General features: G+C 64.8%; 53 protein-coding genes and 2 riboswitches (2 of these 55 only partly in view). Of the genes, 40 read left to right on the top strand and 13 right to left on the bottom strand.

Annotated elements, in window-relative coordinates; genetic code table 11:
- Together cobT and cbiB are read left to right on the top strand one after the other, a co-directional pair.
- Nucleotides 1-814, top strand: the 3' portion of a protein-coding gene (gene cobT / locus IEI94_RS17280) for a nicotinate-nucleotide--dimethylbenzimidazole phosphoribosyltransferase (RefSeq protein WP_191168499.1). Its footprint begins 233 nt before the window's first position; the window shows 814 of its 1047 coding nt (coding positions 234-1047); the start codon falls outside the window, past its left edge; its stop codon occupies nt 812-814.
- Between the two features lie 9 nt (nt 815-823).
- Nucleotides 824-1834: an adenosylcobinamide-phosphate synthase CbiB gene (gene cbiB, locus IEI94_RS17275; protein WP_191168498.1), complete on the top strand. Its 1011-nt coding sequence runs from the start codon at nt 824-826 to the stop codon at nt 1832-1834.
- A gap of 22 nt (nt 1835-1856) precedes the next feature.
- Here the strand turns inward: cbiB and IEI94_RS17270 are convergent, their stop codons facing one another.
- Nucleotides 1857-2321 (bottom strand): 2-hydroxyacyl-CoA dehydratase, encoded by a 465-nt coding sequence (locus tag IEI94_RS17270; RefSeq protein ID WP_191168497.1) that lies wholly within the window; start codon nt 2319-2321, stop codon nt 1857-1859.
- A 158-nt stretch (nt 2322-2479) separates the two neighbouring features.
- Between IEI94_RS17270 and cobD the strand changes: the two genes are divergently transcribed.
- The 9 genes from cobD to IEI94_RS17225 all read left to right on the top strand — a co-directional run bounded on the left by cobD (nt 2480) and on the right by IEI94_RS17225 (nt 10871).
- Entirely contained in the window at nt 2480-3586 is a 1107-nt protein-coding gene (gene cobD / locus IEI94_RS17265; protein WP_191168496.1) for a threonine-phosphate decarboxylase CobD, read from the top strand.
- The gene (locus tag IEI94_RS17260) at nt 3583-4116 is read left to right on the top strand and encodes a bifunctional adenosylcobinamide kinase/adenosylcobinamide-phosphate guanylyltransferase (RefSeq protein ID WP_191168495.1); all 534 of its coding nucleotides are present in this window, start codon (nt 3583-3585) and stop codon (nt 4114-4116) included. The genes cobD and IEI94_RS17260 overlap by 4 nt, the downstream gene beginning before the upstream one ends.
- Nucleotides 4113-4868, top strand: a complete 756-nt coding sequence (locus tag IEI94_RS17255) for an adenosylcobinamide-GDP ribazoletransferase (protein WP_191168494.1) — start codon at nt 4113-4115, stop codon at nt 4866-4868. Before IEI94_RS17260 ends, IEI94_RS17255 begins: the two co-directional genes overlap by 4 nt.
- The gene (locus IEI94_RS17250; RefSeq protein ID WP_191168493.1) at nt 4820-5476 is read left to right on the top strand and encodes a histidine phosphatase family protein; all 657 of its coding nucleotides are present in this window, start codon (nt 4820-4822) and stop codon (nt 5474-5476) included. Before IEI94_RS17255 ends, IEI94_RS17250 begins: the two co-directional genes overlap by 49 nt.
- Nucleotides 5431-5892, top strand: a complete 462-nt coding sequence (locus IEI94_RS17245; protein ID WP_191168492.1) for a bifunctional adenosylcobinamide kinase/adenosylcobinamide-phosphate guanylyltransferase — start codon at nt 5431-5433, stop codon at nt 5890-5892. Before IEI94_RS17250 ends, IEI94_RS17245 begins: the two co-directional genes overlap by 46 nt.
- Before the next feature lie 170 nt (nt 5893-6062).
- A riboswitch (cobalamin riboswitch) is annotated at nt 6063-6299 on the top strand.
- 50 nt (nt 6300-6349) lie between these two features.
- Nucleotides 6350-8203: a TonB-dependent receptor domain-containing protein gene (locus tag IEI94_RS17240; RefSeq protein ID WP_191168491.1), complete on the top strand. Its 1854-nt coding sequence runs from the start codon at nt 6350-6352 to the stop codon at nt 8201-8203.
- Between the two features lie 73 nt (nt 8204-8276).
- Complete coding sequence (locus IEI94_RS17235; protein ID WP_224750302.1) at nt 8277-9110, top strand: cobalamin-binding protein; 834 nt, start codon at nt 8277-8279, stop codon at nt 9108-9110.
- Nucleotides 9097-10104: an iron ABC transporter permease gene (locus tag IEI94_RS17230; protein WP_318153418.1), complete on the top strand. Its 1008-nt coding sequence runs from the start codon at nt 9097-9099 to the stop codon at nt 10102-10104. Before IEI94_RS17235 ends, IEI94_RS17230 begins: the two co-directional genes overlap by 14 nt.
- Nucleotides 10104-10871, top strand: a complete 768-nt coding sequence (locus IEI94_RS17225) for an ABC transporter ATP-binding protein (RefSeq protein ID WP_191168489.1) — start codon at nt 10104-10106, stop codon at nt 10869-10871. The genes IEI94_RS17230 and IEI94_RS17225 overlap by 1 nt, the downstream gene beginning before the upstream one ends.
- 17 nt (nt 10872-10888) lie before the next feature.
- Here IEI94_RS17225 and IEI94_RS17220 read toward each other — a convergent pair whose 3' ends face one another.
- From IEI94_RS17220 to IEI94_RS17210, 3 genes are read right to left on the bottom strand one after another with little or no spacing between them, the layout of a single operon-like run.
- Entirely contained in the window at nt 10889-11653 is a 765-nt protein-coding gene (locus tag IEI94_RS17220; RefSeq protein WP_191168488.1) for an ABC transporter ATP-binding protein, read from the bottom strand.
- Entirely contained in the window at nt 11650-12717 is a 1068-nt protein-coding gene (locus IEI94_RS17215) for a FecCD family ABC transporter permease (RefSeq protein WP_191168487.1), read from the bottom strand. The genes IEI94_RS17220 and IEI94_RS17215 overlap by 4 nt, the downstream gene beginning before the upstream one ends.
- Nucleotides 12714-13730 (bottom strand): ABC transporter substrate-binding protein, encoded by a 1017-nt coding sequence (locus tag IEI94_RS17210; protein WP_191168486.1) that lies wholly within the window; start codon nt 13728-13730, stop codon nt 12714-12716. The genes IEI94_RS17215 and IEI94_RS17210 overlap by 4 nt, the downstream gene beginning before the upstream one ends.
- A gap of 242 nt (nt 13731-13972) precedes the next feature.
- Nucleotides 13973-14185: riboswitch (cobalamin riboswitch) on the top strand.
- A 148-nt stretch (nt 14186-14333) separates the two neighbouring features.
- Between IEI94_RS17210 and IEI94_RS17205 the strand changes: the two genes are divergently transcribed.
- The 8 genes from IEI94_RS17205 (at nt 14334) to cobJ (ending at nt 25999) form a co-directional block, all read left to right on the top strand.
- The gene (locus tag IEI94_RS17205) at nt 14334-16043 is read left to right on the top strand and encodes an ATP-binding protein (RefSeq protein ID WP_191168485.1); all 1710 of its coding nucleotides are present in this window, start codon (nt 14334-14336) and stop codon (nt 16041-16043) included.
- A complete protein-coding gene (locus tag IEI94_RS17200; RefSeq protein WP_191168484.1) occupies nt 16040-17440 on the top strand; it encodes a cobyrinate a,c-diamide synthase in 1401 nt (466 codons plus the stop codon). The genes IEI94_RS17205 and IEI94_RS17200 overlap by 4 nt, the downstream gene beginning before the upstream one ends.
- On the top strand, nt 17437-18540 hold the full coding sequence (cobW, locus tag IEI94_RS17195) for a cobalamin biosynthesis protein CobW (RefSeq protein WP_191168483.1): 1104 nt from the start codon (nt 17437-17439) through the stop codon (nt 18538-18540). The genes IEI94_RS17200 and cobW overlap by 4 nt, the downstream gene beginning before the upstream one ends.
- On the top strand, nt 18540-22514 hold the full coding sequence (gene cobN / locus IEI94_RS17190; RefSeq protein WP_191168482.1) for a cobaltochelatase subunit CobN: 3975 nt from the start codon (nt 18540-18542) through the stop codon (nt 22512-22514). Before cobW ends, cobN begins: the two co-directional genes overlap by 1 nt.
- Nucleotides 22504-23688 (top strand): cobalamin biosynthesis protein CobG, encoded by a 1185-nt coding sequence (locus IEI94_RS17185; protein ID WP_191168481.1) that lies wholly within the window; start codon nt 22504-22506, stop codon nt 23686-23688. Before cobN ends, IEI94_RS17185 begins: the two co-directional genes overlap by 11 nt.
- A gap of 123 nt (nt 23689-23811) precedes the next feature.
- The gene (locus tag IEI94_RS17180) at nt 23812-24441 is read left to right on the top strand and encodes a precorrin-8X methylmutase (protein ID WP_191168480.1); all 630 of its coding nucleotides are present in this window, start codon (nt 23812-23814) and stop codon (nt 24439-24441) included.
- A gap of 11 nt (nt 24442-24452) precedes the next feature.
- Nucleotides 24453-25172: a precorrin-2 C(20)-methyltransferase gene (gene cobI, locus IEI94_RS17175; RefSeq protein ID WP_191169644.1), complete on the top strand. Its 720-nt coding sequence runs from the start codon at nt 24453-24455 to the stop codon at nt 25170-25172.
- Nucleotides 25169-25999, top strand: a complete 831-nt coding sequence (gene cobJ, locus IEI94_RS17170) for a precorrin-3B C(17)-methyltransferase (protein ID WP_191168479.1) — start codon at nt 25169-25171, stop codon at nt 25997-25999. The genes cobI and cobJ overlap by 4 nt, the downstream gene beginning before the upstream one ends.
- On the opposite strand, the gene IEI94_RS17165 is transcribed toward cobJ, so the two are convergent.
- Complete coding sequence (locus IEI94_RS17165; RefSeq protein ID WP_191168478.1) at nt 25951-26721, bottom strand: cobalt-precorrin-6A reductase; 771 nt, start codon at nt 26719-26721, stop codon at nt 25951-25953. The genes cobJ and IEI94_RS17165 overlap by 49 nt on opposite strands.
- Nucleotides 26722-26897: 176 nt before the next feature.
- Here IEI94_RS17165 and cbiE point away from each other — a divergent pair, with 176 nt between their 5' ends.
- From cbiE to IEI94_RS17115, 11 genes are all read left to right on the top strand, one after another.
- A complete protein-coding gene (gene cbiE / locus IEI94_RS17160; protein WP_191168477.1) occupies nt 26898-28118 on the top strand; it encodes a precorrin-6y C5,15-methyltransferase (decarboxylating) subunit CbiE in 1221 nt (406 codons plus the stop codon).
- Between the two features lie 104 nt (nt 28119-28222).
- Nucleotides 28223-28897, top strand: a complete 675-nt coding sequence (locus tag IEI94_RS17155; RefSeq protein ID WP_191168476.1) for an HAD family hydrolase — start codon at nt 28223-28225, stop codon at nt 28895-28897.
- The gene (locus tag IEI94_RS17150; RefSeq protein WP_191168475.1) at nt 28885-29343 is read left to right on the top strand and encodes a HEAT repeat domain-containing protein; all 459 of its coding nucleotides are present in this window, start codon (nt 28885-28887) and stop codon (nt 29341-29343) included. The genes IEI94_RS17155 and IEI94_RS17150 overlap by 13 nt, the downstream gene beginning before the upstream one ends.
- A gap of 348 nt (nt 29344-29691) precedes the next feature.
- A complete protein-coding gene (locus tag IEI94_RS22985) occupies nt 29692-29979 on the top strand; it encodes a DUF6150 family protein (protein WP_224750176.1) in 288 nt (95 codons plus the stop codon).
- 90 nt (nt 29980-30069) lie between these two features.
- Nucleotides 30070-31407 carry a HEPN domain-containing protein gene (locus IEI94_RS17145; protein ID WP_191168474.1) on the top strand — a complete coding sequence of 446 codons (1338 nt, stop codon included), beginning with the start codon at nt 30070-30072 and terminating at the stop codon, nt 31405-31407.
- 198 nt (nt 31408-31605) lie between these two features.
- Complete coding sequence (locus IEI94_RS17140; RefSeq protein ID WP_191168473.1) at nt 31606-31965, top strand: cobalamin biosynthesis protein; 360 nt, start codon at nt 31606-31608, stop codon at nt 31963-31965.
- A gap of 218 nt (nt 31966-32183) precedes the next feature.
- Nucleotides 32184-32996 (top strand): precorrin-4 C(11)-methyltransferase, encoded by an 813-nt coding sequence (gene cobM, locus IEI94_RS17135; protein ID WP_191168472.1) that lies wholly within the window; start codon nt 32184-32186, stop codon nt 32994-32996.
- Nucleotides 32993-33778, top strand: a complete 786-nt coding sequence (cobF, locus tag IEI94_RS17130; protein ID WP_191168471.1) for a precorrin-6A synthase (deacetylating) — start codon at nt 32993-32995, stop codon at nt 33776-33778. Before cobM ends, cobF begins: the two co-directional genes overlap by 4 nt.
- Nucleotides 33775-34380, top strand: coding sequence for a cob(I)yrinic acid a,c-diamide adenosyltransferase (gene cobO, locus IEI94_RS17125; protein WP_191168470.1), 606 nt, complete (start codon nt 33775-33777; stop codon nt 34378-34380). The genes cobF and cobO overlap by 4 nt, the downstream gene beginning before the upstream one ends.
- Nucleotides 34381-34681: 301 nt before the next feature.
- Entirely contained in the window at nt 34682-35401 is a 720-nt protein-coding gene (gene bluB, locus IEI94_RS17120; RefSeq protein WP_191168469.1) for a 5,6-dimethylbenzimidazole synthase, read from the top strand.
- A complete protein-coding gene (locus IEI94_RS17115) occupies nt 35401-36846 on the top strand; it encodes a cobyric acid synthase (RefSeq protein ID WP_191168468.1) in 1446 nt (481 codons plus the stop codon). Before bluB ends, IEI94_RS17115 begins: the two co-directional genes overlap by 1 nt.
- Nucleotides 36847-36900: 54 nt before the next feature.
- On the opposite strand, the gene IEI94_RS17110 is transcribed toward IEI94_RS17115, so the two are convergent.
- The 3 genes from IEI94_RS17110 to IEI94_RS17100 all read right to left on the bottom strand — a co-directional run bounded on the left by IEI94_RS17110 (nt 36901) and on the right by IEI94_RS17100 (nt 39289).
- The gene (locus IEI94_RS17110) at nt 36901-37593 is read right to left on the bottom strand and encodes a flagellar motor protein MotB (protein ID WP_191168467.1); all 693 of its coding nucleotides are present in this window, start codon (nt 37591-37593) and stop codon (nt 36901-36903) included.
- Nucleotides 37586-38401: a motility protein A gene (locus tag IEI94_RS17105; RefSeq protein ID WP_191168466.1), complete on the bottom strand. Its 816-nt coding sequence runs from the start codon at nt 38399-38401 to the stop codon at nt 37586-37588. The genes IEI94_RS17110 and IEI94_RS17105 overlap by 8 nt, the downstream gene beginning before the upstream one ends.
- A gap of 105 nt (nt 38402-38506) precedes the next feature.
- Nucleotides 38507-39289 (bottom strand): glycerophosphoryl diester phosphodiesterase, encoded by a 783-nt coding sequence (locus IEI94_RS17100; RefSeq protein WP_191168465.1) that lies wholly within the window; start codon nt 39287-39289, stop codon nt 38507-38509.
- Nucleotides 39290-39451: 162 nt separating this feature from the next.
- Between IEI94_RS17100 and IEI94_RS17095 the strand changes: the two genes are divergently transcribed.
- Both IEI94_RS17095 and IEI94_RS17090 read left to right on the top strand, forming a co-directional pair.
- Entirely contained in the window at nt 39452-40021 is a 570-nt protein-coding gene (locus IEI94_RS17095; protein ID WP_191168464.1) for a hypothetical protein, read from the top strand.
- A 62-nt stretch (nt 40022-40083) separates the two neighbouring features.
- Nucleotides 40084-41061: an NADPH:quinone reductase gene (locus IEI94_RS17090; RefSeq protein ID WP_191168463.1), complete on the top strand. Its 978-nt coding sequence runs from the start codon at nt 40084-40086 to the stop codon at nt 41059-41061.
- 79 nt (nt 41062-41140) lie between these two features.
- Here the strand turns inward: IEI94_RS17090 and IEI94_RS17085 are convergent, their stop codons facing one another.
- Together IEI94_RS17085 and IEI94_RS17080 are read right to left on the bottom strand one after the other, a co-directional pair.
- Nucleotides 41141-42112 (bottom strand): 2-hydroxyacid dehydrogenase, encoded by a 972-nt coding sequence (locus IEI94_RS17085; RefSeq protein WP_191168462.1) that lies wholly within the window; start codon nt 42110-42112, stop codon nt 41141-41143.
- A 19-nt stretch (nt 42113-42131) separates the two neighbouring features.
- Nucleotides 42132-43118, bottom strand: a complete 987-nt coding sequence (locus tag IEI94_RS17080; RefSeq protein ID WP_191168461.1) for a sugar kinase — start codon at nt 43116-43118, stop codon at nt 42132-42134.
- Between the two features lie 428 nt (nt 43119-43546).
- Here IEI94_RS17080 and IEI94_RS17075 point away from each other — a divergent pair, with 428 nt between their 5' ends.
- The 4 genes from IEI94_RS17075 (at nt 43547) to IEI94_RS17060 (ending at nt 47776) form a co-directional block, all read left to right on the top strand.
- Complete coding sequence (locus IEI94_RS17075) at nt 43547-44593, top strand: substrate-binding domain-containing protein (RefSeq protein ID WP_191168460.1); 1047 nt, start codon at nt 43547-43549, stop codon at nt 44591-44593.
- A 173-nt stretch (nt 44594-44766) separates the two neighbouring features.
- Nucleotides 44767-45813 (top strand): TRAP transporter substrate-binding protein, encoded by a 1047-nt coding sequence (locus tag IEI94_RS17070; protein ID WP_191168459.1) that lies wholly within the window; start codon nt 44767-44769, stop codon nt 45811-45813.
- A 65-nt stretch (nt 45814-45878) separates the two neighbouring features.
- Nucleotides 45879-47186, top strand: coding sequence for a TRAP transporter large permease (locus IEI94_RS17065; RefSeq protein ID WP_191168458.1), 1308 nt, complete (start codon nt 45879-45881; stop codon nt 47184-47186).
- Nucleotides 47187-47188: 2 nt separating this feature from the next.
- Complete coding sequence (locus tag IEI94_RS17060; protein WP_191168457.1) at nt 47189-47776, top strand: TRAP transporter small permease; 588 nt, start codon at nt 47189-47191, stop codon at nt 47774-47776.
- Nucleotides 47777-47806: 30 nt separating this feature from the next.
- On the opposite strand, the gene IEI94_RS17055 is transcribed toward IEI94_RS17060, so the two are convergent.
- Nucleotides 47807-48703, bottom strand: a complete 897-nt coding sequence (locus tag IEI94_RS17055) for a MurR/RpiR family transcriptional regulator (RefSeq protein ID WP_191168456.1) — start codon at nt 48701-48703, stop codon at nt 47807-47809.
- Nucleotides 48704-48941: 238 nt separating this feature from the next.
- Here IEI94_RS17055 and IEI94_RS17050 point away from each other — a divergent pair, with 238 nt between their 5' ends.
- The 4 genes from IEI94_RS17050 to IEI94_RS17035 all read left to right on the top strand — a co-directional run bounded on the left by IEI94_RS17050 (nt 48942) and on the right by IEI94_RS17035 (nt 54718).
- Entirely contained in the window at nt 48942-49736 is a 795-nt protein-coding gene (locus IEI94_RS17050) for an enoyl-CoA hydratase/isomerase family protein (RefSeq protein ID WP_191168455.1), read from the top strand.
- 2 nt (nt 49737-49738) lie between these two features.
- Entirely contained in the window at nt 49739-51919 is a 2181-nt protein-coding gene (locus tag IEI94_RS17045; protein WP_191168454.1) for an acetate--CoA ligase family protein, read from the top strand.
- Nucleotides 51916-52725: an enoyl-CoA hydratase-related protein gene (locus IEI94_RS17040; RefSeq protein WP_191168453.1), complete on the top strand. Its 810-nt coding sequence runs from the start codon at nt 51916-51918 to the stop codon at nt 52723-52725. The genes IEI94_RS17045 and IEI94_RS17040 overlap by 4 nt, the downstream gene beginning before the upstream one ends.
- 142 nt (nt 52726-52867) lie before the next feature.
- Entirely contained in the window at nt 52868-54718 is a 1851-nt protein-coding gene (locus tag IEI94_RS17035; RefSeq protein ID WP_191168452.1) for an SLC13 family permease, read from the top strand.
- A gap of 58 nt (nt 54719-54776) precedes the next feature.
- Here IEI94_RS17035 and IEI94_RS17030 read toward each other — a convergent pair whose 3' ends face one another.
- Complete coding sequence (locus IEI94_RS17030) at nt 54777-55649, bottom strand: glycine betaine ABC transporter substrate-binding protein (protein WP_191168451.1); 873 nt, start codon at nt 55647-55649, stop codon at nt 54777-54779.
- 74 nt (nt 55650-55723) lie between these two features.
- Nucleotides 55724-55781 carry the final stretch of an ABC transporter permease gene (locus IEI94_RS17025; protein ID WP_191169643.1) on the bottom strand. It continues 776 nt past the right edge of the window, so the window shows 58 of its 834 coding nt (coding positions 777-834); its start codon lies beyond the right edge, outside the window — the gene reads right to left on this strand; the stop codon is at nt 55724-55726.

The following is a 55781-nucleotide window of genomic DNA, read 5'->3' as shown; positions in this document are numbered from 1 at the left end:
GGCGGTGACCGCGCAGATGGTGGCCAACTTCATCGCCGGCGGAGCGGCGATCAATGTCTTTGCACGGCAGATCGGTGCGCGTCTGGAGGTGATCGATGTCGGCGTCGCTAGCCCGCTCGAGGGGCCCGGCGTTATCGACGAGAAGATCGGCCCCGGCACGGCCAACTTTGCCGTCGAGGATGCCATGAGCCGTGACCAGGCGCTGGCCGCCATGGCCGCCGGGCGACGCGCCAGCGCGCGAGCCGTGGAGGCAGGCTGCCGCAGCCTGATAATTGGCGAGATGGGCATCGCCAACACCACCGCCAGTAGCGCACTGCTGGCGGTGCTGAGCGGCAGGCCGGTGGCCGAGCTGGTGGGGCGCGGCACCGGCGTCGATGATGCCGGTCTAGCCCACAAGTGTGCGGTGATCGAGGCGGCCATCGCCGCCCGGGCGCCGGACGCCAACGATCCGCTGGCGGTGCTGGCGAGCCTGGGCGGCTTCGAGATCGCCGCCATGGCTGGCGCCTTTATGGAGGGCGCGGCGCGGCGGGTACCGCTGCTGGTCGACGGCTTTATCGCGACGGTAGCGGCGCTGGTGGCCTGCCGTCTGGCCCCAGGCCTGCGGGACTACCTGATCTTCGCCCACCTCTCCCAGGAGGCGGGGCACGGCGCGGCGCTGCAGGCCCTCGACGGCGAGCCGCTGCTGGCACTGGCGCTGCGCCTGGGCGAGGGCTCCGGCGCGGCGCTGGCGTTTCCGCTGCTCGAGGCGGCCTGCCGCATGCTCAGCGAGATGGCCACCTTCGAGACCGCCGGCATCAGCGCCGGCCCGGCGTAAGGCTTGGGCATGTCCGAATGGCTGCTGCCGGGAGTGATCGCCGCGCCTCTGGGCCTGGCCGGGTTGGGCCTGCTGCTGGCGGCGCTGGCGCTGGACCTGATCGCCGGCGACCCGCGGCGCCTGCCGCACCCGGTGGTGGGCATCGGCAAGCTGATCAGCACCCTCGAGGCGCGCATGAATCACGGCGCGCCACTGTCACGGCGGCGGCGGGGCGCGCTGATGACGCTGGGCGTGGTGGGCGCGACCTATGCCGTCGCCTGGGGGCTGCTGGCGCTGCTCGGCGGTGTGCACCCTTGGCTTGGCGGCTTGGCGGAGCTGTGGTTGCTGTGGAGCTGCCTGGCGATCAAGGGGCTGGCCGATGCCGGACGGGCAGTGGCCCTCCCGCTGGCGGCGGGGGATCTGGTCGCCGCCCGCCGGGCGCTGGGCATGATCGTTGGCCGCGACACCGATCAACTGAGTGAAAGCGAGATCGCCCGCGGCGCAGTAGAGACGGTGGCCGAGAACACGGTGGATGGCATCACCGCGCCACTGTTCTGGGCGCTGATCGGCGGCGCGCCCCTGGCGCTGGCCTACAAGGCGGTCAATACCCTCGACTCCATGGTCGGTTATCGCAACGAACGCTATGGCGACTTCGGCTGGGCCTCGGCACGGCTCGACGACCTGGCCAACTGGCCGGCGGCACGGCTGACGGCAGTGGCGATCTGGCTCTCGAGCTGGTGGTTGCCCGGCGCATGGCGCCGGCGGGGCGCCTGGGCGGCGACTCGCCGCGACGCGCCCCGTCATCCCAGCCCCAATGCCGGTTGGCCGGAGGCGATGGTCGCCAACCTGCTCGGCGTGCAGCTGGGCGGGGTGAATGTCTATGCCGGCGAGGTCTCGCATCGCGCTACCCTGGGCAGCCCGCACCGGCCGCTGTGTGCGGCGGATATCGGCGCCGCCGTGCGGCTGATGCATGGCGGCTGGATCATGGGTCTGCTGTTGATGGCGGTGGCGCTACTGATTCTGCGGGGTGTCTTTGCGTGAGCCAGGTCAGCGGAGAGGGCACTCAGTAGGCGTCGAGCTGCTGCAGGTCCCTGACGATGTGGCGCACTTCGGCTTCATGACCGTCAGCCAGCGATTGAAAAAAAGCAAGCTCTCGAGCCCCGGCGGCTCGCTCCGCTCGGTGAGTGTAGAGATCTTGAAGGGTGCGGTGTGCGGTCAGGGCGGTGGCCATCACGTCCTGTATCTCGCCGTTGCCGGTTCGCCCTGGCAAACGCTCGACAACCAGTGGATGAGGAAAGTCCGTCGGATCGTCGAACCAGGTATCTAATACGGCGCGATGGTCACCATTCTCGGTCGCATAGCGGGTCAGCTCGGTGTGCTGCTTGTCTTCTCGCTGGGCGAGATATTCCAGCGCCATGCGCTGGCGCTCGCTCTCGGTGGTGGTGGCCAACTGACGATACTGCTCGGCCATGCGGGAATGAAAGTTCGTTGCCCAGGACACCAATTCCCTGACTTGATGGAAGCGCATGACGGATTCTCCCGTAGGATAAGAGGCAGCACTCGAATGGTGGCCGTTACTTACACCCTAGCCGAAACGGGGCGGTTCGCCTTGACCGGTATCAGGTCGGCGGGCAATGTCCTGCTGCTCATGGTAGCGTCGCTGCTGTTGCAAGGAGACTCTTGAACATGACCGATGCGACAGGCCGTGATGCCTGGCCGCTACACGGCGGCCAGCCGAGCGCCTTTGCCGCCCTGGCCCAGCGCCACGGCTGGCCTAGCGAGCGGCCGCTGACCGACCTCAGCGCCAACCTCAACCCGCTGGGGCCCCCGGCCTGGCTGGAGAGCCGGCTGCGCGACACCCTGCCGGCCCTGGCGCTCTACCCCGATCCCGACTACCCCGCGGCCCGGCGGGCGATGGCCGAGGCCGAGGGGCTGGCGCCGGAGCAGGTGCTGCTGACCAACGGCGGCGCCGAGGCGATCTTCCTCGCCGCCGCGCTGCATGCCGGCAAACGCGGTGTGGTCGTCGAGCCGACCTTCGGCGAGTATGCCCGCGCCTGTCGGCACTATGCCGTCGACCTCGCGCGCCTGACGCTGACGGGGCCGGACTTCTCCCTCGACATCGAGGCCGCCGGGGCGGCTATGCGCAGCGCCGACGTCCTGTGGCTGTGCCGGCCCAATAACCCCACCGGCACCCTGGTGCCCCGCGCCGAGATCGAAGCCCTGGCCGAGCTGGGGCAGCGCCACGCCACGACCCTGGTGGTGGACGAGGCGTTCGTCGATTTCACTGCAGACGACGAGCGTCTGACGCCGCTGCTCGCCGCCTATCCCAACCTGCTGCTGCAGCGCTCGCTCACCAAGTTCTTCACCCTGCCGGGACTGCGGCTGGGCGCGCTGCTCGGGAGTGCCGAGCAGATCTCCCGCGCCGCCGACTGCCAGCTGCCGTGGAGCGTCAACGCCTTGGCCGCCGAGCTGGTGGCGCCGCTGCTGGCGGGCCATGAGCATCAGCGGCGGACGCAGGCCTGGCTCGATGCCGAGCGTCCCTATCTACAGAGCGGCGTGGCGAGGCTCGGTTTTGAGGCGCCGCCGACGCAGGCCAATTTCCTGCTGCTGCGCGATCCGCGCGATCCCGACAGCGCCGACCCGCTGTTTAACCACCTGCTCTCCCACGGCCTGCTGGCCCGGCATACTCATAACTTTGCTGGCCTCGACGGCGGCTGGCTGCGCGTGGCCTTGAGCGAGCGCGACACCAATCGGCGCCTGCTCGAGGCGCTGGCCGCCTGGAGGGAGCGATGATCGCCTTTGTCAGCGGCGGCGCCCGCTCCGGCAAGAGCGCCTTCGCCGAGAGACTGGTGCGTGACTATCAGCGGCACCGCGGCGGCCCGCGCTACTATCTGGCCACCGCCACGCCCGGAGACAGCGAGATGGCGGCGCGCATCGCCCGGCACCGCGCCGAACGCGGCGACGGCTGGCGCACCCTGGAGGCAGCGGCCCTGGACCTTGCTCTGGCCGAGGTCGAGCCGGGCAGTTCGCTGCTGCTCGACTGCCTGACACTATGGGCCAGTCGGGCGCTGTTCGAGTTTTCCCTCGAGGAGTCGGCGGCACTGGCCCAGCTCGAGCGGACCCTGGCGAAAGCCCGCGCCGCGGATATCGCGCTGGTGATCGTCTCCAACGATATCAACGAGGGCATGCCGCCGCAGGATGACGCCAGCTGGCGCTACCTGGCCCTGCTGCAGGCCGGCCATTGCCGGGTGGCGGCGGAGGCCGACTGCGTGGTTCAGGTGGTCGCCGGCTTGCCCCAGGTGTGGAAGGGGAGCCTGCCATGAGGAACGCCGGCTACGGCCTGCTGCTGGCGCTGCAGTTTCTGACCCGGGTGCCGATCCCGTTCAACTGCCCCTGGGCCCCGGCAACCAGCCGCTGGGCGGTGCGCTGCTATCCGCTGGTCGGCATGCTGCTGGGAGGGCTGCTGGCGCTGGCCGGGCAGCTATTGGGCAGCTTACCGACGCCGCTGCTGGCGCTGCTGCTGCTGAGCCTGTGGGTGGCGCTATCGGGTGGCCTGCATCTGGATGGGCTGATGGACGTGGCCGATGCCTTGGGCAGCAATCGGCCGCTGGAACAGCGCTGGGCGATCATGAAGGATCCCCATGTCGGCAGTTTCGCGATCATCGCGCTGCTGTTCCAACTGGCGTGGAAGGGGGCGCTGCTATGGGCCTGGCTGGAGGCCGGCATTGGCCTGGTATGGCTGGTGGCGGTGCTGGGGCTGGGGCGCCTGGGGGCCGTGGCGCTGCTAGTACTGGTGCCCGCGGCGCGCGAGGAGGGGCTGGCCTGGGCCTGGCAGCAGCATCTCGGGCATCGCGATCTGCTGTTTGCAGTGCTGCCGCTGGCGCTGCTGTGGTGGCTGGCGCCGGGCTGGATGCTGTTGCTCGGGGCGCTGCTGGTCTTTTTGTTGTCATACGGCGCGTTGATCATACGTGCCTTCAAGGGCATCAACGGCGATGTCGTCGGTGCCGCCATCGAGGGTGGAGAGTTATGGCTGTTGCTGGTGGTCTGGTGGTCACTATCGTCCGTCATGGGTTGACGGCCTGGAACGTCGAACGTCGCTATCAGGGCCAGCGCGATATCCCGCTGCTGCTGCCCGACGCCGTGCCGGCGCTGGATCGCCTGCGCGCTTACCTGCGCTCTTATCAGGACGAGCGGCCGTTTGATGCCGTCTACTCCAGCGATTTGAGCCGCTGCCGGCAGACCTTGGCGCATGTGCTGGAAGGGCGCGAGGGCGACGCCAATCTCTTTGTTGAGCCGCGTCTGCGCGAGATGGATTTCGGCGCCTACGAGGGCAAGTGCTACGACGAGCTCAAGAGCCTGCCGCAGTATCGCGCCTGGATCGACAGCCAGGGCGAGCAGGCGCCGCCTGAGGGGGAGTCGTCCGCGGCGCTGCGGGCGCGGCTTGATGCCTGGTTTGCCGAGCTGCTCGACGCCGCCGAGGCGCACGCCTGGCAGCGGGTGCTGGTGGTGACTCATGGCGGGGTGATCCGCGAGCTGCGGCGCCGCTTCGAGGCCATCGACTTCTGGGATGGCAGCGTCTCCCAGGCCGAAGGGCGCTGCTTCGGCTTCGACAAGCATCAGCAGCGAGGAGAGTGGCAATGCAGTTGGTCATCGGCGGTGCCTGCGCTGGCAAGCGCGGGCTAGTCCAGCGCTGGTATCCCCACGCCCGCTGGCATGCGCTGGAGGGCGCCGCGCGCCATGCGATCCTGCCTGCGTCTGGTGAAACCCTGGTGGTGAGCGGCTGGGCGGGCTGGATTCAGGCGGCGCTGGCTTCCACGCCGAGTGACGATGAAGCCCTGCGCCTGGCGCTGACCGAGCGCCTCGATGCCCTGCTGGCCACCGAGGCCGAGCGGGCCGCTCAGGTGGTACTGATCGTCGAGGAGATGGGCCGCGGCATCGTGCCGATGGGCGCCGAGCGGCGCCGCCTGCGCGATCTCAACGGCTGGTTGGCTCAGGACGCCTCGGCGCGCTGCGAGCGGGTCTGGTATGTGCGCCATGGGCTCTATCGGAGGTTAGATACGCCAGACGCACAGGTAGGTAGTTGCGCCGCTCGGGACTGATCCGGCGACAGGCCTGCGAGGAGGCGCTGTGAACCCATCCCTGGGCGCTACCGATGCCATCCATGGCATCGACACCTCCTCTTCGGCCTGTCCCCGGCGTCCCTTCACATGGCGACCTCGCTCACCGTTGGCCCACCCGTTACGAATTGACCTTTACCAGGCGCATTGCTAGCTTACCGGCACTCTCAGGTGCTGGCGGTGAGCTCACGGCCAGTTAAACGGGAAGTCGGTGCGCGATTGCTATCCATCGTTTTTCGCCACTCCGACGCTGCCCCCGCAACGGTGATCGAGTCAACGTCCGTCGATATGCCACTGTGCCCGCTTGGGCATGGGAAGGCGACGGTCGAGAAGGTGCCAGAAGCCTTCGCTCGTCAGCCCGGAGACCGGCCCGAGAGCATCCTGCAAGCTCAAAAAACATCACGCCGTGCGGGTGAGCACGGCGAGCAAGGGACTCTCAATGAACGCTCTACTCTCTTCCCGTGGCCTGGGGGCTTTCGCCCTAGCCGCGCTACCGCTGGCCGTCCAGGCCCAGAGTTCGCCAGCATCACAGGCCGATGAGGCAAACGACGCTCAGCGGCTCAATCCGATGGTGGTGACCGCCGCCCTGGCACCGCGCACCGCCGACGAAACGCTCTCTTCCGTCACCGTGCTCGACGAGGCCACGCTGCGCCGCCAGGACCCGACCAGTGTGACCGATCTGCTGCGCGGCCAGCCTGGCGTAGATGTCACCTCCAACGGCAGCTTCGGCAAGAACAGCAGCGTCTATCTGCGCGGCACCGGCAACGACCAGAACGTGCTGCTGATCGACGGCATTCGCCTGCGCTCGGCTACCGCTGGGGGCGCGGCTTGGCACTATCTCGACCCACGCATGTTTCAGCGTGCCGAGATCGTGCGCGGCCCCCGCGGCAGCCTGTATGGCGCCGATGCGGTTGGCGGAGTGGTGCAGCTGTTTACCCATGAGGCCGAGGAGGGCGGCCCGCACCCGCGGATTTCAGCGGGCGGCGGCTCCTTCAACACCCAGCGCTATAGCGCCGGTTTCTCCGGTAGCGAGGGTGGTACCCGTTACAGCTTCGCCGGTAGCCATTTCAGTACCGATGGTACGCCGGTGCGCCGCGGCGGTGAGGACAAGGGCTACGACAATACTTCGGCGCTGGCGCGTGTGGCGCATACTTTTGACAGCGGCGCCGAGGTGGGCGTGCTGGCGCTGCGCGCCCGCGGTAGCAACGAGTTCGACGGTGGCGAGAGCGACTTCGTCCAGCAGGTGGCCGGGATCTATGCTGAGCTGCCGGTCACCGAGCAGTGGACTAGCCGCCTGACGCTGAGCGAAGCCCGGGATGAGTTGGATACGTTGCAACCATCGTTCTCTTCGATCATCGATACTCGCACCCAGACCTTGCGCTGGCAGAATACCCTGAGTCTCGGTATGCACGAGTTGATCGCTGGTGCGGAGTACAGCCAAGACGAGGTGTCCGGCAGCAACGACTACGCTGTCGATAGCCGCGACAATCTGGCCGTATTTGCCCAGGGGTTGCTGGACTTTGCGCCCTTCGCGGTTCAGGCCAGTCTGCGCTATGACGACAACCAGGCCTATGGCGAGGAAGTCACTGGTAGCCTGGCGCTGGGCTATGATCTTGATCGCCAGCATACTCTGCGGGCCAGTGTCGGCACCGCCTTCAAGGCGCCAAGCTTCAATGATCTTTATTGGCCGTTCGAGGATTACGGTGCCTTTGGCAGCTACCAAGGCAATCCTGACCTGAGAGCGGAAACTTCCCAGACAGTTGAACTGGGCGTCCGAGGCCAGTACCAGCGGTGGTTCTGGGATCTTGCTGCTTATCAGACCGACGTCGATGACCTGATTGCCACTGAGACCATCAATGGAGATAGCCGGCCGACTAACGTTAACAAGGCGCGTATGCGCGGTGTCGAATTGTCCGCGGGTACAGAGATCGACGACTGGACGCTGGCCGCGGCACTGACCTGGAGCGACCCGGAAAATCGCAGCGGGCTCAATGAGGGCAAGCGTATTCAGCGTCGTGCCAGTCAGAGCGCACGTGTCGACGTAGACCGTGAGTTGGGGGAGTGGTCGCTGGGCGGCTCCTGGATCGTGCAGGGCCACCGCTACAATGATGCCGCGAACGAAGACCGCATTGGCGGCTTCGGTCTGCTCAACCTGCGTGCCGGATGGCAATTCGCCCCGCTGTGGTCGGCTCGCCTAACGCTGGAGAATGCCTTGGACAAGGAGTACGAAACCTCACGTGACTACCTTAACGCTGGTCGTGCGGCCTATGTCAGCGTCCAGTTTGGCCATTGATCGGGCGCGCCGCGGCGCCTGGCGCTGGCCGCTGTTGGCGCTCGGCCTGGCCGCGTTGCCTGGGGCTGCGGTTATGGCGGAGGGCAGGGGGCGCTGTGTGATCGACGACCGCGAGCGCGAGATATGTCTCGAAGCGCCTGCGCAACGGATTGCCGCGCTTTCGCCCGGGGCGACGGAACTGATCTGGGCCGCCGGCGCCGGGGACCAGGTGGTCGCGGTGGTCTCCTACAGCGACTACCCGCCCGAGGCGCAGGAGGTGGCCTCGGTCGGCAGCCATACGCGGGTCGATCTGGAAGCGCTGATTTCTCTCGAGCCGGACCTGGTGATCGGCTGGGTCACCGGCAATCCGTCCGAGCAGCTCGAGACCCTCGAGCAGCTCGGGCTGCCGGTGTTCTATATCGAGCCGCGCAGCATCGACGCCGTGGCCTCGACGCTGGAGCGGCTGGCGCAACTGGCGGGCAGCGAGGCTGAGGGCGACCAGGCGGCCGCGGAATTTCGCGCCGGCATGGACGCGTTGGCCGCCGAGTACGCCGACGCCGAGCCGGTGACGACCTTCTATCAGGTCTGGGATGAGCCGCTGATGAGCGTCAACGACGAGCATCTGATCGGCGAGGTAGTCAGGCTGTGCGGGGGCGTCAATACCTTCGGCGGGCTCTCGCGGCTGGTGCCGCGCATCGACGACGAAGCCGTGCTGGCCGCCGACCCGGAGGCGATCATCGCCGGCGGCATGGGCGAAGAGAACCGCCACTGGCTGAGTCACTGGCAGCAGTATCCGGGACTCACCGCGGTGGCCCGGGACAACCTGTTCTTCGTGCCGCCGTCGCTGATTCAGCGCCCCACACCGCGCCTGCTGGAGGGCAGCCGTATCCTCTGCGAAAAGCTCGAGGTGGCGCGTGGCCGCCGCTGACCTGAGTGCACGCACGGTGTCGGCGGCGCGCGGCCTGTGGCTGCCGCTGGCAGTGCTGGCGCTGGCCGGCCTTGTCGCGCTGGGTATGTCGCTCAGCGTGGGCAGCGCCAGTGTGGCGCCGGAGGCGCTATGGGCGGTGCTGCGCGGCGAGGGCGATGCGCTGTCGCGCACGCTGATTCTCGAGCTGCGCCTGCCGCGTTCGCTATCGGCCTTCGCGGTGGGCGGCCTGCTCGCCGTGGCCGGTGCTCTGATGCAGGTGCTGCTGCGCAACCCTCTGGCCGACCCCTACGTGCTGGGGCTCTCCGGCGGCGCCGCGGTGGGCGCGCTGGCCGCCATGCTGGCGGGGCTGGGTGGCGCGGTGATCAGCGGTTCGGCGTTTGCCGGCGCCTTCCTCTCGACGCTGCTGGTGTTCGGCCTGGCCCACGGCACCGGCAGCTGGACGCCCGCGCGGCTGCTGCTCACCGGGGTGGTGATCGCCGCGGGCTGGGGCGCGGTGATCACCCTGATGCTGGCGCTGAGCCCTGCGGATCGTCTGCCCGGCATGCTCTACTGGCTGATGGGTGATCTCGCCTATGCCCGCGCGCCCTGGCCACCGCTGGCGCTGCTGGCGGCGGTCTGCCTGCTGCTGATTCCCGCCGGACGCAGCCTCAATGTGCTGGCCCGCGGACCGCTGCAGGCGGCGGCGCTGGGGGTCAATGTGCGTCCGCTGGAGTGGGGCATCTATCTGGCGGCCAGCGCCTTGACCGCCATGGCGGTGACCACCGCCGGCAGCATCGGCTTCGTCGGCCTGGTGGTGCCGCATATGCTGCGCCTGGTGCTGGGCAACGACCAGCGACTGATCCTGCCCGCCTGCGCCCTGGCCGGCGGAACCCTGCTGGTGGTCGCCGACACCTTTGCGCGCACCATGATCGCGCCGGAGCAGCTGCCCGTCGGGGTGATCACCGCGCTGCTCGGTGTGCCCACCTTCCTCTATCTGCTCTACCGGAGCCGCTGATGAGCCGCCTGGAGATGCGCGATCTGGTGATCGATGTGCCGGGCCGAGACGACGGCCGGGCGCTCTCGCTGACGCTGGCGCCGGGGCAGGTGTGGGGCGTGTTGGGACCCAACGGCGCCGGCAAGACCACCCTGCTGCACACCCTGGCCGGGCTGCGCCTACCGCGCCGCGGCGAGCTGCTGCTCGACGGCCGGCCGCTGACCGAGCTGGGCCGCCGTAATGTCGCGCGTGCGCTGGGATTGGTGTTTCAGGATAGCCAGGACGGTTTCCCCGCCACGGTGCGCGAAACCGCGCTGATCGGTCGCCATCCCTGGCTCTCGCCGTGGCAGATGGAGGGTGGCGAGGATCTGCGGCTGGCCGAGGCGGCACTCGAACGCCTGGACGTCGCGCATCTCGCCGAGCGGCTGGTCAGCACCCTCTCCGGCGGCGAGCGCCAGCGCCTGGCGATTGCCACCGTGCTGACCCAGGGGCCGACGATATGGCTCGCCGATGAGCCAACCAACCATCTCGACCTGCACCACCAGACCGCCGTCATGGCGCTGCTCGCCGAACAGGCCGCTGCCGGCCATGCCGTGATGATGTGCCTTCACGATCTCAATCTGGCGGCGCGCTGGTGCGACCACCTGCTGCTGCTCTATCCCGATGGCGAAGCGTGCTGGGGGCCGCGGCATATGATGCTTGAGACCCGCGCCCTGGAACGACTTTACGGCCAGCGCCTCGCCACCGCCGAGATCGACGGCGCGCCGGTGTTCGTTCCCGCGAGGTAAACCGGCAAAGGGGCCCCCTAGTGGGTGTTGCGAAAGCGCATCACCGGACGCTGATCGGCAGGGTCTACGAGGAAATCGACGTGCACGCCGAAGGTGCGATAGAGCCTGTCTGCGTTGAGAACCGATTGAGGCTCGCCGAGGTCGACCAGCTGCCCGGCCTCCATTACCCCGATGCGATCGCAGCCCATGGCCTGGTTGAGGTCATGCAGGGCGATGATCACCGTGACCGGCAGCTCCCTGACCAGCTGTAGGATCGACAGCTGGTGACGAATATCGAGGTGGTTGGTTGGCTCATCGAGCAGCAGGATCCTGGGCTGCTGGGCCAGGGCGCGAGCAATGTGGATGCGCTGGCGTTCACCGCCGGAAAGCGTGTGCCAGAGGCGCTCCGCCATATGCTTCATATCGACGTCGTCGAGGGCTCGGGAGACGATGGCGTCGTCTTCGTCGGACCACGGCTGCAGCGCCGAGAGGAAGGGCGTGCGGCCCAGCGCCACGGCGTCCCGGACGTGAATACGCTCCAGTGTCTCTGCCTGCTGCTCGACGAAGGCGATAGAGCGGGCGATATCACGCTGGGGCATGGCGTTCATCGGCTGCTCGTCGATCAGCACGCGCCCGCGCTTCGGCTTGCGCAGCCCGGCCAGTACCCGCAGCAGGGTGGTCTTGCCCGAACCGTTGGGGCCGATCAAGCCGAAGGTTTCACCGGGCTCCACCGCCAGGCTGACGTCGTCGAGCAGCCGATGACCATGCACCGCCCAGTCGATATGCTGTGCCGCCAGCCTCATCGTGCCCTGGCCCCACGAACGAGAATCACGGCGAAGGCGGGGGCGCCGACCAGCGCGGTGACTACCCCGATCGGCAGCACCTGCCCTGGGACGATGATCCGCGAGATGATATCGGCACCGATCAGGAAGACGGCACCGGCCAGCGCCGAGGCGGGCACCAGGCGGGTGTGACGGCTACCGACGATAAAGCGCATGGCGTGGGGAATCACCAGTCCCACGAAGCCGATGGCGCCGACCATGGAGACCATCACCGCGGTCACCAGCGCCATGCTGGCAATCAGGATGCCGCGTACGCGGCGCACAGGAATGCCCAGTGAGGCGGCGCTGTCGGCCCCGAAGGTGAAGGCGTCCAGGGCCCGGCGATGCCATAGGCAGACCAGCAGGCCGGCCAGGGCAGCGGGCAGCCCCAGCGTGACATCGTCCCAGCGCACCCCGGAGAGGTTGCCCATCAGCCAGAACATGATGCCCCGCGCCTGCTCGGCGCTGGCCGACTTGGCGATGATAAAGGCGGTTATGGCATTGAACAGCTGCGAGCCGGCGATGCCCGCCAGAATGATGGCGCCTGCGGCCTGGGTACTACGCCCGCCGCCGGTACCGCTGCCGGCGGCATGGGCGAGCATGACCACCAGGCCGAAGGCCAGCCCCGCCCCGGCGAAGGCGCCCAGCGAGAGCGTCACGGCACCGGCGCCGAGCCCGGCGATGGTCACCGCCACGGCGCCGGTGGAGGCGCCGGCGGAGATGCCCATCAGGAAGGGGTCGGCGAGGGGGTTGCGCAGCAGCGCCTGCAACACCACGCCGGCCAGCGCCAGCCCGGCGCCGCAGCAGCCGGCGAGAATGGCGCGGCTGAGGCGGTAGTTCCAGATAATGCCGGCGTCGATCCGGTCGACGGCATAGCCTGCCCCCCACAGCTGGTTGGCCAGCACCTTGAGAATGGTATCCATCGGGATCGAGGTTTCGCCGATGGAGGTGCCGGCCATTACCGCCATAAACAGGATCAACGGCGTGAGCCAGGCCCAGTGCCAGCGAATGCGCAAGGGCTGGCTCAATGCCAGGGCAGTACTCATTGCTCGAAGGAGAGCGTCGAGAGAGACTCGGAGAGCGCTTCCAGGCCAAATATCGTGCGTAGGGTAGCACTCATGGCATGGGCATCCATTTCGATAATTCGCCCATGTCTCACCGCCGACATTTCCTGAGCAACGGGATCATTGTGGAGAAAGTCGAGCTTATTTTCGATGTCGTCGGCAGGGAAACGACGACGGTCCATGCGTGCCACGACGATGATATCGGGATCGGCCCGGGCGATAGTTTCCCAGCCGACGTTAGGCCACTCTTCGTCGGATTGGATTACATTGCGGATACCCAGTACGTCCATCATATAGCCGGGTGCGCCGAGCCGCCCGGCGACATAGGGATCAGCCGACTGGTCCGGAGATGAGAACCAGAATACCGCCGACAGGTCCTCCGGCAGATCGAGGGCTTCGGCCTGGGCGATGGCGCTGGCTTCACGTGACGCCAGGTCTGCCACCAGCGTTTCCCCGGCCTCCTGCACATCGAAGATGGCGGCCAGCTCGGTGATGCCCTTGTAGACATGCTCGGGAGAGAAGGCGTCAATGCGAGTGCCGTCACCGCCGGTAGTGTTGTCCTTGGTATCGCAGTCGGCGGGCATGATGTAGGTGGCGATACCTAGCTCATGAAACTGCTCGCGACTCGCCACGCTACCGGTGGGGCCGACGTGCCATTCATACTGCGCAGCAACCAGCTCGGGGCGCTTGTTGACCACCGACTCGAAGCTTGGATCGTTATCGGCAAGGCGCTCGATATTGGCATCGGCCTCGCTAAACTCCGGTAGCACCGGATTGAACCATACCGAGGTGCCCGATACTCGATCGGATAGCCCCAATGCATAGAGCGTCTCGGTGGCAGATTGGCCTACCGTTACCGTGCTCTCCGGGGTGGAATCGAAGCGGACTTCCATGCCGCAATTCTCTATTTCAAGAGGATAGTCTGTGCTGTCTGCCACCACGAATGAGGTGGGAAAAAGCGCAAGGAGTGCCAGTAGTGGTCGCGTATAATTCATCACGTTGTATCCGAATGGCTGGAGGGCGGTGGCCAATCTGACCTTGGTGGTCGGCGATCATAGCACTGCATTTTGCATTTGGAAGCCTTGATGGCACCGCCGGGGCTGGGTTGTTAATGATATGTTATATCATAACTTTTCAAGGAGAAATAACGAGTCTTCCGCTGCCCGGGGCGGCGTATGGCGCCTCGGCTACGAAGCGTCGAGCAGGTAAATTGCGCCTGTTGCAGCAATTGCTTTAGGATGAGACCGATGAAATAGGTGCCCCTATGGGGATAATCGGGAAGTATGGTACGGCCCTTGCGCCAATCCCATCGCTGCCCCCGCAACGGTAAAGAGTGAGTCGCCTGCGTAGACCACTGGCTTAGTAAGCCGGGAAGGTGCAGGCAACGACGCGATGCTGCTGATCGCGTCCTCCTCGAGCCCGGAGACCGGCCTGTTATTTCATTTCATCCAGTGACGGTGCGGTGGGCACCGGGGATAGCGTGTTGTTGTGATGCCTTTCTTGATCGCCGGCGGTCCATCCGCTGGCGCTAGCGGTTGTTTGAGTGACGCTCTGTCACCGCCCGATCACGCCCTGGTTGGCGTGAGGCGAGCCCCGCTGTGAGTGAATTTCCCTTCGCCGCCGTAGTCGGCCAACAGGCCCTCAAGACCGCCTTGCTGCTCAATGCGATCAACCCGAGGGTAGGCGGTGTGCTGATCAGCGGGCCGCGGGGCAGCGCCAAGTCCACCCTGGCGCGGGCACTGGCGGCGCTGCTGCCCGATGACGCCGAGGGTCAGCGGCCGCCCTTCGTCACTCTGCCGCTGGGCGCCAGCGAGGAGCGCCTGACCGGCAGCCTGGATCTGCAGCGGGTGCTCACCGAGCGTGAGGCGACCTTCCAGCCGGGGCTGCTGGCCAAGGCGCACGGCGGCGTGCTCTACGTCGACGAGGTCAACCTGCTGCCGGATCCGCTGGTCGACCTGCTGCTCGACGTGGCCGCCAGCGGCACCAATGTCGTCGAGCGCGACGGCATCAGCCACTCCCATCCCGCCCGTTTCAGCCTGATCGGCACCATGAACCCCGACGAGGGGGAATTGCGTCCGCAGCTGCTCGACCGCTTCGGCCTCTGCCTCGAACAGCAGACGACGCTGAGCGTGCGGGAGCGGGTCGCCATCGTGCAGCAGCGCGAGGCCTTCGATCGCGACCCGGAGAGCTTTGTCGCCCGGCATGCCGAGGAGCAGGCAGCACTGAGTCGGCGTATCCATCGCGCCCGGCAGGCGCTCAGCGAGATCATCAGCGATGCGTGGGTTTACGAACATATCGCCCAGGGCTGCCAGCGCGCCGCGGTGGAGGGGCTGCGCGCCGATGTGACCTGGCATCGCGCGGCCCAGGCCCATGCCGCCTGGCGCGGTGCGACTCGGGTGGAGCAGCAGGACCTGGATAGCGTCGAGCCCTGGGTCTTGGCTCATCGCCGCACTCAGCAGTCGGATACGCCTCCGCCACCGCCAGGATCGCCGCCGCCCGCTGCGGGCTCGGGCAGCTCATCTAGCCAGCCATCCGGTGCCGGTCAGACCCCGCAGGCCCAGGGCCAGTGGGGCGCCATGCCGCCGGTAGCTCAGCCCAGCGTTAGCGTGCCGGCCATAACGCTGCCGGCGCCGGATGCGACAACGCCCAGGGTGGCCTCCACGTCCCACGCTGCCTCGGCCAGGCGCCGGGGGCAGCAGCCGGGCCAGCGGCGCGGGCATCGCGATGCGCCACGGCCGGACTGGTTCGCCACGCTGGCCGCCAACCGCGGCCACTGGCCCTGGCGGCAGCTGCGCTACGCCAAGGCGCGCAGCGGTCAGCCGGTGCTGCATCTGGTACTGCTGGATACCTCCGCCTCGACCCTGGGCGAGCAGCTGCTGGGCCGCGCCAAGGGCGTGGTCGAGCGGGTTGCCCGCCAGGCCTATGCCGCCCGCGAGCAGCTGGCGGTGCTGGGCTTCGGCAGCGACGGCGTCACGCCGATCCTGCCGCGTCGCCGCGCCCCCAAGGTGCTGCTCGAACGGCTCGATGGGGTGGGCGCTGGCGGCGGCACGCCGATTCGCCAGGCGATCCTGCGCGCGGCGCGGCTGATTCGCCAGTGGCGGCAGCAGCAGGCCGGCCTGCAGGTGCGCACCTATCTGATCACTGACGGCCGCACCCGCCAGCCCCTTGCCGGCCTGCCGCCGCTGGGGGAGTGCGTGGTGGTGGATACCGAGCAGGCGGCGGTCAAGCGGGGGCGGGGCGCGCAGATCGCCCAACAGCTGGGCGCCCGCTACCTGCCCTTGCCAGAGGCCGGAGGCCAACTTTTATGAATGCTCCTACTGCAGCGGCGAGTGCCGCCTGTCCCGCGCTGTTTATCGCCGCACCCTCCTCCGGGCAGGGCAAGACCACGGTGACCGCGGCGCTGGCCCGGCTGCTGCGCCAGCGGGGCAAGGTGGTACGGGTCTTCAAGACCGGTCCCGACTACCTGGATCCACAGATCCTGGCCCAGGCCTCGGGCCAGCCGGTGGATCAGCTCGATCTGTGGATGGCCGGCGAGGCCTACTGCCGCCAGCGCCTGTTCGAGGCCGCCCAGCAGGCCGACCTGATTCTGGTGGAGGGCGCCATGGGCCTGTTCGATGGCGAGCCCTCGAGTGCCGATCTGGCGGCGCTGTTCGATCTGCCGCTGGTCATCGTCATGGACGTCAAGGGGATGGCCCAGACCGCGGCGGCGCTGATGGCCGGCCTGGCGGGCTTCCGCGACGATATTCGTATCGCCGGCCTGATCGCCAACGCCTGCGCCTCGGCGCGCCACCGGGAGCTGATCGAGGAGGCCCTGCCGGCCAGCGTGCCGCTGCTGGCCGCGGTGGCCCGGGATCCCGCCCTGGCCCTGCCGGAGCGTCATCTGGGCCTGGTTCAGGCGGCGGAGATCCGCGACGAGCTGGAGGCCCGCTTCGAGGCCGGCGCCGCGGCGCTGGACGCCGAAGGACTGGCGGAGGCGCTGCTGTCGCTGCCGCCGGTCAGCTTCGCGGCGGTGCCGGGCACTGCCGCGGCGATACCGGCCAAGCTCCAGGGTCACACCATCGGCGTGGCCCGGGATGCCGCCTTCAGCTTTATCTACCAGGCCAACCTCGACCTGCTGGAGCGCATGGGGGCGACGCTGCGCTTCTTCTCGCCGCTGAGCGATACCCGCCTGCCGCCCTGCGATGCCCTCTGGCTGCCCGGCGGCTACCCGGAGCTCCACGCCGCGCGGCTGGCGACAAATGCCCCGCTGCGTGACGAGATCCAGGCCTTTTTCGCTGCCGGCAAGCCGATCCTCGCCGAGTGCGGCGGCCTGCTCTACTGCCTCGAGACCCTCACCGACGCCGACGAGCAGACCCACACCATGCTCGGCCTGCTGCCCGGCCACGGCGCCATGCGCGGGCGGCGCGGCTGCCAGGGGATGCAGACCGCCGAGCTGCCGGAGGGGCCGGTCCGCGCCCACGCTCATCACCGCTCCCTGGCGACGGGGACACCGGCGCCGATCGCCCACGGGCGGCGTCAGCGCCATCCCGCTCCGGGGGAGGCTATCTATCGCCAGGGCGACCTGACCGCGACCTATCTGCATCTGTTCTTCCCCGACAATCCCGAGGCGGTGGCCCGGCTATTTGCGCCGGCTCCGGCAGGCGCGGCCACCGATACTCATTCCAGCGCCACTCATACCATCACCCCAGAGGAATTCCACGGATGAACCTCAACAAGATCCCCGCCACGGTGGTCACCGGTTTTCTGGGCAGCGGCAAGACCACGCTGCTGGCCGGCATGCTGCGTCAGGTCACCGGCAAGCGTATCGCCGTGATCATCAACGAATTCGGCGAGCAGGATATCGACTCCAGCCTGCTGCGCGGCTGTGCCCTCGGTTGTGAAGAGGGAGGGGAAGATGCCCCCGTGGAGGTCGAGAACGGCATCTATGAGCTGGCCAACGGCTGCATCTGCTGCACGGTGGAGGAGGAGTTCCTGCCGGTGATGAAACAGCTGGTGGCGCGCCGCGACGATATCGACCATATCCTGATCGAGACCAGCGGCCTGGCCTTGCCCAAGCCGCTGGTGCAGGCGTTCAACTGGCCGGAGGTGCGCCAGCACTGCACCGTGGACGCGATCATCACCGTGGTCGACGGCCCGGCGGTGGCCGCCGGCCGCTACGCCAGCGACGTCGGCAAGGTGGAGGCCCAGCGCCGCGCCGACGACTCCCTGGACCATGACCCCAGCCTGCGCGAGCTGCTCGACGACCAGCTGAGCGCCGCCGACCTGGTGCTGGTCACCAAGAACGACCTGCTCGATCCGGCAGACCGTGCCCGAGTGGAGGCGCTGATTCGAACGCGGGTCTCGGCGTCGGTCAAGACACTGTTTATCGATCAGAGCCTGGCGGGCGACAAGGCCCAGTTGGAAGCCCTGATGGGTATCGGCGCGGCCAGCGAGGGGCACATCGATGCCATCGACAACCACCACGATCGCCACCATGCCGTAGGAGCGCACCACGACCACGCCCATGATCACTTCGACTCCTGCGTGATCCGCCTCGGCGAGGTGGATGGCGAGGCCCTGGCAGAGCAGCTCCAGGAACTGCTGCAAAGCCAGGAGATCTACCGCGCCAAGGGCTTCGCGGCGCTGCCGGGCAAGCCGATGCGGCGGGTGATCCAGGCCGTGGGGGAGCGCCAGGAGGGCTACTTCGACCGCCTGTGGCGGGCCGACGAAGAACGCCTGACCCAGCTGGTGATCATCGGCAAGGGGTTGGATAGCGCGGCCCTGCAGCGCGCCCTGGCTGGCGCCGAGGTCGCCGCGGCCCGCTGATGCACCTCTTTGCCGCCAAGCCCGGTGGGTTCGTCGATGATGAGGGCATCGTCGACCTGCAGCAGAGCCCCGCCGAGATCGTCATCCTGTCCGCCGCTGACAGCAGCCTGTCGGCGCTGGCCCAGGCGGTGGAGCGGCTGGACGCCAGCGACGGCGGCTATCCGACGCTGCGCCTCGCCAACTGGATGAATCTGGTCAAGCCCGCCGCCTACGACCTCTACGAGGACCGGGTGCTGGACGAGGCGCGCCTGGTGATCGTCTCGCTGCTGGGCGGCAGCGCCTACTGGCGCTACGGTCATGAGCGCCTGCTGGCCTGGGCCGCCGCCGACAAGGGGCGCCAGCTGATACTGGTGCCGGGCTGCGACGCCCCGGACGACGACCTGCTGGAGGCGTCGAATGTCCCGGTCGCCCTGGCGCATCGGGTGTGGCGCTACCTGAGAGAGGGCGGCGTGGACAATGCCGAGCAGCTGCTGCGCTGCGTCGGCAGCGAGTGCCTGGGTCTGGAGCTGGCCTGGCAGGCGCCCAAGGCACTGCCCGCGGCCCTGCTCTATACTCCTTTCGCCACCCAACGCTCATCCGGGCAAGAAGCCTCTCCAAAAAGCACAGGACAAACGTCACGAGCGACGGCCAGGCAAGGCGAAATTAGCCGAAAAAGCGGAGTTTACGAGTTTGTAAATGAGCATTTTGAGGCTAAGTTCAACGCCGCATGGCCTAGCGCAGTAGTTTGTGAGCGCCCGGTCTGCCTGCTGCTGTTCTACCGCAGTCACCTGCAGGGCGCCAATACCGCGGTGCTGGACGGCATGATCGAGGCGCTACGGGAGCAGGGGCTCGAACCGCTGGCGGTGGCGGTGGCGTCGCTCAAGGAGGAGGCCAGCGTGGCCTTCGTCAATCACCTGATCGAGCAGACCGGGGCCATGCTGGTGATCAATACCACCAGCTTCTCGGTCAACCGCAACCCGGACGAGATGGAGAGCCTCGGCGATGAGGTCTCCCACGGGCTCTTCGTCGGGCGGCCGGTGATCCTGCAGGCGATCCTGGCCAGCTGCACCGCCGAGGATTGGCAGGCGATGCCCGGCGGCCTGCCGAGTCGCGACGTGGCGATGCAGGTGGTACTGCCGGAGATGGATGGCCGCATCATGACCCGGGCGGTGGGCTTCAAGAGCGAGGCGCATTACAGCGAGCGCTGTCAGCTGGCGGTGATCCGCCACGCCCTGCATCCCGAACGTGCCGCCTTCGTCGCCCGGCTGGCGCGGCGCTTCTGCGATCTACGCCAGACTCCCAACCATGACAAGCGCCTGGCGCTGGTGCTGGCCAACTACCCCAACCGCGATGGCCGCATCGGCAACGGTGTCGGCCTGGATACGCCGGCCTCGACCCTGGCGATCCTGCGGGCGCTGGCCGCGGCGGGCTATCCGCTGGAGGATCTCCCGGAGGATGGCGACGCCCTGATCCGCCGGCTGCAGCAAAGCGTGACCAACGAGCGCCGGGGCCTTGAGCAGCGCGGCTGCTGGCAGAGCATCGCCGTCGACGACTACTTGGCCTGGTTCCGAACCTTGCCGGCGCCGCTCCAGGAGGCGGTGTGGACGCGCTGGGGGCCACCCGAGCAGGATCCCAAGTGCCGCCAGGGCCGGCTGATGATCGCCGGGATCCGCCTGGGGGAGACCTTCGTCGGCATTCAGCCGGAGCGCGCCCTGGTGGAAGAGGGGCGGGTCGATGATCTCACCCAGAGCTACCACGATACCGCCCTGGTGCCGCCCCACAGCTACCTGGCCTTCTATCTCTGGCTGCGCGAGCACTACCGGGTGGATGCCGTGATCCACGTCGGCAAGCACGGCAATCTGGAGTGGCTGCCGGGCAAGAGCACCGCGCTCTCCGCCGACTGCTGGCCGGAGATCGCCCTGGGGCCGCTGCCGCACTTCTATCCCTTTATCGTCAACGACCCCGGCGAAGGGGCCCAGGCCAAACGGCGCAGCCAGGCGGTGATCATCGATCACCTGATGCCGCCGCTGGCCCGCGCCGAGCTCTACGGCGCCATGGCCGAACTGGAGGCGCTCACCGACGAGTACTACCAGGCCCTGGGCATGGACCCGCGGCGCGAGGCGCTGCTGCGCGAACAGATCATTGGACACCTGCGCGACACCGGTATCGACCAGGAACTGGCGCAGACCACGGAAGGCACGGATGAGGAGCGCCTGCTCAACGAGCTGGACACCTTCCTGTGCGACATCAAGGAGGCGCAGATTCGCCACGGCCTGCACGTGCTGGGCAGCCTGCCGCCGCAGGAGAAGCTGGCCGCGACCCTGGTCGCCATCCTGCGCCTGCCCCGGGGTGAGTCGCCGGCCCAGCGCGGCCTGCTGCACAACCTGGCCGACGACCTGGGGCTGCGCGGTGTAGACGGCGACTTCGATCCGCTGATGGCCGGCGTCGAGCCGTGGGACGGGCCGCGGCCCCAGGTCCTGACCGAGTTGGACGCCTCGGCCTGGCGCACCGCCGCCGATACCCGCGAGCGCCTGGAGCTGCTCGCCCAGCGACTGGTAGAGGCCTATGTGCTGACGCCGGGCTGCCTGGAGAGTCTGGCGCGGGACTATCCGGCCACCGCCGAGCAGTGCCGCTTTGCCCGGGACCGGCTGTGGGTCGCCATGCAGCAGGGTGCCGCCATGGAGATCCAGTCGCTGCTCGACGGCCTCGAGGGGCGCTTCGTCCCCCCCGGGCCCAGCGGCGCGCCCAGCCGTGGGCGCCTGGATGTGCTGCCCACCGGGCGCAATTTCTTCAGCGTCGATAACCGCGCGATTCCCTCCCCCGCGGCCTGGACCCTGGGTGAGAAGTCGGCCCAGGCATTCGTCGAGCGCTACCTGCAGGATCACGGCGACTACCCGCGCCGGCTGGGGCTGTCGATCTGGGGCACCGCCACCATGCGCACCGGCGGCGACGATATCGCTCAGGCCTTCGCCCTGATGGGCGTGCGGCCGCGCTGGTCGCTGGGCTCCCAGCGGGTGATCGATATCGAGGTGATTCCCGCCATGCTGCTGCAGCGCCCCCGGGTCGACGTCACCCTGCGGGTCTCCGGCTTCTTCCGCGACGCCTTTCCCAATGTCATCCGCCTGTTCGACCGCGCGGTGCAGGCGGTGGCGAGCTATGAGGAGCCGGGGGACGCCAACACCATTCGTAGCGCGGTGCAGGCTCGCCGGCAGGAGCTTGAAGGCCAGGGCCTCGCCCCGGAAGCCGCCGCCCAGCAAGCCGGCTACCGGATCTTCGGCAGCAAGCCCGGCGAGTATGGCGCCGGCCTGAATCGGCTTATCGACAGCCGCGCCTGGGACGATGCCGACGACCTGGCCGAGGCCTATCTGACGGCGGGCGCCTACGCCTATGGCCAGTTCCCGGAATCCGGAACCGCCGCCCGGGGGGCCTTCGAACGCCAGCTCGAGGGGCTGGATGCGGTGATGCAGAACCAGGACAACCGCGAGCACGATATCCTCGACTCCAACGGCTACTACGCCTTCCAGGGCGGCATGGCCAATGCCAGCCGGTCGCTGGCCGGCCAGGCGCCGAGCATCTACCACGCCGATCACGCCAACCCGGCGCAGCCGCGGATTCGTACGCTAAAAGAGGAGCTGGCCCGGGTGATTCGCTCCCGGGTGCTCAACCCCAAGTGGATCGAGGCGATGCGCGAGCACGGCTACAAGGGCGCCTCGGAGATGGCCGCCACGGTGGACTATCTGTTCGCCTACGACGCCACCACCGACCTGGTGGCCGACTACCAGTACGCTCAGGTCAGCCAGGCGCTGGTGATGGACCCCGCCAACCAGGCGTTCCTGCGCGAGCACAACCCGGCAGCGCTGGAGGAGATGGCCGAGCGGCTGCTGGAAGCCGTCCAGCGCGGCCTATGGCAGGAGCCCGGCGAACAGGGCTCGGCCCTCCAGGAGCTGCTGCTGGAGTTCGACGAGACCCGGGAGTTGGCGCCCCATGGTGGATAAGAGGGATAAGGCGCAGATAAAAGGCTGGTGCCCCGGCGCCTGGCGACCCATGGCCACCGGCGACGGCCTGCTGGTGCGGGTGCGCCCCCGCCTGGGGCGGCTCACTCGGGGCCAGATGCTGGCGCTGTGCGCCGCGGCCGAGACCTTCGGCAGCGGCCTGATCGAGCTGACCAGCCGCGCCAACCTGCAGCTGCGTGGGGTCTCGGACGCCTCCTGGCCCGGGCTGATGGAGGCCCTGGTCGAGCAGGGGCTGGTCGACCCGGACCCCCAGGTGGAGCGCCGCCCCCAGCTGCTGCTGGCCCCCGACTGGCAGGCCGGCGACGCCACCCACGAGGCGGCTTGCCTGCTGGAGGCCCGCATCAATGAGCTACCGGACCTGCCGGACAAGATGGGCATCGCCATCGATGCAGGCGAGGCGCCGCGGCTGGGTGAGGTATCCGCCGACTTACGTATCGAGCGCGCGGCCTTGGGCGGCCTACAGCCGCGAGCTTCGGGCGGTTTAATCGTCCGTGCCGATGGGCGGGACCTGGGCACCCCGGTGGACTCGCCCGCCGCCGCCGTCGAGCAGCTGATTCGGCTGGCGCACTGGTTCGTCGCGAGCGGCGGGCGAGAGGCTGGGCGGATGCACCGGCACCGGGCGCCGCTACCGCTCTGGGCGCCGGCAGTGGCATCGCCCGCCGAGACCGGCGCCAGGCTGTCCTTGGGTGAGCATAAGCGCGGCCGGGTAGTGGGCATGGCGTTCGGGCGGGCGTCCGCCGCGGCGTTACGGGCTGCCGTTGAGCCGGACTCGGTCAGCGCTGTAAGGGTCACGCCTTGGCGGCGCCTGCTGCTGGAGGGAGAGGGCACAAGCGGCGGGGCGATAGCGGGCCTGCTGGATGACGACCGCGATCCGCGCCTGGCGATGCAGGCGTGCCCCGGCGCCCCCCACTGCGAACAGGCCAGCGTCGAGACCCTGGCGCTGGCCGAGCAGTTGAGTGGCCGGGTCGCGGGCAGCGTGCATATCTCCGGCTGCGCCAAGGGCTGCGCCTGCCAGCAACCCACCGACCTGTGCCTGACCGGGCGCAATGGGCGCTTCGACCTGATCAAAGGCGGTCGCGCCGATGGCGTGCCGCTAGCTAGCGGCCTGACCGAGTCCGAGGTGGTGGAACGTGTTTCAGAACAGCAGGCAATATAAGCGCCGGGGGCAAGGCGTAGCGAGGGTTCTACGCCATGGATGGGTTTACAGCGCCCTCGCGAAGGCTTGTCGCCGGCAAAGCGCTCAGCAGGGAAATACTGATTGGTGAATTGGAGAAGAGTAATGCCTCACGTCTATGAAACGGATGGCTCGGCGATCTACCGGGAGTCCTTTTCCATTATCCGGCGCGAGGCCGAGTTGGCGCGCTTCGCGTCCGAGGAGGAGCCGGTGGCCGTGCGCATGATCCATGCTGCCGGCCTGGTGGAGCTCGCCGCACATATTCACTTCCGCGGCGATGCGGTGAACCGCGCCCGGGCGGCGTTGGAGGGCGGCGCGCCGGTGCTGTGCGACGCGCGCATGGTCTCCGAGGGCATTACCCGCAAGCGCCTGCCGGCGGACAACTCGGTGATCTGCACCCTGCACGACGAGCGGGTGCACGATCTGGCCCGGGAGCTGGGCACCACCCGCTCGGCGGCGGCGGTGGAGCTCTGGCGACCCCATCTGGAGGGAGCGGTAGTGGCGATCGGCAATGCGCCCACCGCCCTGTTCCATCTGCTGAACATGCTGGAAAACCCAGCCTGTCCGCGTCCGGCGGCGATTATCGGTTGCCCGGTGGGCTTCGTGGGCGCGGCTGAGTCCAAAGAGGCGCTGTGGGAAAGCGCCGCGGCCCCCTGCGTGATTGTCGAGGGACGACTCGGCGGCAGCGCGGTGACGGTCGCCGCCCTCAATGCCATGGCGGATCGCACGGAATGACCCTCGAGCGCATCACACCGGGCACCATCCACGGCGTTGGCCTCGGGCCCGGCAGCCAGGACCTGATGAGCGTGCGCGCGGACCGGCTGATCCGCGGCGCCTCCCATGTCGCCTATTTCCGCAAGAAGGGGCGCACCGGCCACGCTCGGGGTATCGTCGAAGGCCTGCTGGCGCAGGATGCCATTGAGCTGCCAATGGAGTACCCGGTCACTACCGAGATCCCCTTCGACGACCCCCGCTACAACGAGCTGCTCGCGGCCTTCTACGAGCGTAGCGTCGCGCAGCTGCGCGAGATCGCCGACGCGGGCCGCGACGTGGTGGTGCTGTGCGAAGGTGACCCTTTCTTCTACGGCTCCTTTATGCACCTCTATACCCGCCTGCAGGGGCGGGTGGCGGTGGTGCCCGGCATTACCGGCATGTCCGCCGCCTGGACCGCCACCGGGCGCCCGGTGACCTGGGGCGACGACATCCTCACCGTGCTGATGGGCACCCTGCCGGAAGCGATGCTGACCGAGCGTATCGCCCAGACCGACGCCCTGGTGGTGATGAAGATCGGCCGTAACCTGGACAAGCTGCGCCGGGCGCTGGCCAGCAGCGGCCGCGAAGACCAAGCCTGGTTGATCGAGTACGCCGCCATGCCCCAGGAGAGCATTCGACCGTTCCGCGAGGTCGGTGAGAGCGTGCCCTACTTCTCGATCGTGGTGATCCATGGCAACGGGAGGCGGCCATGACAGCCAAGCGCAACTCCGGTTGGTTAAAGGTGGTCGGCCTGGGCCCAGGCAGTGAGGCGCTGATCACCCCCGAGGCGTCGGCCGCCCTTGCTGATGCCACCGACGTGGTGGGCTATCTGCCCTATGTGGAGCGGGTGACCCCGCGGCCTGGGCTGGTGCGCCACGGCTCGGATAACCGCGAGGAGATCCGTCGCGCAGAGGCGGCGCTGGAGATGACCGCCCAGGGTCGCCGAGTGGTGGTAGTGTCATCGGGGGATCCCGGCGTGTTTGCCATGGCCGCGGCGCTCTTTGAGGCGCTCGAAGCGCTGGAGGCGGGCGAGCCCGAGTGGCGCGCGCTGGATATCCAGGTGTTGCCGGGTATCTCTGCGATGCTGGCCGCCAGCGCGCGGCTGGGCGCACCGCTGGGGCATGACTTCTGCTGTATCAACCTCTCCGACAACCTCAAGCCCTGGGCGCTGATCGAGCGCCGCCTAAGGCTGGCCGCGGAGGCCGACTTCGCCATGGCCTTCTACAACCCCCGCTCCAAGGCCCGGCCGGAGGGATTCGAACTAGCTCTTGAGGTGCTGCGAGAGGCCTGCGGGCCAGAGCGTCTGATCATGTTCGCCCGGGCCGTCTCCACGCCGGAGGAGGCGCTCAGCGTTACCACCCTGGGCCAAGCTCAGCCGGAGATGGCCGATATGCGCACCCTGGTAATGGTGGGCTCAAGCCAGACGCGGCTGATTTCGCGCTCTGTCGAAGGTGGCAAGGAGGGTGGCGAGAGCGAGAGCACGCCCTGGGTCTATACGCCGCGTTCGGCCCTGGGGGCCGAATCAGGGGCGGAGTCGTGAGTCAGCCAGGCCAGCACCTCCTCGACGGTGTGGGCTTCTTGACGCTGAGGGAGTGCCGGCCGCTCGATCATCACCACCGGCAGGCCCAACTGGCGGGCGGCGGTGAGCTTGGCGATGGCGCCTGCACCACCGGCGTTCTTGCACACCAGGCGCTGGATGCCATGTTCCTGCAGCAGGGCCAGGTCGCCATCCAGGGTAAAGGGGCCGCGGTCGAGGATCACCCGGTGACGGGGCAGGGGCGGCGCGACCTCCGGGGCATCGACCAGGCGCAGCAGATAGTGGTGCTGGGGCTGGGACGCGAAGGCGGCGAGCTGCTGCCGGCCGATAGCCAGCAGGATTCGCTCGGCTGGGCCGGCCAGGGCCGCCACCGCCGCCTCGACGCTGGCGACCTGTTGCCAGCGGTCGCCGGCCTCGGGCAGCCAGGGCGGTCGGGTCAGGGCCTGGCAGCGGATGCCGGTTTGCTGTGCCGCGGCGACGGCGTGGCGGCTCATCTGCTCGGCGAAGGGGTGGGTGGCATCGACCAGATGGGTGATGCGCTCCTCGCCCAGGAAGGCGGCCAGCCCCGTCACGCCGCCGAAACCGCCGACCCGGGTGGGCAGCGGCTGCGGCTTGGGGGTGGCGACCCGGCCGGCATAGCTGAACAGCGCCGGGATCCCACGCTCTCCCAAGGCGCTGGCCAGGGCACTAGCCTCAGTGGTGCCGCCCAAGATAAGGACTTTCATCGGGACTTCATGAACTCCGTTCCCATTCAATCAGTTGGCAAGATGAGCGCCGGGGACAAGGCGCAGCGAGGGTCTTCTTCCAGGGAAGGAAGAAGTAGCGTACAGGGATGTATTCACAGCGCCCTCGCGAAGGCTTGTCTCCGGAACAGCTCATCTCCTTAAGCGGGGCTCAGTTGATGGCAAAAGAACAAGCTCCCTGGCTAACGCTACTTGGCTGGGGGGAAGGTGGCACAGAAGGGCTGACGGCGGCAAGCCGCCAGGCGCTGGACGACGCCGAGGTGGTGTTCGGCGCCCGGCGTCATCTACACCTGCTGCCGCCTTTAGCGTGCGAGGTTCGGGAGTGGCCGGTGCCCTTCGCCGACGGCATCCCGGCGCTGCTGGCCGAGCGTGGCCGCCGGGTCGTGATGCTGGTCTCCGGCGATCCCTTCTGGTTCGGCGCGGGTAGCGCCCTTGCGCGCCAGCTTGACCCCCATGAGTGGCAGGCGATACCAGCACCCTCGACGTTCAGCCTGGCGGCCTCCCGCCTGGGCTGGGCGCTGCAGGAGTGCACCTGCCTGGGCCTGCATGCCAAGCCGCTGACGCGAATCCGGCCCTACCTGCAGCGCGGCCGACGCCTGCTGGTGCTGGTGCGGAACGGCGAGGCCGTGATCGAGCTGGCCGGCTGTCTCAAGCAGTTCGGTTTCGGCGCCTCCCGGCTGCATCTGCTGGAAGCCCTGGGCGGCGACCGCGAGCGGATCCGCTGTGTGGGTGCTGATAGCACTCTGCCAGAGGATATCGCCCATCCCGTCGCCGTGGGGCTGGAGGTGGCCGGTGACGGCCCGGCCCTGCCGCTGACCCCCGGCCTGCCGGATGCGCTGTTCGAACATGATGGCCAGATCACCAAGCAGGCGGCGCGCGCCATCACCCTGGCAGCCCTGGCCCCGAGAGCGGGGGAGCGGCTGTGGGATATCGGCACCGGCTCGGGCTCGGTGGCCATCGAGTGGCTGCTCGCCCACCCGGACAACCGTGCCTTAGCCTTCGAGGGCGATGCCGGGCGCGCGGCCCGGGCGCGTCGCAATGCCGATAACCTCGGCGTCGACTGGCTCGAAATAGTAGAGGGGCTTGCCCCTGACGTGCTGGATGATCAGGCGCTACAGGACCAGCCGCCCGATGCGGTCTTTATCGGCGGTGGATTATCGCAGGCGCTGCTTGAGGCGCTATGGCAGCTCTTGCCAAGCGGGGCTCGTATCGTCGCCAACGCCGTGACCCTGGAGTCCGAGGCGCTGCTGGCCCACTGGCAGCAACAGGCCGGCGGTGAGCTGCTGCGTCTCGAATTGTCCACCGCCGTGCCCCTCGGCAGCCGGCGGGGCTGGAAGGCCAGCTACCCCATCGTGCAGTGGCGGGTGACTCGGCAATAAGCGCGCACCATCAATATGCATTGAAGGCACCTCGAGCGTGTAGCTGGCTTATGATGGTGTTGCGCAGACACTGTTCGTTAAAAGCCTAGCAAGGAGATGGGGATATGGCGTCGCTAAGGGGCATATTGTTCGATCACGACGGCACCCTCGTGGATTCCGAAATGACCCACTTCGAGATGTGGGAAACCATCCTCGGGGAGTATGGCGCTCAGCTCACACAGGCTTGCTACCAGCGTCACTATGCCGGTATTCCTACCTCCACCAACGCCTCGGACATGGTGTCCCGCTTCGCGATGCCGGTGTCAGCGAGCCAACTCGTCGCAGCCAAGGAGGAGTTGAACCGAGACTTCCTTGCGCAGCGGGCGTTTCCGTTGAGGGCTGGGGCCTATGATGCTGTCACGGGGTGTCGTGCGGCGGGACTACGAACCGCCATCGTGACCGGTGCAGGCCGAGCCGGGGTGGATATGACGCTGAGATCGTATGTCCTGAGTGACCATATCGACGAGGTGGTAAGTGGCGACGATGTCGTGCTCAGTAAGCCTGCGCCGGACTGCTACCAACTTGCCCTGCAACGCCTGGACCTGCCGGCGGAGCAGTGTGTTGCGGTGGAGGATACAGAGCACGGAGTGGCTGCCGCCACTGCTGCCGGTATTCCCTGTCTCGCCGTACCCACGGCCATGTCGAAGCATCATGACTTCTCTAACGCTGCGGGTATATTCGAGACCCTCGATGCCGCTATCGAGTGGGTAATGACCGAGTATCGCCTATGTCGTCCGTAACGAAGGGCATCTGCATCATGATGATGGCGTGGCTGTTGGCAGGCTGCGCCAGCACCGAGCCACGGCCAGAGTCGGCTAGGGCCGAACCGCCCACCGAGCAGGCTGCGGCAGTCGCCTACTACATCGGAAAACTGCCGGATCGCGATTATGTCGAGACCTATGGCGATGCCGACAATCCCCGGCCCTGGTACACCGCTGCCGAAGCACTTGGCGAAATAGGCAAGCCGGCCATCCCTGCACTGGTCGCGCGGCTCGATAGTGAAGACGACTACGAGCTAATGCTCGCCCTCTACGCCATGATGCTGGCCTCCCAGGACCCCACCTTGCAGGCCGAGACAGGTGGTGACTTCCTGCGCCTGGGCACGGTGCTGAGTGAAGAGACCAACCCCGCCAATCGCCGGTTGGCACTGCAGTGGTGGCAACGCTATCGGCATCTCTGGCAGTAACAACGCCACCTTCATCCCGCTAGACCATATGAAAGGGTGAGGTGCGTTTACTGCAGGTTTATCATCCATACAGGTGTTGTCGCGAATAAGCGACTACAGTGTGAGGTAGTGCAAATATACAAGCCGCCACAGCGAGGTAGGGGAGATGCCAAACACTGCCGTCAATCAGCAGCTCTGCCGTTGGCATCCTGCTCGCGCTGCCGCTCAATACCGCTCTGCCTGTGGGGCCACCCAAGCCTATGTCGGAGCGACGTAAGTCACGATTGGGTGGGGCCGCGGGCAGAATTACCTACGCAAAGGCAGTCAGTACACTCATCTGTATTAAGCGAAAATGGCGTGAGAGGGTTTATGGCACTGATCAAAGTAAAAGAGTCAAGAAGTGTAGCGGATTTCCTGGTTTGTGAAGTGGGGTCTCGCTCTGTTGCTGATCTGCTCGTCTGTGTGACGGAATCCCGTTCACCTGCTCGCAACAAGGATGAGTTGTGGTGCTTTGTAAATAGTGCTTCGGTGGCAGATTCAAAGATATGCTTTGTAGGCTCTAGAAGCTCTGCTGATTTGCTAATTTGCTACGTCAATTCCAGGTCCGCGGCTGGATGGAATAGAAATGACCATGAGCTAAAGGGACGTATAGCTTAACACTCTGCTGGACGGCGACCGATTATCCGCCGCTTTGCGGCTTCAAACCGGCGTGTGAGGCGAGTGCTAATTGTTCGTAAGGAACCGAGAATGGCTCAAGAAATTTATAGTGCGTTTGAAGTGCATGAGTTCTTTGGTGAATTTTTCTATAAAGAAGAAACTTATCCATCACGGTTCGCAGCAAAAATACAATACTCTCCCGAAAAAGGTTTGAGACTTGAATACAATATCGCAGACTCAGATGTACCCTCTGAATGTGATAGCTTGATCGGTATTTTGAGTAATGGAAAAAAATGTACTCTAATAGGACCTTTCAATTTCAACTCTGGAGGTTGGCGATTTGGTTCCGTAATCACAAAATATGGAACTCACGGTTTCTCTTATTTAGTGATGGGTGATTTTGTTCAACCCGACACAGAATTCGATCATTCCAGATTTACATTTCATCACATGCAAGAGTTCTTTTATCCGCAGGGACACTTAGATAGTGTTCCGTACAAAGAAGGAACGTTGGAAAAAATTGATGGCGCTGGCTGGAGTATAGAACTAGAGAGTCGAGCATTAGCTAATAACGTTACTAATACCTTAACGAACTTAATAATAACTAATAATGAAGAAGCACTAGACGAATTTTCCATAGCTTTTGATAAAGTGAAAGGTAACTTCCCAAAAGAGTCTTTCTTGCTTAGAAAATCATTAGAGTTTCTGTTTAGGTACTCTTCTGACAAGCCTAAGACAATTAATGACATGTATTTGGATATAAGCAAAATTTCGTCGTTATTCTCTATATTGATGGATCGACCAACCTTCCCTGATGAAGTGAAAATATATCCGAATGCAGAAGCCAAAAAACCAATAACGTTACTATCAAGTATTCATCTTGAGTCAAGAACTGTTGATTTGGCGAAACAAACCCCTCCCCACTTTTTTATGCCAATAAATCGGAATAAGTTAGATCTGTCAAAAGCAATTTCCAATTGGCTTGAGTTGCATGACAACTATCGTGTTTTATCAACTACTTTCCAATATGAAACAAATTATAGAACACTTCACTCTGCCTACAGTGACGTAGTGCTGTTCTCAACAAATATTGAAGCAGTAGCAAAAGACTTGGGGATGCCAACATCTAAAAAGTATGAAGGTCCAATAAATAAATACGGATCAGAAGAGCTAAAAGCTGCTATAAAGAATGTTTTTATAAACCATAATAGTGATAGTTTGGGTAAGAATATTAGTGATCTTAGAAATGAGCTGGCTCATGTAGGTAGACCAAAGAAATTGATTGAAGTTCTTGACATCAATGACTGTGTTAATGTCAGCAGGGTGCTTAAATTAGTTGTTGTTTCGCATTTATTACAGCAGCTTGGAGTGACTCAAGAGGTCATCCACGAATATCAAAATAAACTTATTCCCGAAATCCGCAGTTAACGAGTTGTTGCACTCGGAAAAATTACTCTCTCTGCTCCCAATTTCCTGGCGAGCAAGGCGTTGAGGCGTTAAAAAACTCCGCTACTCCCAGCGTGGCGCGCCCCTATTGGGGATCTATGGTATTTTTCGCTCCTGAAATCAAGCCGCTAAGGATTTCGAGGGGGCTCTTAGGGGGTAAGCACAGCAGTGGGCGATTCGATGACAGTGGCAGGTTTCGGCTTTCGACACGGTGCCAGCCTGGCATCGCTCAAGAGTGCGCTTGAGCAGCTGGAGCGCTGTTATGGCCCGGTGGAGCGGCTGGCCGCGGCGCAGTCGATGTTGCCGCTGGTCCAGGCGCTGGGGCGTGAGCGGGGCATGGCGGTGATTGGCGTGGACGATGCCTCCCTGCCAACTGCCGCTACCCTGACCCGTTCCAAACAGAGCCTGCAGGCGCGCGGCACGGGCAGCGTTGCGGAGGCGGTGGCCCTGCTGGCGGCGGGGCCGGGTGCGGTACTGCTCGGTCCACGGTTGATTTCGACGGACCGAATGGCCACCGTAGCGGTCGCACGAAGCTCTTAGGCGCTGTCTGAAAAGTCGGCGAGCGAAGGTCAGGTCTAGGCCCGTTCCCGACGGGCCAACGCACTCCCCACATCCATGTGGGTCGCAAAGCAAAAATCGGCGAAAAGGCGGAGTTTACGGGGTGTAAATGAGTACTTTGAGCCGATTTTTAACGCCGTATGGCCGAGCGCAGCCAGTTTTCGGACAGTGCCTACAGGCGCCCTGATAGGATATTAAGCATGACCGTACACTTTATTGGCGCCGGCCCCGGCGCGCCGGACCTGCTGACGCTGCGCGGCCGGGATCTTATCGCGTCTTGCCCCGTGTGCCTCTACGCGGGCTCGCTGGTGCCGGAGGCGCTGCTCGCCCACTGCCCGCCGGGTGCTCGGATCGTCAACACCGCGCCGCTCTCCCTGGATGAGATCATCGAGGAGATACGCACCGCACACGCCGCCGGCCTGGACGTTGCTCGGCTGCACTCCGGCGACCTGTCGGTGTGGTCGGCCATGGGCGAGCAGCTGCGCCGGCTACAGGCGCTTGAGATTCCCTATGCCATCACCCCGGGCGTGCCGGCCTTCGCCGCGGCGGCGGCCGCCCTGGGCCAGGAACTGACCCTGCCGGGGGTGGCGCAGTCCGTGGTGCTGACTCGTACCCCGGGGCGGGCCAGCGCCATGCCGGATGGCGAGACCCTGGCCAACTTCGCCAGCACCGGCGCCACCCTGGCGATCCATCTCTCCATCCATAACCTGGCTCAGGTGGTGGAAGACCTGCTGCCGTTTTACGGTGGCGATTGCCCGGCGGCCATCGTCTGGCGGGCCAGTTGGCCGGATGAGCGGGTGATCCGCGGGCGCCTCTCGACCCTGGCCTCCCAGGTCGATGACAGCCTGCAGCGCACGGCACTGATTCTGGTGGGCCCGGTACTCGACAGCCAGGACTTCCAGGAGAGCAGCCTCTATGCAGTGGGCTACGACCGGCGCTTTCGCCCCCAGTCGGCGGATTCACCTTTCGCCGCCCCCGGCGATCAGACGGGTGATATGAGAGAAGAGCCATGATCCACCTCTCGCTGATCGGCATCGGCACGGGTAACCCCGAACATGTCACTCTGGCCGCCGTGCGTGCCCTGAATGCGGCCGATCTGATCCTGCTGCCGCGCAAGGGGGAGGACAAGTCGGATCTGGTGGACCTGCGCCGGCTGCTGTGTCGCAATCTGCTAGAGGCGTCGTCCTGCACCCGAGTCGTGGAGTTCGATCTACCGCGCCGCGATGCCCGCGCCGACTACCTGGACGCGGTGGATGACTGGCATGGGGCAATTGCCGAGGTGTGGGCAGAACTGATCGATACCCACCTACCGCAAGGGGGGCGGGTCGGTATGCTGGTCTGGGGCGACCCGTCGCTCTACGACAGCAGCTTGCGTATTGCCCAGCGGCTGGGCGCTGCGGGGACAGAAGGCGAGGAGGGGCTGCAGGTAGATGTGGTGCCTGGCATTACCAGCCTGCAGGTGCTGACCGCTGAGCACCGTATTCCCCTCAATGCGCTGGCGGAACCGGTACAGATCACTACTGGCCGGCGCCTGCGCGAGCGCGGCTGGCCCAGCGATGCCGCCAGTGTGGCGGTGATGCTCGACAGCGGTGGCGCCTTCGCCACGCTGCCGCCGGAAGGCCTGTATATCTGGTGGGGCGCCTATCTGGGCATGGACAAGCAGCGCCTGATCGATGGCCGACTCGAGGAGGTGGCCGAGTCGATCATCGAGCAGCGTGCGGCCCTGCGCGAACGGCACGGCTGGATCATGGATGTCTATCTGTTACGGCGAGAGCCATTAAGGAGAGCGAAATGAAAACGGTCGACCCCCAGCGCCATGCCGAGCGCATGGCCCACAAGCAGAAGATCATGAACGAGCGCATCGCCCGTGCCGACAAGGAGCAGGGCGTGCTGCTGGTGCTCACCGGCCCGGGCAAGGGCAAGAGCAGCTCCGGCTTCGGCATGCTGGCTCGCGCCCTGGGCCACGGCATGAAGGTGGGGGTGGTGCAGTTTATTAAGGGCAAGTTCCAGACCGGCGAGGAGGCCTTTTTCCGCCAGCAGCCGGGCGTCGACTACCACGTGATGGGCGAGGGCTATACCTGGGATACCCAGGATCGCGACAAGGACGTGCAAGCCGCCGAGGCGGCCTGGGAGGTAGTCCGCGGCATGCTCCAGGATCCTGCCATCGACCTGGTGCTGCTCGATGAGCTGAATATCGCTCTGCGTCACGGCTATCTGGACCTCGACCGGGTGCTGGACGACCTGCAGGCGCGGCCCGAGATGCAGCATGTGGTGGTCACCGGCCGCCACGCCCCGGAGGCGTTGATCGAGCTGGCCGATACCGTGACCGAGATGCGCGTGGTCAAGCACGCTTTCAAGGAGCAGGGCATCAAAGCTCAGAAGGGCATTGAGCTCTAGGGAAACACTGCACAAATGCCTGCACGAGCGAATCACTGCGTTGCGCGGTGCTCGGAATCCTCACATATATACCCCATATGCTCCGGTTGACTCGAAACCTTCGGTTTCTCGCTCCTTCGGAGCCATCCTGGGGATGTTTGTCGCTTCGCTCGGTTCTGTGCTCCGTGCGCCTTGTGCTTCATCTCGTTCGGCGACTTGTTCAGCGCTTCCTTAGAGGAGCCTCGCTTAGGCTTGTCCCCGGCGCTCAGCCCGCTGCAACTCAGTCGTAATCGTAATACCGAGACTTCCAGGAGAGAGGCGCATGGCAGAACATCGCGAGGGATCCGATCACGCCTTTTCGGAAGCGCAGCGGGAGGGGCTCTATCGCGCCATCCACGAGCGCCGGGATGTGCGCGCCCAGTTTCTGCCGGATCCGGTGCCGACCGAGGTGCTGGCGCGGCTGCTGGACGCCGCCCATCACGCGCCGTCGGTGGGCTTTATGCAGCCCTGGGACTTCCTGGTGATCGACAGCCTGGCGGTGCGCGAGCAGGTGCATCGGCTGTTCCAGCGGGAGAATGCCAAGGCCGCCGAGCACTACGCCAATGAGCGCGGCGAGCTCTATCGACGCCTCAAGCTGGAGGGCATTCTCGAGAGCCCCCTCAACCTCTGCATCACCTGCGACCGCAGCCGGGGCGGGGAGCACGTGCTGGGCCGCAACAGTATCGTCGAGACGGATCTGTTCAGTACCTGCCTGGCGGTGCAGAACCTGTGGCTGGCGGCCCGCGCCGAGGGCATCGGGGTGGGCTGGGTCAGCATCCTCGATCAGGAAGAGCTGGCGTCGATCCTGAATCTGCCGGAGCAGGTCTATCCCCTGGCATACCTGTGCCTGGGCTATGTCAGCGAGTTCCTGGAGCAGCCCGAGCTGGCCCGCTCTGGATGGCGGCAGCGCTTGCCCCTGGCGGAGCTGGTGCATGGCAATGGCTGGGGGGAACCGCTGTTGGATGCGACGCTGCATGAGGCGCTGGCCGGAGGGCGTGACTGATGGCCACGCTGATGATCCAGGGCACCACCTCGGATGCCGGAAAGAGCACGGTGGTGGCGGGGCTGTGCCGGGCCCTGGCGCGGCGCGGCATCTCGGTGGCGCCGTTCAAGCCGCAGAATATGGCGCTCAACAGTGCGGTAACTGTGGATGGCGGCGAGATCGGCCGTTCCACGGCGCTGCAGGCGCTGGCGGCAGGCGTCGAGCCCCACAGCGATATGAACCCGGTGCTGCTCAAGCCGGAGAGCGACCGCGGCGCCCAGGTGATTCTGCGTGGTCAGGTGCACGGCCATATGGACGCGCTGGATTACCACACCTACAAGCGCACCGCGCGGGAGAGCGTGCTGGCGGCCTGGCAGGCGCTGTCGAGCCGCTATGACGTGATTATCGCCGAGGGCGCCGGCAGCCCGGCGGAGATCAACCTGCGCGCCAACGATATCGCCAATATGGGCTTCGCCGAGATGGTCGACTGCCCGGTGATCCTGGTCGGCGATATCGACCGCGGCGGGGTCTTCGCACAGTTGGTGGGCACCCTGGAACTGCTCAGCCAGAGCGAGCGCTTACGCACCCGGGGCTTTGTGATCAACCGCTTCCGCGGCGATATGGCGCTGCTGCAGCCGGGCCTCGACTGGCTCACCGAGCGCACCGGTAAGCCGGTGCTGGGTACGTTGCCCTACCTTCAGGGGCTGCTGCTCGACGCCGAGGATAGCGTCGGGCTGCATGGCGTGACCTCCGGTGAGCCGGCGCTGCGGGTGGTGGTGCCCCGGCTGCCGCGCATCAGCAATCACAACGACTTCGACCCGCTACGGCTGCACCCGGGGGTCGAGCTCAGCTTTATCGGGCCCGAACAGGCGATTCCAGCCGCCGACCTGATCATCCTGCCGGGCAGCAAGAGCACTCGCAGCGATCTCGCCTGGCTGCGCGCCCAGGGCTGGGAGGCGGCGATCATGCGCCACCTGCGCTACGGCGGCAGGGTGCTCGGCATCTGCGGCGGCCTGCAGATGCTGGGGCAGGCGATTCACGACCCCAACGGCCTGGAGGGGCCACCGGGCTCGACGCCGGGTTTAGGGTTGCTCGATCTCGAGACGCGCATGGTCGCCGGCAAGCAGCTGCGTAACGTCGCCGGCACACTGGAGCCGGAGGGGGTGGCCATCGCCGGCTATGAGATCCACAACGGGGTGAGCCAGGGAGCCGCGCTGGCGCGCCCGCTGTGCATGATTGACGGGCGCCCCGAAGGGGCGGTGAGTGACGATGGCCAGATCATGGGCAGCTACCTGCACGGGCTGTTCGACCGCGCCGAGGCGTGTAACGCGCTGCTGGCGCGCTGCGGGCTCCACGCCGGCGGGGCGGTGAAGTATGCCGCCCACCGCCAGCGAGAATTGGATCGCCTGGCCGACACGCTGGAGGCCCACCTGGATATGGACGCTATCCTGGCCATGCTGCGCTAGGCGTTGCACGAAAACTGCCTGCACTCGCCGACTTTTCGTACAGAGCCTGATTGCCTAGCGGATCGGCCCCTCATGCAGCACCAGCTCGACCCGCCGGTTGGCGGCGCGCCCCTCGGCGCTCGCGTTGCTCTCCAGCGGCTGGGTGTCGGCGTAGCCAATGGCGCGCAGCCGTGATTCGGGGATGTCTTGCTCCTGCAGGTAGCGCACCACGGCGATGGCGCGTGCGCCGGAGAGCTCCCAGTTGGAAGGGAAACGCGGCGTGGCGATCGGCACGTCGTCGGTATGCCCCTCCACCGAGATGCGCCCGTCGAAGGCCAGCAGGGTGCCGAGCAAGCTCTCCAGCACTTGGCGGCCGTCGCCGGTGAGCTCGGCCTGGGCGCTGGCGAATAGCAGGTTGTCGTCGATACGCAGGGTTACCCCCTCGTTGCCCCGGGTCATCGAGACGCCCTCCGGCATCACCCCTTCGAGCTGGGGGAGCAGTCCACTGTGGCGCGGCTGCAAACCGGCACTCAACTGGCCTGTGGCACGCTGGGCCGCCTCGATGGCCGATTCGCTGAGGGTGGAGGCGGTGCCGGCATACTGCTGGCCGCGCTCGCCGAGCCCGTTGCCGGCCAGCGACAGTAGCAGCACGAACAGGGTGATCAGCAGCGTCAACACGTCGAGGTAGCTGATCAGCCAGCTCTCGCCATCACCGTCGCCGCCGTTACCCGGCAGCAGGTCCTGATGGCTATTGCGGATATCAGGCATTTTGACCGGCCTCGTCGTCATCGCGGCGCGATACGCTGGGGTCGTTGATCTCGTCGTGGAAATTGGCCATGAAGGAGTTGAGCGTCTCCTCGATGAAGGATGGCAGGCGCCGTTTGGTGATCAGCGAGATACCCTCGAGCACCATGTTCATGGCGATCAGCCGCTCCTCGGTGCGCCGTTCGAGCTTCACGGCGATAGGCTTGAACACCAAGTTGGCGAGCAGGATGCCGTAGAAGGTGGTGAGCAGCGCCACCGCCATGCGCGGGCCGATTACGCCGACGTCGCCGGCTTCCATCACCTCGAGCATGTTCACCAGGCCGACCAGGGTGCCGATCATGCCGAAGGCTGGCGCATAGGTGGCCATGGTGCGGAAAATCTGTGCCTCGGCGTGCTCGCGGGCCTTGAGGCGGGCGATACGCCAGCGCAGCAGGTCGATGATCTCCTGCTCCTTGGTATTGGCGATCACCAGTTGGATGCCGGTGCGCAGAAAGGGGTTGCGGGTATGCTCCAGCGCTTCCTCTACGGCCTGCACATTGCCCTGGAACCACAGCCGCGACATCTCCACCAGCTCCTTGATATCGTCCCGGGCGTAGGTGTTCTCGCGGCGAAAGACGATGCCCACCAGGCGTGTGACGCGCACCACTTCGCGTAGCGGATAGCTGATAAAGGTGGCGGCCAGGGTGCCGGTGATGACGATGGCGAGCCCCGGCAGGTTGACAAAGCTGGCCGGCGACTCGGCGGTAAACAGCAGTACGCTGGCCAGCAGCAGGATGCTGGCGAGGATGCCAATAAGCGTAGAGGGATTCATAAGGCTCCTGGCCGAGTGTGTGCGTCGGGGTTATCCGAGCTATCGGCTGGGAGCGGGTCGGCTTGAGTCTTGTAAGGCGCTTACTTGATCTGGATCAAGTCGCAGTTAAAGCGGTACCGCTGCGGCGGATTCGGGTAGATGGTGCCGGTACAGCGCCGGGTCATCGCTGATCACGCCGTCGACGCCCCAGTCCCACTGCGGTGTAAACGCGATCGGGTCGTTGGGGGTATAGCAGAACAGCGCATAGCCGGCGTCCTTGATCTCCCGGGCGCGCTTCTCTTTCAGCTTGCGCCAGTCGACGTGCAGGCTAAAGGCGCGCAGCGCCTCGGCGTCCCGCCGCCACTCCCGCGGCACCTTCTCGTAGAGCAATCCGATGCGCAGCTGCTCGGGGTCTGGCTGGGCATCACGGGCGGCGTTTAGCGCTGCGCGGTTGAATGAGGAGACGATCAAACGTTCGGCGGGCAGCGCGGCGAGTGCCTTGGGCATGGCGGCCTCGACCAGCGTCAGCGGATCGCGGCCGCGGTTGACCTTGAGTTCCAGGTTGACGCCCATCTCCAGCTCATTGAGCAGTGCCAGCATCTCGTCGAGAGTGGCCATGCGCTCGTCGGCGAAATGGCGGCTGAACCAGCTGCCCACATCCAACGCCTTGGCCCGTTCGAGGTCGAGCTTGGCCAGCTTGCCGCGGCTGTTGGAGCAGCGCCTCACGCCGTTGTCGTGCCAGACCACCGGGGTGCCGTCGCCGAGCAACTGTACGTCGATCTCCACCCAGTCGCAGCCGATCTGTTTGGCGGCGCGCACGGCGCTCAGGGTGTTCTCCGGCAGGTGCGCCGACAGCCCGCGGTGGGCGATGGTGCGCGGGAGACCGTTGACGGTAGTGGCGTATGACATGCGCGAGCCCCTCGATGATGGTCCAGTAACACTATATCTGCAGTATGACAGTCAAATGACAGAGGCCCCAGGCGGCGAGGCGTGATAACGCTGAATATGCTAGGCTGCGCGGCTTTGGGCGCCCCAGCAAAGAGCGCCTGGTGAGGAAACAAGGGTGGTCAGATGAAAGTCTTGCATGTCACCGATGTCGCCAAGCGCGACGCCTGTATGGCGCGGTTGTGCGCCGAGCATTTCGGTCAGTCGGCGGGGCTGACGCCGCTGGTGACCTTTACCGGTACCCGGCGGGTGCTGTTCGCCGAGGAGGCGGCGCGGCTGCTGGCCCTGGTCGACAACAAAGGTGTGCCCCAGGCGCTGGCGCTGCTGGTGCTCGATGAGGCCGGTGAGGGCATGACCCTGACGCTGTCCTGCTGCCTTGGCGAAGATGCCGAACCCGAGCGGCGCTTGATTGCCGAGTTGGCGCTCAAGGCGCCGCTGCGGGTCGATGCCAGCGATGCCGAGCAGGAAGCCTTCTATCGGCGCTGTGGTATCACGCGCTGGTTTGGCGGCGAGCAGGGGGCGCGGATTGGATTGGCGACAGCACACCCGGCGACCCAACTGCCGGCGTTGTCAGCCACGCTGACGGTGGACGAACCGCAGATATTGCGCCGCTTCAAGCATGATCCCAAGGCCTTCGAAGAGGAGAAGCGTCGCTTCATCGAGGGCCTCAACGGATTCCCGGCGTCGTTGACTTGACCGGTGCATGAAACAGCGTTTGGATAGCGTGACATCCCGTTAGCTATCTAAGGAAGTATTCCATGGTCAAGCGTATCCAGTTTGCCAAGACCGGTGGCCCCGAGGTTCTCGAGCTCGTCGAGGTGGAGCCCAAGGCGCCCGGCGCCGGAGAGGTCCAGATCCGCAATCAGGCCGTCGGCCTCAACTTCATCGATATCTACTTCCGCACCGGGCTCTATCCGGCGCCATCGATGCCTTCTGGCCTGGGCACCGAAGGTGCCGGGGTAGTCGAAGCGCTGGGCGAGGGCGTTACCCATCTCAAGGTCGGTGACCGCGTCGCCTACGCCCAGGGCCCGCTGGGCTCCTACTCCGAGGTGCACACCCTGCCGGCCGCCAAGGTCGCGGTGCTGCCCGATGGGATCGACTGCGATACCGCCGCGGCCAGCATGCTCAAGGGCCTGACCGTGCAGTACCTGATGCGCCAGACCTATGAATTGAAGGGCGGCGAGACGATCCTGTGGCACGCCGCCGCCGGTGGCGTGGGCTCGATCGCCTGCCAGTGGGCGCGTGAGCTGGGCGTCAAGCTGATCGGCACCGTCAGCTCGCCGGAAAAGGCCGAGCTGGCCAAGAAGAATGGCGCCTGGGCGACCATCGACTACACCAAGGAGAACGTCGTCGAGCGGGTCAAGGAGCTGACCGACGGTGCGATGTGCGACGTGGTCTACGACTCGGTGGGCAAGGATACCTGGGAGACCTCGCTGGACTGCCTCAAGCCGCGGGCGCTGATGGTCAGCTTCGGCAACGCCTCGGGCGCGGTGGAGGGGGTCAATATCGGCATCCTCAACCAGAAGGGCTCGCTGTTCGTGACTCGCCCCAGCCTCAACGGCTACGCCGACACCCGCGAGCGCTTCGAGGCGATGTGCAGCGATCTGTTCGGCATGCTCGTGAGTGGCAAGATCAAGGTCGACATCGCCCAGCGCTTCGCACTGGAAGAGGCCGGCAAGGCGCAACAGGCTCTGGCCAGCCGCAAGACCACCGGCTCGACCATTCTGCTGCCCTGAGCCTTTCGCTAAAGCAGCCCGCGGCGCCCGCCTTTCAGGCGGGCGCTTTGGTATAAAGGTGCGCTTATCGCGGTGGGAATCAGCGGGCGTCAGGGTTGACCGGACTGATCGGACTCTTACCCTTTAATGCCAGAGTAATGTTGTCTACGGCGCGCTGAGCCATGGCGGTACGCGTCTCATGGGTGGCCGAGCCAATGTGCGGTAAGGCGACGACATTATCCATGTGCGGCAGAGGTGATGTAGGGTCCAGGGGCTCCTGCGCGAAGACATCGAGTCCTGCAGCATGAATCTCGCCTTTTTCCAGGGCGGCGATCAGCGCCCCTTCGTCGACGACCTTGCCACGTGCGATATTGATGAAGATCGCCGATGACTTCATCTTTGCGAACTCTCGACCGCCGATCAGGTGATGCGTCTCTTTGGTGAGCGGAACCGTCACGCAGACGAAATCCGACTCGGCGAGCAAGTCGTCGAGCTGCCGGTGCTCAGCGCCGAGTTCTTTCTCCAGTGCTGGCTTAGGCGACGCGCAGGCATAACGTACATTCATATCGAAGCCCAATGCACCGCGCCGGGCAACGGCGGCACCGATGCGGCCGAAGCCGATCATTCCGAGGGTTTTTCCGTGGACGTCGCTACCGAACTGGGCTGGGCCGATACTGGTGTCCCAGTCGCCGCGCTTGACATAGTTGGCGAGTTCCACGACGCGCCGGGCGGTGGCCATGATGAGTGTGAAACCCGTATCGGCAGTGGTCTCGGTGAGCACGTCGGGGGTGTTGCACAGCAGGATGCCACGGCGCGTCAGCTCCTCGACGGGATAGTTGTCGTAGCCTACCGAGATACTGGCGATGACCTCGAGATGAGGTGCGTTGTCGAGCAGTTCTGGTGTGATGGCAACGCTCGAGCCTATCAAGCCATGGGCCTGCGCAAGAGCGGCACGGAAAGTCGGGTCACTGCTATCGGCGCAGCGAGCGAGGTCGATAACGTCGAAGTCACGCTTCAGCGCGTCGAGTTGATGGGTGTTGAGACGGCCATAGGCAAGGATACGCTTTCTCATGGTCAACTCCGGTAACGGATCACGTGCTGAGGGAAGACAGGTCAGCTTCTATCGCTGCGAGTCGCTGGCGGTCGGGGAGTCCTTCCATGTCGCCTACGACCTGAATGGCTTCGGCGCCGATCAAGTTGCCACGGCGCACCGCCTGTATCGGGGAGCACCCTTCCAGCAAGGCACTGATCACCCCCACCGCAAAAGCGTCACCGGCACCGACGGTATCCACCACCTTGCTGACCTCAAGGCCAGGGAGTGTGAAGCTTGTGTCCTGGCCTGCTAGATGTCCGCGATAGTAACTCCCCTCTGAGCCAAGTTTGATGATCACCGCCTTGGCGCCGCGCTCGAGATAGAAATCGGCAATAGCATGTGGCGTTTGCTTGCCACTCAGCAGGCGTCCTTCGGCGAGCCCCGGCAGGACCCAGTCCGCCTTGGCGGCCAGCGCGTTGAGGGTTTCGCGCATCTCCGCTTCGCTGGGCCATAGGCTGGGGCGCAAATTGGGATCGAAGGAGATGCTGGCGCCGGCAATACGCGCCTGCTCGAGCATGTGCCAAGAGAGTTCGCGACAGCTCGGCGAGAGTGCGGGAGGAATGCCCGTTGCGTGTAAATGGCGCAAGGCCGAGAAATTGATGGTTGCGGCATCAATGGGCGACATCTTGCGAGCGGCGCTATGCTGGCGGAAATACTCGATCCGCGGGTCACTGCCACCTTCAGCCCGCTCTTTGAACACCAAGCCGGTGGGATGATCGTCGTCATGACGCAGATGGCGGCAGTCCAGTCCTTCGCTCTCCAGTGCGCGTTGGACATAGTCGCCGAAGCTGTCGTTGCCCACCCGGCTCAACCAGCCGACCCGAAAGCCCAGCCTGGCGAGGCCTATCGCGACATTGTTGTCGGCGCCAGCGAGACGGCGCTGAAAGTGCTGAACCTCGCTCAGTGGTCCCGGAGAATTGGCAACGAACATGGCCATGGCCTCACCGAAGGCGAGAATCTCAGGAGGAAGGGGGGCGGTGGACATTGGCGACTCCTGGGTCCTGGGCGCCCATGTGGCTGAGAGGCGGTTGGCAATCGGTCAGCGGCAGTTGATGGGCGAGATCATGGATAATGAAAATGTGAACGTTCCCATCTTAGTCACTTTCAAAAAGGTACGGCAATGCTGGCCGCTTATACTTAGGTCAAAGGCCGTTTCGTTTCCTTGATGAGGATGCTGTGAGGCCGCGTCAGTCACTATCCATATTCCGCTATAGCCCCGATATAGTGGGATATTCTGTATATCAAGCTGTTGGCTATCTTGATGCTGCCGTCACTGCTTACTGTGACTCGTGTGGTACATGTGGTGATCGGTATCGTTTTCAATATACGACTTATGTCTAGCGTTCTATACGTTGCAAGGCCAGTTTTGGGGATCTAGGTTGAAAACGTTCCCATTGATTAGCGAGCGTCAGCGTGTCCGTCGATTCCAGCCCCAGGCAGCGTGCCACTATTCTCGAGGTCGCCGAGGTGGCAGGCGTCTCCAAGACCAGCGTTTCGCGCTACTTTGGTACTGAGCGCAAGCGCTTGTCGCGCAGCATGCAGTCGCGCATTGCCGCTGCTGCGGAGCGCCTCGATTATCACCCCAACCAGATTGCTCGAGGCCTCAAAGGTGGCAGTTCCAAGCTGCTCGGTATGCTGGTCGCCGATATTCGTAATCGTTTTTCGGTGGAGGTGCTGCACGGCGCCGAGCAGGCCTGCCGTGATAATGGTTTCTCGTTAATGGTGTGCAATACCGATAACGATCCACAGTTGGAGCGTGAGCATTTGGCACTGCTGGCCGCCTACCGGGTGGAAGGGCTACTGATTAACTCTACTGGTCAGCTCAGTCAGGAACTGCAGACACTGTCTCGTCAGGGAATCCCGCTAGTGCTGCTTGATCGAGTGCTTAGCGACTTCGATGCTGACCTAGTCGGTATCGATAACAATGCGGCCATCGATACTGCCATGGACCATCTCCAGCAACAGGGTTACCGACAGGTCCTATATATAAGCGAGCCGCCTGCCCAGACCAGCACACGTCAGGCGCGACTGGAGCGCTTCCGCTACCGCCTGCTGCTCGATGAATGGCATGGCCAGGCCCTTTGCCTGCGGCTTGACGAACAGCAAGGGCCGCTCATCGAGTCGCTTAAGACCTTTCTAGACGCATCGAATCAGGGCGGCGGTAAAGCGGTGTTATGCGCCAACGGTAACGTCACGCTGGCCGTGACGCGAGCTCTCAAGTCGCTGGCAGTGCCATTGGGAGAGGTTGGGTTAATCGGTATCGATGAGCTTGATTGGTGTGCCTTGGTGGGGCCTGGAATCACCACGGTCGCCCAACCCACCGACGCTATCGGTCGCACTGCTGTAGAGAGCCTACTGCAGCGGTTGGACAAGGCGTCGAGCGTGGTTCAGGCGCGGCATATCCATTACCAACCACGTCTGATCGAGCGCGGCTCGACGCGCCTCGTGCCTCCTGCATGAGGTTCGGTTAGCCAGCTCCCGTGGGGGCGTTGGCCGGGCTGGGAAGCCGGGCCTCATGGCCATCGAAGGTTCGATGGCCGCCAAGAAGGACGCCTAGTGCATGCGCTGAGCGCTGCTGCTCGGGCCATGCGTACATCACCTAGACACAATAATAACGTTCTGGAGACATAGCCATGAAAAAGCTACCAATGACAGCCTTCATCGCTTCGGCCAGCATGATATTCGGTATCAGCAGCCAGGCCCAAGCGGAATCCATCGAAGCAACCATCGCCGTGGCGCCACCGGATTATGTGAATGCCGCGGCAGAGGCCTTCAAGTCCTATGTGGAGAGTGCTACCGACGGCGAGATCGAGGTACGTATTGTGCTTCACGATGCGCTGGGTGGCGATCGAGAGGCGATTGATCAGATGCGCCTTGGTGAACTGGAGTTCAACTTCGCAGGGGGCGGCGGGCTGGCTGGTGTGTTGCCTGATGTCCAGATGTATAACTGGCCGTTTCTGTTCCCCAATCGCTCTGTGTTCTATGAGTTGATGCTCGATGAGGATTACGCGACTTTCGTACGCGAGTGGTTCCTCGATAAGTCGGGCGGCACCCTGCGTTTCTTTACTGGTGGTGAAAACTCGCTGCGCCATTTCTATTCAACCCGTGGCCCAGTGTTTACGCCTTCCGATATGGAAGATCTGAGTATCGACATGCGAACCCGTGAACTGCGGCTCGACCAGGACTTGTTCGCTGCACTGGGCGCTTCATCGATTGTTGCGCTGTCAGCACCCGAGCGCTATGAGGCATTGCAGACGGGACTGATCCATGCCACTGAAGGCGGTCTTGCCTCGGCCCAGGCGGCAGGCCTGATGGAGGTGCTTGAGCACGTTACCCTCACTGGCCATGCCTATGATTACTTCATGCTGATGGGTAACCAGGAGTTCTACGACTCCCTTGAGCCGGCACACCAGCAGGCCATCGACGAGGCCGCCCAGCTGATGGCGTGGGTAAACAATGGTTACGCTATCGCTGAGGAAAATCAGGTCCTGGTGGAAATCCAGGAGATGGGCATCGAAGTGGCTGTGCCGAATGCCGAACAGCTGGAAGAGTGGCAGTCGGTTGCTTCACCGGTTGCCGAGGATGTGATGGCTGAGCTGGTCGATGAAGAGTTCATCGAGGTAACCCAGGAAGCCATCGAACGCGTCTCGACTCGGATCGACAACCGCAAGACTCAGTAATCGGTAACATCTAGGGTGGGGTCTGGGCCCCGCCCTAGCATCGTTTTATCTTTCGGCCAGGAGGCATGTTCACCATGCTTGTGGTGTATTTTATTTCTGCACTTCTGGTGCTGATTCTGCTAGGAACGCCAATTTTTGCCGCAATGGGTATGGCGTCCCTGCTGCATTATCTGGACCTAGGTCGTGACAGTGCCGCTATCGTGCTGATGCAGCGCTTGTTCAGTGGAGTCTCGAGTTTCACGTTACTGGCTGTGCCGATGTTTCTGCTGGCTGGTGAAATCATGGGGCGCGGCGGCTTAACCAATCGTATCATCTCGCTGGCTAAAGCCTGCGTGGGGCATTTTCGCGGCGGTCTGGCGCAAGTCAATATCCTCTCCAGTGTCTTCTTCGGTGGTATTTCCGGCTCGGCCCATGCCGACGTGGCGGCCATCGGTTCTGTACTGATCCCCTCGATGAAGCGTGAAGGGTATCCTCCCGGTTTCGCCGGTGCTTTGACGGCGGTCTCGGGAACGCTTTCACCGATGATTCCGCCAAGTATCGTGCTGATCATTTACGGGTCTACGTTCGGCGTCTCGATCGGAGCCCTGTTCGCCGCTGGATTGAGCATAGCCGCGGTACTCGCCACTACTTATATGGTGTTGACCTGGTTCCTAGTTCGTAATAATCCTGATATTCCGCATCATCCCCGGGTGACGCGTCAAGAGTTTCTGCAGACACTGAAAGAGGCCTTGCCGGCGCTAGGGCTGCCAGTGGTGATCCTTGGCGGTATCTTCCTGGGAATTTTCACCGCTACTGAGGCAGCGGGCGTGGCGGTGACCTACAGTTTGTTGATCACGCTGTTCTATTACCGTTCGATCCGTTTCGTCGAACTGCCGAAGATCCTTTACAAGACTGGTTTGACGACCGCTGCGATTGTCATCCTAGTTGGCGTGGCCGTGTCATTCTCTCATGTGATCGTAGACCGCAATGTCCCTGAGGTGATCAGTGGGGTGATTCTCGAGCTGACCGGTAGCCATCTGGCAATCATTTTCCTGCTATTAATGGTGATGATAGTGGCCGGGATGTTCGTTGATCGCACTGCCAATATTCTGCTGTTCGGCGGGATTCTGATCCCCATCTTTACTCAGGAGATCGGCTTTAGCCCCGTACATACCGCGATGATCATCGTCATGGCGTTGGGCATTGGCCATATGACCCCACCGGTGGGCGGCACCCTTCTGACCACCTCGCTGGTGGGGCGTATGTCGATCGTTGAGATCACTCGCTATGTGTGGCCCTATATTATCCTCGAGATAGCCGTCACGCTGCTGGTGGTATTCGTTGCGCCACTTAGCGAGTTCCTCCCACGTCTATTAGGTTTCGGAGGCCTGTGATCATGAGCGAGACGCCCCCTTCACTCCGTCCCGGGCCCTTGAAAGCACTCAAGGCGCTGTTCGATTTCTACGACTGGTTAAGCGGGCTACTCAACCGCCTGCTGGGCTGGGCGCTGACCGCTGCGGTCGCATTGATGTTCATTGTCATCATGACGCAAGTGCTGCTGCGTTATGTGTTTGGCGTTCCGCTGTTCTGGGTTCCGGAACTGGCTGGCTATCTGCTAGCTTTCCTAGCGCTATGCGGTTCGAGTATTTGCATTCGTGAGCGTATGCACGTCAAGGTCACGGTGCTCTATGCATTACTACCGAATTGGTTGCGGCATTTGGTTATCATCTTCGTTTATGCAGTGGTGGCCTATTATGCGTGGGCAATCATGTATTTTGGGCTGATGTTTGCTGAACTTGGGCGCATCGAATATAGCCCCAGCGGTACATTCAACCTCTACTGGATTAGGTATTCGTTGGTGATTGGTGGTGCGCTGATACTCATTCAGTCTGTCAACGTCATACTGCGCGAGTGGGGGATATTGATGGGGCTCTACGAGGAGAGCCACTCTTATGCCAGAGCCCTGACAGCTGATGAGGAGTAGCAGTCAGGGCTTCATTGCTCGCAAAGCCATTCATTCTAGGTCGATATAGGCGCCCAGCTCGCGCATCCGCGACTCGAAGCGGGTGACGTTGTCGACCAGCGCTTCCGGGCCGTAGGCCACGCACTCGGCAAGGATCGCCTCGATCAGGGTGATCGCCGAGAGGATCGACGGGAAGAAGTGCGGCGTGGCGGTGGCGATATTGAAGGTCACCGCCGCTCCCGGCACCAGCGGCGAGCGCAGGGTGTCAGTGACCACGATGGCCTCGACGCCGTTGGCTCTGGTCACCTCCAGAGCTCTGACGGTTTCGGCGCAGTAGGGGTCGAAGCCGAAGGCCACCACCACATCTCCCTCCCCGAAGTTGGCTAGCTCGGTGAGCAGCCCCCCCTCCTGACCGCGAATCAGCTGCACGTTGGGCATCGCGATGCGCCCCACGTAGGCGAAGTGGTAGGCGCAGGCGAAGGCGTCGCGAAAACCCACTACGGCGACCTTTTCGGCGGCCAGCAAGCGTTCGGCGGCATCGCGGACCTTGGGCTGCATATCGGCGGTGAATAGGCGCCCGATATTGTCGAAGGCGGTATCTCCCACGTCGACGAAGACCTGGTCATCGCCATCGGCCAGCGCCTTGAGGCTCGAGGCGCGCCCCGACAGCTCGATGGGCCCGGCCTGAACCGCCGACTGGAATATCTCGCGGAACTGCTCGTAGCTGTCGAAGCCGAGCCGTTTGGCCAGGCGCATCAGCGTTGATGGCGTGACGTCGGCGGCGCTGGCCGACTTGCGAATCGACTGAAAGGCGATCTCCACCGGTTGGTCCAGCACATAGCGCGCCGCCAGCTTGAGCTGCGGGCTGAGTTCGGCATAGTGCTCGGCGAGTGCCTGATTGACATCATCCAAGGTGGTGATGTGAGCGTGGGCGTTGTCCTGCGTCATCGCGACCTCGTTGTTATCCGGCTGGCCGGGTCTCGGTGTCTGGCGCGGCATTGTAGCGCATCAGGGTGGGCAGGAGTGTCACAAATGGTTCGGTACAAATAGCCTTGTGATACGAACGTGTTGACAAGGCTTGGTATTCGACTTTAGCATGCTGATGATACATATGTGTCATATGGCATGGCTTTGTGACACTTACGTGCTGTTTGTTATTCATTCAGGCACCCGCCGAGGAGAACCGATGCGCCGTCCCACCTACGAGACCCTGACCGTCGAGTCGCGAGACGCGGTCACGATCATCCGCTTCAACCGTCCCCACCGCCTTAATGCGGTGATCGAAGCGCTCTACCGTGAGCTGCTGTTGGCGCTAGCCGAGGCGGAGCGCGATCCCAAGGTGCGAGCGGTGATCCTCACGGGGGAGGGGCGTGCGTTCTGCGTGGGCGCCGATATGAAGGAGCACGGCGGGGCGGCGCGTACTCTCTACCAGCGGCGTCAGTATCTGCAGCTGGGCAATGACGTCTGCGAAGCGATCCTGCGCCTCGAAAAGCCGGTGATCGCTGCGGTCAACGGCTATGCGCTGGGCGCCGGTGCCGAGATGGCGGTGGCCTGCGATTTCATCGTGATGGCCGACGAGGCACAGCTGGGGTTCCCCGAAACCGGCATCGGCACCTGCGTCGGCGGTGGCGTCTCCAAGCTGCTGCCGCAGCTGGTCGGGCTGAGCATGGCACGCCAGCTGCTGTTTACCGGCAAACGCATCGACGGTGAACAGGCTACCCACATCGGCCTGGCGACCGACCACTGGCCGGTCGCTTCGCTGCTCAGTGAAGCCGAGCGGCTGGCGCAGACGCTGGCCACGCAGGCGCCGGTGTCGATGGCGATGCTCAAGCGGCTGGTCAACCAGGCCAGCGAGACGGGGCTCGAGAGCCAGCTGCAGCAGGAGCTGGATGCGGTCTTTACCTGCTCCACCACCGACGACTGGCAGGAGGGCGTCGACGCCTTTGCCGAGAAGCGTACTCCGCACTTCAAGGGGAAATGAGCATGAATCCCATCGAAGGGCATCTGCCGACCCGCAGCCCGCTGCACGACATCCTGGCGCCCACCGGTATCGCTGTGATCGGGGCTTCGAGCGATCCCACCAAGCGCGGCTACAAAGCGATGGTCGGGCTGATCAAGGACGGTTATCGGGGCGCTATCTTCCCGGTCAATCCCAAGGCCGACATGATTCTCGGCGTCAAGGCGTGGCCGTCGGTGACGGCAATCCCCGGCAACCCGGAGCTGGCGCTGATCTGCACGCCGGCGGCCAGCGTGCCCGAGCTGATCGCCGAGTGCGGGCGGCGCGGCATCAAGGGGGCGGTGATTCTGGCCAGCGGCTTCGCCGAAATTGGCGGCGAGGGGGCGGTGCTGGAGCAGGCAATGATGGACAAGGCGCATGCTCACGGTGTGCGCATCATCGGCCCCAACACCTCGGGGATCTTCAACCTCCACCATCGCATCAACCTGCTGGCGCTGGACAACGTGCGTCCCGGCGATGTGGGAATCATCTCGCAGTCGGGCAACATGCTGCTGTCGCTGGCACTGGAGGCGCAGCACAACGGCCAGGTGGGTTTCTCGACCTACGTCGGGCCGGGCAATCAGAGCGATATCGGCTTCAACGACTACCTGCGCTACCTGGGTGAGGACGAGCACACCCGTGTGGCGACGCTCTATGTGGAGGGCTTTCGCGACGGCCGCAAGTTTCTCGATGTGGCCCGCGAGGTCACCGCCATGAAGCCGGTGGTGGTGTACAAATCGGGCTCCACCGAGCAGGGCCAGAAGGCCGCCAGCTCTCACACTGGCGCTTTGGCCGGCAGCTACGCCATGACCGTCGACCTGCTCAAGCAGGCCGGGGTCAGTGTGGTGCAGTACTCCGACGAGATTCTGCCGGTGGCCGAAGGCCTCGGCCTGCTGCAGAAGGCGGGTGGCAAGCGCGTGGCGGTGATCTCCGACGGCGGCGGCCAGGCGACCATCGCGTCCGACCGGCTGGCCGAAGCGGGCCTCACCCTGGCTGAGCTCTCCGAGGCTACCCGTGCTCGTCTGCGCGAGATCCTGTTTCCCCAGGCCTCCACCGTCAACCCGGTAGACGTGGCCGGCTCTACCGATGCCAATCCCTCGCTGCTGGCGACCTGTATGGAGATCGTCGCGGCCGACGACAACGTCGACAGCGTGTTTCTGGTCGGCATGTTTGGCGGCTACAGTATCCGCTTCGCCGAGTCGCTGCTGGGTGACGAGATGCGCGGTGCCGAGGCGATGGTCGACCTGGCCAAGGCGACCACCAAGCCACTGGTGATCTATAGCCTCTATACGCCGGTCAAACCGCCGGCGCTGCGGCGCCTGCATGAAGCGGGTCTGCCAATCTATTCGTCCATCGAGCACGCCGTACGGCTGTTGGCGGCCCTTGGCGAGCGCGGCCACTATCTCAGTGCTAGCCGCGGACATCGACTGCCACCGCCGGTACCCCGCGATCCGGGCAGTGAGGCAGCCATCACGGCAGCGTTGGCAGCCGGCCGTGATCTGCTCGAGCCCGAGGCCAAGGCGCTGCTGCGGGCTCATGGTGTGCCGGTGCTCGAGGAGCGGCTGGTCACGGCTCCGCCGCAGCTGGCTGAGGTGGCTGCCCAGTTTGGCCAGGTACCGCTGGCGATGAAGGTGGTCTCCAAAGATATTCTGCACAAGTCAGATGCCGGCGGGGTGCGGCTGAATCTGGTCGGTGAGGCGGCGCTGCGCGAAGCCCAGGAGTCCATTCTGGCATCGTGTCGTGTCTATGACCCCAGCGCCGAGATCGAGGGCGTCCTGGTGGCGCCGATGGCGCCCAAGGGCGTCGAGGTGATCGTCGGCGTGAGTCGCGACCCGATCTTCGGTCCGGTGCTGATGTTCGGGCTTGGCGGGATCTTCGTCGAAGTGCTCGAGGATGTGGCCTTCCGGGCGATTCCGCTGTCGCCCTTCGATGCCCGCGCGATGGTTGACCAGATCAAGGCGCGCAAGATTCTCGACGGCGTGCGCGGTGAGCCGGCGGTGGATCGTGACGCGCTGGTGGCGCTGCTGCTGAGCGTTTCCAGCATCGTCTCCGCCTACCCCGAGATCGCCGAGCTCGACCTCAACCCGGTGATTGCCAACGCCGACGGCTATACGCTGGTGGATGCACGTATCATCCTCGACGCGTCGACACAGGAGTCTCCCGCATGACCAATACTGTCACCCTGCCTGCCCTCAGCGATGCCAGGCTTACCCTGGAGGCGCGGGTGGCGACCCTCACCCTGGATCGCCACGACGTGCGCAACGCCCTGACCGGTACCGGCCTTATCGACGATATCGTCGCGGTGGCGGCGTGGGTCAACCGCTGCCCGGAGGTGTCGGTGCTGGTGATCACCGGCGCCGGCTCGGCGTTCAGCGCCGGCGGCAACGTCAAGGACATGGCCGAGCGCGGCGGTGACTTTGCCGGCGATGTGGCCGAGGTGGCTGAGCGTTACCGTCGCGGTATTCAGCGGATTCCGCTGGCCCTGGAGGCCGTAGAAGTGCCGATCATTGCTGCGGTCAACGGCGCGGCGATTGGCGCGGGCTTCGACCTGGCCAATATGGCGGATATTCGCATCGCATCCCATAAGGCCAAGTTCGGCGAGACCTTCCTCAACCTGGGGATTATCCCTGGCGACGGTGGTGCCTGGTTCCTGCAGCGCTTGATCGGCTACCAGCGCGCCTTCGAACTGACCCTCTCGGGCCGGGTGATCGACGCCGAGGAGGCGCGTGAATATGGCATCGTGCTCGAGGTGGTCGAGCACGACGCCTTGATGACGCGGGTCGCCGAACTTGCCGCCGCCATCACCGCCCAGCCACCCAAGGCCACCCGTCTCACCAAGCGGCTGATGAAGCAGGGCAGCCGCCTGGAACTCAAGGACTTCCTCGATCTGTGTGCCACCTTCCAGGGCATGTGCCACAACGAGCCGGAGCACCTCGAGGCGGTCAACCGCATGCTGGAGAAGATGGCCCGGTAACGACGCTCTCACGTCGTCGCCGAGCTCGCTCAAGGCCCTGCTAGCGCAGGGCTTTTTGTGTTGCTGACAAAAAACAGTGGCGTTGGCGCCAGTCTGCTGTTGTGCTGGTGGCTGTGGTGCTCGACAGGGAGGTGAGATAACCATGGCCGATAGTACGCTGGTGTTCATCGTGCTGGGACTGACCCTTTCGGCCTTCGTGTGGGGACGCTTTCGCTACGATCTGGTGGCACTCTCGGCGCTGCTGGCGTCGGTGATGTTGGGGCTGGTGGAGGCCGATGCCGCTTTCATGGGCTTTGGCCATCCGGCGGTGATCACCGTGGCGGCGGTGCTGGTACTGAGCAAGGGTTTCGAGCGCTCGGGGCTGGTCGACGTGATCGCCGAGCAGACCCTCAAGGTCGGTGAACGGCTGATACTGCAGTTGCTGGTGCTGACCGGCACCGTGACGGTGCTGTCGGCGGTAATGAACAACGTCGGGGCGCTGGCACTGCTGCTGCCGGTGGCGGTGCGCATGGCCCGCGAGCATGACCGATCACCTTCGCTGCTGCTGATGCCGCTGGCCTTCGGCTCGCTGCTGGGCGGGCTGATGACGCTGATCGGTACGCCGCCCAATATCATCATCGCCAGTTACCGTGGCGCCCAGACCGGCGACAACTTCGGCATGTTCTCGTTCTTTCCCGTCGGCGTAGCGGTGGCAGCGGTGGGGCTGCTCTTTATCGTGCTGGTGGGCTGGCGGCTGACACCGCATCGCCAGGGCCAGTCGTCCGCCGAGGAGCTGTTCGACACCGACAACTATCTGGTCGAGCTCAAGGTCGGCGAAGAGTCCAAGGCCATCGGCTGGACGCTGCGTGAACTGCACGAGGCATTGGAAGAGACCATTCCGGTGCTGGCGGTGGTGCGCGACGACAAGCGACGAACCGGCCACGCCTTCCATGGCAGCCTGCGGGAGGGCGATATTCTGCTGGTCGAGGGCGGTCCCGAGGAGATGAAGCTGCTCGAGGACAAGGCGGGTCTGTCGCTGGGTGCGGCCGCAGAAGAGGAGGAAAACGCTGAAACCGCTGATGGCCCAGCCGAAGGAGACGAAGAGAAGCAGGACAGCAAGAAGCAGGATAAGAAAAGGCGCAGCGGCGTTGATACCGAGGGCCTGCAACTGGTCGAGGCAGTGGTGCGCAACGACTCGATGATGGTCAACCGTACCGTGGTACAGCTGCGCTTGCAGAATCAGCATGGCCTGCACCTGGTGGCGGTGGCCCGGGACGGGGCGCGTCTCAAACAGCGCCTGCGTGAGATCCGTTTCCAGCCAGGCGATGTGCTGCTGATGCAGGGTGATGAAGGGGGGCTGGCCGAAAGCCTGGCGACCCTGGGCTGCCTGCCGCTGGCCAATCGAAACCTGACCATTGGCCAGCCGCGCATGCTGCTGCTGTCGATCGGCATCTTCATGCTGGCGATTGTGGCCATGCTCACCGATCTGCTGCCGGCGGCGGTAGCGCTGTCCACGGCGGCGCTTATATCGCTGCTGGTCGGTATATTACCGCTGCGCGACGGCTATCAGGCCATCGATGGGCCGGTGATCGTGCTGCTGGCGGCGATGCTGCCGGTGGGCGAGGCGCTGGACACCAGCGGCGGCGCGGCGCAGATCGCGGATGGAATGCTAACGCTGGGCAGTGGCTGGCCGCCGGTGGCCACCCTGGTGGCGCTGTTCCTGATCTCCACGCTGCTCTCCAACGTGATCAACAACGCCGCGGCGGCACTGCTGATGGCGCCGATTGCGGCGAGCCTGGCCAGCGGCTTTGGCCTGTCGCTGGACCCGTTTCTGATGGTGGTGGCGGTGAGCGCTTCCTGCGCCTTCCTCACCCCCATTGGCCACCAGTCCAACACCCTGGTGATGGGGCCGGGGGGGTACCGCTTCAGCGACTACTGGAAGCTTGGCCTGCCGTTGTCGCTGGTGGTCATGGTGGTGGCGATTCCGATGATCATGCTGGTATGGCCGCTGTGATGCCATGCAAAAGGGGATGGCCATCTGGCCATCCCCTGGGGTGCTGCAAGGCTGCGATTTACTCAGCGGCGGAGAGCCACTCCTCGACCAGGTCCTGGTTATCAGCGACCCACTGCTGGGCGCTCTCGTAAGGATCGGCGCCATCTTCCTGATTCATCAGCATGACTTCGCCCATCTGCTCGGGCGTCCATTCGAAGGCCTCGAGGATGGCATAGGCTTCCGGCATCTCATCTCCGAGGCCCTGACGAACCACGGTGTGGATCTGCTCGGCGCCGCCGTAGATTTCCTGCGGATCCTCGAGATACTTGAGGTCCCAGCGGGCGAACATCCAGTGCGGCGTCCAACTGGTAACGACGATGTCCTCTTCGTTGGCGATGGCGCTGCTCAGGGCGCCGACCATGGTGGCGTCGCTGCCGCTGCGCAGACGCAGGTCGAGGCCGTACTCGTCGATCACGTCCTCGGTCAGTCCCATCAGGCCGGCGCCGGGATCGATACCGATGATCTCGCCATTGAACAGATCAGCGTTGTCGTTGAGCTCCTCGATGGAGTCGACGTCGGTATATTCGGGCACGACCAGACCGAGCTTGGTACCGTCCAGATTGACGCCCAAGTCCTCGACGTTGTCTCCGACTCGCTCCATGTAGTCGGCGTGGGTGGTGGGCAGCCAGGCGGCGACGATGGCATCGGCATCACCCGTGGAGAGCGCCTGCCACATGGCGGCGGCAGACAGCGAGGTCATATCGACCTCGTAGCCGGCCTGTTCGAGCACCGCACGCACCACGTTGGTGGAAGCCACTTCTGATGCCCACTCGACGTAGGCCAGGTGAACCGTGTCCTGAGCCTGGGCAGCGCCAGCTGCGGTCAGGCCGGCACCGGCGACCAGCGCCAGGCTGGTGCTGCGGATATGACGATTCAGCGTGTGCTTATTCATATTCTTCCCCTCTTGGTGATTCACTAATACACCATGGCGGCCCGGGCGAATGGATTCAAGGGGCCGCCTTGGTCTTACGACTTGCGTTCCTTGCTCAACGACTGGGTCAAGCGGTCGAGCAGCATGGCCAGG

The organism is Halomonas sp. ML-15 (assembly GCF_014779595.1).
In the GTDB taxonomy this organism is placed as follows: domain Bacteria; phylum Pseudomonadota; class Gammaproteobacteria; order Pseudomonadales; family Halomonadaceae; genus Franzmannia.
Note: the sequence above shows the minus strand (reverse complement) of the source record. Positions and strands in the feature narration are given on the sequence as shown.

What these genes read in the sequence shown, in the direction of transcription:
- cbiB (WP_191168498.1), top strand. Translation starts at nt 824, where the DNA reads ATGTCCGAATGGCTGCTGCCGGGAGTGATCGCCGCGCCTCTGGGCCTG.
- IEI94_RS17270 (WP_191168497.1), bottom strand. Translation starts at nt 2,321, where the DNA reads ATGCGCTTCCATCAAGTCAGGGAATTGGTGTCCTGGGCAACGAACTTT.
- cobD (WP_191168496.1), top strand. Translation starts at nt 2,480, where the DNA reads ATGACCGATGCGACAGGCCGTGATGCCTGGCCGCTACACGGCGGCCAG.
- IEI94_RS17260 (WP_191168495.1), top strand. Translation starts at nt 3,583, where the DNA reads ATGATCGCCTTTGTCAGCGGCGGCGCCCGCTCCGGCAAGAGCGCCTTC.
- IEI94_RS17255 (WP_191168494.1), top strand. Translation starts at nt 4,113, where the DNA reads ATGAGGAACGCCGGCTACGGCCTGCTGCTGGCGCTGCAGTTTCTGACC.
- IEI94_RS17250 (WP_191168493.1), top strand. Translation starts at nt 4,820, where the DNA reads ATGGCTGTTGCTGGTGGTCTGGTGGTCACTATCGTCCGTCATGGGTTG.
- IEI94_RS17245 (WP_191168492.1), top strand. Translation starts at nt 5,431, where the DNA reads ATGCAGTTGGTCATCGGCGGTGCCTGCGCTGGCAAGCGCGGGCTAGTC.
- IEI94_RS17240 (WP_191168491.1), top strand. Translation starts at nt 6,350, where the DNA reads ATGAACGCTCTACTCTCTTCCCGTGGCCTGGGGGCTTTCGCCCTAGCC.
- IEI94_RS17235 (WP_224750302.1), top strand. Translation starts at nt 8,277, where the DNA reads ATGGCGGAGGGCAGGGGGCGCTGTGTGATCGACGACCGCGAGCGCGAG.
- IEI94_RS17225 (WP_191168489.1), top strand. Translation starts at nt 10,104, where the DNA reads ATGAGCCGCCTGGAGATGCGCGATCTGGTGATCGATGTGCCGGGCCGA.
- IEI94_RS17220 (WP_191168488.1), bottom strand. Translation starts at nt 11,653, where the DNA reads ATGAGGCTGGCGGCACAGCATATCGACTGGGCGGTGCATGGTCATCGG.
- IEI94_RS17215 (WP_191168487.1), bottom strand. Translation starts at nt 12,717, where the DNA reads ATGAGTACTGCCCTGGCATTGAGCCAGCCCTTGCGCATTCGCTGGCAC.
- IEI94_RS17210 (WP_191168486.1), bottom strand. Translation starts at nt 13,730, where the DNA reads ATGAATTATACGCGACCACTACTGGCACTCCTTGCGCTTTTTCCCACC.
- IEI94_RS17200 (WP_191168484.1), top strand. Translation starts at nt 16,040, where the DNA reads ATGAATGCTCCTACTGCAGCGGCGAGTGCCGCCTGTCCCGCGCTGTTT.
- cobW (WP_191168483.1), top strand. Translation starts at nt 17,437, where the DNA reads ATGAACCTCAACAAGATCCCCGCCACGGTGGTCACCGGTTTTCTGGGC.
- cobN (WP_191168482.1), top strand. Translation starts at nt 18,540, where the DNA reads ATGCACCTCTTTGCCGCCAAGCCCGGTGGGTTCGTCGATGATGAGGGC.
- IEI94_RS17185 (WP_191168481.1), top strand. Translation starts at nt 22,504, where the DNA reads ATGGTGGATAAGAGGGATAAGGCGCAGATAAAAGGCTGGTGCCCCGGC.
- IEI94_RS17180 (WP_191168480.1), top strand. Translation starts at nt 23,812, where the DNA reads ATGCCTCACGTCTATGAAACGGATGGCTCGGCGATCTACCGGGAGTCC.
- cobJ (WP_191168479.1), top strand. Translation starts at nt 25,169, where the DNA reads ATGACAGCCAAGCGCAACTCCGGTTGGTTAAAGGTGGTCGGCCTGGGC.
- IEI94_RS17165 (WP_191168478.1), bottom strand. Translation starts at nt 26,721, where the DNA reads ATGAAAGTCCTTATCTTGGGCGGCACCACTGAGGCTAGTGCCCTGGCC.
- cbiE (WP_191168477.1), top strand. Translation starts at nt 26,898, where the DNA reads ATGGCAAAAGAACAAGCTCCCTGGCTAACGCTACTTGGCTGGGGGGAA.
- IEI94_RS17155 (WP_191168476.1), top strand. Translation starts at nt 28,223, where the DNA reads ATGGCGTCGCTAAGGGGCATATTGTTCGATCACGACGGCACCCTCGTG.
- IEI94_RS17150 (WP_191168475.1), top strand. Translation starts at nt 28,885, where the DNA reads ATGTCGTCCGTAACGAAGGGCATCTGCATCATGATGATGGCGTGGCTG.
- IEI94_RS22985 (WP_224750176.1), top strand. Translation starts at nt 29,692, where the DNA reads ATGGCACTGATCAAAGTAAAAGAGTCAAGAAGTGTAGCGGATTTCCTG.
- IEI94_RS17145 (WP_191168474.1), top strand. Translation starts at nt 30,070, where the DNA reads ATGGCTCAAGAAATTTATAGTGCGTTTGAAGTGCATGAGTTCTTTGGT.
- IEI94_RS17140 (WP_191168473.1), top strand. Translation starts at nt 31,606, where the DNA reads ATGACAGTGGCAGGTTTCGGCTTTCGACACGGTGCCAGCCTGGCATCG.
- cobM (WP_191168472.1), top strand. Translation starts at nt 32,184, where the DNA reads ATGACCGTACACTTTATTGGCGCCGGCCCCGGCGCGCCGGACCTGCTG.
- cobF (WP_191168471.1), top strand. Translation starts at nt 32,993, where the DNA reads ATGATCCACCTCTCGCTGATCGGCATCGGCACGGGTAACCCCGAACAT.
- cobO (WP_191168470.1), top strand. Translation starts at nt 33,775, where the DNA reads ATGAAAACGGTCGACCCCCAGCGCCATGCCGAGCGCATGGCCCACAAG.
- bluB (WP_191168469.1), top strand. Translation starts at nt 34,682, where the DNA reads ATGGCAGAACATCGCGAGGGATCCGATCACGCCTTTTCGGAAGCGCAG.
- IEI94_RS17115 (WP_191168468.1), top strand. Translation starts at nt 35,401, where the DNA reads ATGGCCACGCTGATGATCCAGGGCACCACCTCGGATGCCGGAAAGAGC.
- IEI94_RS17110 (WP_191168467.1), bottom strand. Translation starts at nt 37,593, where the DNA reads ATGCCTGATATCCGCAATAGCCATCAGGACCTGCTGCCGGGTAACGGC.
- IEI94_RS17105 (WP_191168466.1), bottom strand. Translation starts at nt 38,401, where the DNA reads ATGAATCCCTCTACGCTTATTGGCATCCTCGCCAGCATCCTGCTGCTG.
- IEI94_RS17100 (WP_191168465.1), bottom strand. Translation starts at nt 39,289, where the DNA reads ATGTCATACGCCACTACCGTCAACGGTCTCCCGCGCACCATCGCCCAC.
- IEI94_RS17095 (WP_191168464.1), top strand. Translation starts at nt 39,452, where the DNA reads ATGAAAGTCTTGCATGTCACCGATGTCGCCAAGCGCGACGCCTGTATG.
- IEI94_RS17090 (WP_191168463.1), top strand. Translation starts at nt 40,084, where the DNA reads ATGGTCAAGCGTATCCAGTTTGCCAAGACCGGTGGCCCCGAGGTTCTC.
- IEI94_RS17085 (WP_191168462.1), bottom strand. Translation starts at nt 42,112, where the DNA reads ATGAGAAAGCGTATCCTTGCCTATGGCCGTCTCAACACCCATCAACTC.
- IEI94_RS17080 (WP_191168461.1), bottom strand. Translation starts at nt 43,118, where the DNA reads ATGTCCACCGCCCCCCTTCCTCCTGAGATTCTCGCCTTCGGTGAGGCC.
- IEI94_RS17070 (WP_191168459.1), top strand. Translation starts at nt 44,767, where the DNA reads ATGAAAAAGCTACCAATGACAGCCTTCATCGCTTCGGCCAGCATGATA.
- IEI94_RS17065 (WP_191168458.1), top strand. Translation starts at nt 45,879, where the DNA reads ATGTTCACCATGCTTGTGGTGTATTTTATTTCTGCACTTCTGGTGCTG.
- IEI94_RS17060 (WP_191168457.1), top strand. Translation starts at nt 47,189, where the DNA reads ATGAGCGAGACGCCCCCTTCACTCCGTCCCGGGCCCTTGAAAGCACTC.
- IEI94_RS17055 (WP_191168456.1), bottom strand. Translation starts at nt 48,703, where the DNA reads ATGACGCAGGACAACGCCCACGCTCACATCACCACCTTGGATGATGTC.
- IEI94_RS17050 (WP_191168455.1), top strand. Translation starts at nt 48,942, where the DNA reads ATGCGCCGTCCCACCTACGAGACCCTGACCGTCGAGTCGCGAGACGCG.
- IEI94_RS17045 (WP_191168454.1), top strand. Translation starts at nt 49,739, where the DNA reads ATGAATCCCATCGAAGGGCATCTGCCGACCCGCAGCCCGCTGCACGAC.
- IEI94_RS17040 (WP_191168453.1), top strand. Translation starts at nt 51,916, where the DNA reads ATGACCAATACTGTCACCCTGCCTGCCCTCAGCGATGCCAGGCTTACC.
- IEI94_RS17035 (WP_191168452.1), top strand. Translation starts at nt 52,868, where the DNA reads ATGGCCGATAGTACGCTGGTGTTCATCGTGCTGGGACTGACCCTTTCG.
- IEI94_RS17030 (WP_191168451.1), bottom strand. Translation starts at nt 55,649, where the DNA reads ATGAATAAGCACACGCTGAATCGTCATATCCGCAGCACCAGCCTGGCG.